The sequence below is a fragment of the Streptomyces sp. NPDC057702 genome (assembly GCF_042799315.1).
In the GTDB taxonomy this organism is placed as follows: Bacteria; Actinomycetota; Actinomycetes; order Streptomycetales; family Streptomycetaceae; genus Streptomyces.
Window position 1 is genome coordinate 65,552 of record NZ_JBHVJC010000018.1, and the last position, 55,281, is coordinate 120,832.

The following is a 55,281-nucleotide window of genomic DNA, read 5'->3' on the forward strand; positions in this document are numbered from 1 at the left end:
GTCAGATGTGATTCGGGGGCGGCACCTGGAGCTCCGCTGCGATGCAGGGTCTCCGGCCGCTGTGCGCACGTACTACAGGCGGCGACAGGCCGCGGACAGACAGCGGCAGAGGTCGATGTGCAGGCGCGCCACGAGCGGAACGCTCGTGGGGAATCGGGGCGCGGCTGCGGTCAACATGGCATTGACGTTAACACTTTAACTTTGGGGAACCCAAAGGAGATCTTTGGGACAGGCCGCCCACGACCCCGCCCCGGACCACCCGCGAGCGTCCCGCGGGCCGGCGCGGGCGGGGCCGGCGCCCGGTCGCGTACGCCCCCGAGAACGCCAACGCCCCCACCGCGGGCGGCAATGCGCGGTGGGGGCGGGGACGAGGTCGGTGCGGGCGGCGGGGCCGCCCGGGGCCGGGCCGGGTGTGAGGAGGCTTACACGCCGTCTTCCTGGGTCTGGTGGGCCACCAGACGCTCCTTGGCGCGGTCCACCTTGACGACGATCTGCTCCGACATCGCGTCCCGCTGCTTGCGCAGCACCACGAAGCTCAGCGGAGCCGAGACCACGATCGCCAGGAGCAGCACCCACAGCAGGTTGGAGTCGCCCAGGCCGGACGGCAGGACGCCGAAGTGGACCAGGCCCCACAGGGCCAGGAAGCAACCGACGAAGATGCCCAGACGCATGGCGGTGTATCGGAGCGTGGCGCTCGGCGTGAGAGACACGGCTGGTCTTCTTTCTCCCGGGGGTGCTGCGGTATCGGCCGGATGGTGTTCGCCTGCCCGTCTAGTGAAGCACGTCGCGAAAACGACCCGGGAGGCGCCTCCGCCCCAGGCCCGCGACCGGGCCGTACGCCCTCAGTCCAGGCGCGTCCACATGTGGATGTCGTCCCGGTAGTCGCCCTCGGCGACCCGGATCGCCTCGGGGACGCGTCCGACCTCCTTGAAGCCGAGGGTGGCGTAGAAGCCGTCGACGCCCGTGCCGCCGCGCACCTCCAGCCGCAGCGCGTCCAGGCCCAGGTCCCGCGCCATGTCGATGGCCTCGGCCACCATCGCCCCGCCCCGGCCGCCGCCCTGGAGCGAGGGGTGGATCATGACCGAGATCAGCCGGGCCCAGTGCCGCATCAGCCGGTGCTGGTTGTACGCGATGAACACGGTGCCGACCAGGCGCCCGTCCGCGAAGGCCGCCACCATGCGCATCGACCCGTCGCGCACGGCCGTGAGCTGCCGCTCGGCCGAGGGCGCGACGACGTCGTGGGTGACCGGCGGCACGAAGCCGACGGCCCCGCCGGCGTTGGTCACGTCGGCCCACAGGCGCGCCAGCTCGTCCTGGAGCGCGGGGGTGAGCTGGGGATCACGGACAAAGGTAAGGGTCATAACCGGATACTAGGCATTACCCCATCCGGGACGCACCCCTGCTCCGCTGTGATCTACGCGGCAGGGCGCGCGGCCGGGCGGGGCCCGCCCACGTGCCCGGTCACGGCCGGGGCGGACGCGCGGGCGGGGGCGGGGGCACCGGCAGCGGAGGCCACCGGAGTCGCCCGCGCGGGCGAGCGGCCCCGGCGGCGCGTGCCGCACGAGCGCCGCAGCCGCCCGTGTCACCGCTGCGGGGCGGCGTCACGGACGGCTGCGAGGGAGTGCGGGGGTGGGCGCCGGGGCGCCCACGGGGGCGACCGGGATCAGAGGCGCATCGGCTGGGGCGCGTCACGGCGGCCCGGGTTGGGACCCTCGTACTCGCGGATGATCTCGTAGCGCGTGTTGCGCTCGACCGGGCGGAAGCCGGCGTCGCGGATCAGGTCGAGGATGTCCTCGCGGGTCAGCTTGTCGGGGGTGCCGAAGTTGTCCGCGTCGTGCGTGATCTTGTACTCGACGACCGAGCCGTCCATGTCGTCCGCGCCGTGCTGGAGGGCGAGCTGGGCGGTCTGCACGCCGTGCATCACCCAGAACACCTTGACGTGCGGCACGTTGTCGAACAGCAGCCGGGAGACCGCGAAGGTCTTCAGCGCCTCGGCGCCGGTGGCCATGGTGGTACGGGCCTGGAGCCGGTTGCGGACCTTGCCGTCCTTCAGGTCCACGAAGTCGTGCTGGTAGCGCAGCGGGATGAAGACCTGGAAGCCGCCGGTCTCGTCCTGGAGCTCACGCAGCCGCAGCACGTGGTCCACCCGGTGCCGAGGCTCCTCGATGTGCCCGTACAGCATCGTGCTCGGGGTCTTGAGGCCCTTCTCGTGCGCCAGGCGGTGGATGCGGGACCAGTCCTCCCAGTGGGTGTCGTGGTCCACGATGTGCTGCCGGATCTCCCAGTCGAAGATCTCGGCGCCACCGCCGGTGAGCGATTCGAGGCCCGCGTCGATCAGCTCGTCGAGGATCTCGGAGGCCGGCAGCCCGGAGATCTTCTCGAAGTGCTGGATCTCGGTGGCCGTGAAGCACTTGAGGGAGACCTGCGGCAGGGCCTCCTTCAGGGCGCGCAGCGAGCGCGGGTAGTAGCGCCACGGCAGGGTCGGGTGCAGGCCGTTGACGATGTGCAGCTCGGTGAGGTTCTCGCCCTCCATCGCCTTGGCCAGCCGTACGGCCTCCTCGATGCGCATGGTGTACGCGTCCTTCTCGCCCGGCTTGCGCTGGAAGGAGCAGTACGCGCACGAGGCCGTGCACACGTTGGTCATGTTCAGGTGGCGGTTGACGTTGAAGTGGACGACGTCGCCGTTCTTGCGCGTGCGCACCTCGTGGGCGAGGCCGCCGAGCCAGGCCAGGTCGTCGGACCCGTACAGGGCGATGCCGTCCTCGCGCGTCAGCCGCTCCCCGGCGCGGATCTTCTGCTCCAGCTCCCGCTTGAGCCCCGCGTCGTTCGCTGACACGGCCACAGACCCAGCCATCCGGCGCCTCCCCTATTACCTCTTGTCCATCGGGCTCCACCGAGCGTACTCCCCGTCCCGCACGCCCCACCCGCCCGGCTCACGCCCGGGGCCGGGCCGGGCGGGCGGCGCGCTCACACCTCCTCGGGCAACTCCCCCACCCGGTTCTCCCACTTGGTGGAGAGCACGATGGTGGTGCGGGTGCGCGAGACACCCTGGGTGCCGGACAGCCGGCGGATGGTGCGCTCCAGGTCGTCCACGTCGCCGGCGCGGACCTTGAGCATGTACGAGTCGTCGCCCGCGATGAACCAGCAGTCCTCGATCTCCGCCAGGTCGCGCAGCCGCCGGGCCACGTCCTCGTGGTCCACGGCGTCGGAGAGCTGGATGCCGATGAGGGCGGTCACGCCCAGGCCCAGCGAGGCGGAGTTGACGGTCGCGCGGTAGCCGGTGATCACCCCGGCCGTCTCCAGGCGGTTGATCCGGTCCGTGACGCTGGGGCCGGACAGACCCACGAGCCGGCCCAGCTCCGCGTACGAGGCCCGGCCGTTCTCCCGCAGGGCCTGGATGAGTTGCCTGTCCACCGCGTCCATGTGACGGCACGCACCTTTCAAAGTTCTGCGATCCAGAAGGTTTGGGTGTAGAATCTAAGGCATGCAGGGCGAGATGCCCTGCGAATCTCTAGCTGAACTACCTCAATCAACGACGATTCTTCAGGAGTGAGCTACCCCTTGTACACGATCGAGATGGCTTATGCCCGCATGCGTGAGCTGCAGGAGATAGCCAACCGCTCGCGTGCCCAGCAGGCTGCGGAGCAGCAGCGCGAGACCACGGCCAAGGCGCACAAGCGCCGGGCCAAGAAGCGCTGACCCCAGCCACACCGCATCGACTCGATGCGGCCTGACGCCGAGCGTTAGGCCCGCGCACTCCGGCGCTTTCGCGTCCCGCCGGAGCCGCGCCCTCAGCAGGACGCGAGATCGCGGCAGCGCACCGGGCACTACCCCCCGGGCCTGCCGCTTCCGCTTTCCCGCCGGCCCTCTCGCCGGCGCGTCCACCGGTTCGCGCGGGGCCCGCCTCGAAGCGCCCGCGCGGACCACCGGCGCCCCGGGGCCACCCGGGCGCCGACCGGCGGCTACCCGGCACGACGCGCGTCACGGGCGCCACCGAGCTTCCCCTCCCAGCGGCGGTACAGCCCGTGCGGCACCCCCGCCGCGTCGAGCGCCCGCCCCGCGACGAAGTCCACCAGCTCCTGGATGTGCGTCGCCCCCGCGTAGAACGCCGGCGAGGCGGGCAGCACCACGGCGCCCGCCTCGTCGAGCGTGACCAGATGCCGGAGCGTCTGCCCGGTCAGCGGGGTCTCCCGCAGTGCGACCACCAGCGGCCGACGCTCCTTGAGCGTCACGCTCGCCGCGCGCTGCAACAGGTCCTTCGAGAGGCCGAGCGCCACGCCGGCCACGCCCGCCGTGCTCGCCGGGACGATGATCATTCCCCGCGCCGGGTACGAGCCGGAGGACGGGCCCGCCGCCAGGTCGCCGGCCGACCAGTAGCGCACGTCGACCACCGACGCGTCGGCGATCCGGCCGGCCTCGCCGGCGAAGGCGTCCGCGCTGCCGTCGGCACCGCGCGCCAGCCAGCGGACCAGGTCCGCGCGCCAGTGCGCGTCCCGGAGGGAGATGCCGGTCTCGTCGAGCAGCGTCAACCGCGCGGCTCGGCTAATGACCAGGTCAACGGGCTCGCCCGCGCGCACCAGCGCACGGATGACGGAGGCCGCGTAGGGCGTTCCGGAGGCGCCGGATACCCCCACGATCCAGGGTCGGCGCTGGGGTGCGGGTTGGAGTCGTTCCACGGACCGAGCCTATCCGGCACCCCGCGACCTCTCTCCGGCCGCCGGTGCCCACGGCCCCCGGCGACGCGGCGCCGACCGGCGGGCGGGCGTGGGGACACGGCGCCCGTGGGCCGTGGATGCGCCCCCGGATTGGCGGGCGCGCGTAGCAGCCGTACGCGCCCCCGACCGGTGGGGCACAGGGGCGCGTACGAGATCGCGGCGGGTTCGACTACAGCGTGAGGCCGCGCACGAACAGGTCCGCCAGGGTGCACACGAACAGCACGATCCCGATGACGCCGTTGACCGTGAAGAAGGCGCGGTTCAGCCGGGAGAGGTCGTGCGGGCGCACGATGGAGTGCTCGTACACGAACGCCCCCGCCACGATGACCAGGCCCAGCCAGAACAGCGCGCCCGCGTCGGTCGCCAGCGCGTACCAGACCAGCAGCCCCATCGTCACCACGTGGCTCACGCGCGAGCCGTACAGCGCCGCCGGGATGCCGAAGCGGGCCGGCACCGACTTCACGCCGTGCGCCCGGTCGGCCGCCACGTCCTGACAGGCGAAGATCAGGTCGAAACCGCCGATCCACACACCGACGGCCAGGCCCAGGATCACCGCCTCCCACGACCAGGAGCCGGTCACCGCCAGCCACGCGCCGATCGGGCCCATCGCCTGCGCCAGGCCGAGGATGGCGTGCGGGAGGTTGGTGAACCGTTTCCCGTACGGATAGACCACCATCGGCACCACCGCGACCGGCGCCAGCGCCAGACACAGCGGGTTGAGCAGCGCGGCGGCGCCCAGGAAGACCACGAGCGCCACCAGGGCCCCGGTCCACGCCGAGCGGACCGACACCGCCCCGGTGACCAGCTCGCGGCCGGCCGTGCGCGGGTTACGCGCGTCGATCTCGCGGTCGATGACGCGGTTGGCGGCCATGGCGAACGTCCGCAGGCCGACCATGGCCAGCGTCACCAGGAACAGCGTTCCCCAGTGGATGTTCTCGTCCCGCTCGTACATCGCGGTCAGCGCCGCGATGTAGGCGAAGGGCAGCGCGAAGACCGAGTGCTCGATCATCACCAGCCGCAGGAACGCCTTGACCTTGCCGGGTGGGACGGGCTCGGGCCCGATGACTTCCGAGGTTGCCGATTCAGCACTCATGGGGGCGGCTCAGAGGCCGTACTCCTTCCAGCGGCGGGTCACCTTGGCGGCCGTGTCCGGGTCCGACTCGACCATCTCCGGCCAGCCGCCGTCGCGCGTGTACCCCTCCTCGGGCAGCTTGCGCGTCGCGTCGATGCCCGCCTTGCCGCCCCAGAACTTCTGGTACGAGGCGTGGTCGAGGTGGTCGACGGGCCCCTCGACGACGGTCAGGTCACGGGCGTAGTCGGTGTTGCCCAACGCCCGCCAGGAGACCTCGTGCAGGTCGTGGACGTCGCAGTCGGCGTCGACCACGACGATCAGCTTGGTGAGCGACATCATGTGCGCCCCCCAGATGGCGTGCATCACCTTCTGCGCGTGCTTGGGGTAGCGCTTGTCGATGGAGACGATCGCGCAGTTGTGGAAACCGCCGGACTCCGGCAGGTGGTAGTCCACGATGTCCGGGACCACGATCTTGAGCAGCGGCAGGAAGAACCGCTCGGTGGCGCGCCCCAGCGGCCCGTCCTCGGTCGGCGGGCGGCCCACCACGATGGACTGGATCAGCGGGCGCCGGCGCATCGTGACGGTGTCGATGGTCAGCGCCGGGAAGTCCTCCTGCGGCGTGTAGAAGCCGGTGTGGTCGCCGAACGGGCCCTCCGGCAGCGTCTTGCCCGGCTCCAGCCAGCCCTCCAGGACCAGTTCGGCCTGGGCCGGCACCTGGAGCGGCACGCTCACGCAGTCGACCATCTCGATGCGCTTGCCGCGCAGGAAGCCGGCGAACAGGTACTCGTCGATGTCGCCCGGCAGCGGCGCGGTCGAGGCGTACGTCACGGCCGGCGGCGCGCCGAAGGCGATCGCGACGGGCAGCCGCTCCCCGCGTCGGGCGGCCACCTGGTAGTGGTTGGTGCTGTCCTTGTGGATCTGCCAGTGCATGCCGATGGTGCGCTGGTCGTGCCGCTGGAGCCGGTACAGGCCCAGGTTGCGCACGCCGGTCTCGGGGTGCTTGGTGTGGGTCAGGCCCAGGTTGAAGAACGAGCCGCCGTCACCCGGCCAGGTGAACAGTGCCGGCAGTCGGTCCAGGTCCACCTCGTCGCCGCGCAGCACGACCTCGTGCACGGGCGCGTCCTTGACCTTCTTCGGCGGCACGTGCGTCATCCCGGCCAGCTTGCCGAACGCCTCGCGCACCCCGGTGAAACCCATCGGCAGCTCCGGCTTGAGCAGCCCGCCGATCTTCTCGCTGATCTCCTGGTACGACGTCAGGCCCAGCGCCTTGAGCAGCCGGCGGTCGGTACCGAAGACGTTCATGGCCAGCGGCATCGCCGAGCCCTTGACGTTCTCGAACAGCAGGGCCGGGCCGCCGGACTTCTGTACCCGGTCGACGATCTCCCCGACTTCCAGATAGGGGTCGACTTCGGCCTTGATGCGCTTGAGGTCACCGTCGCGCTCCAGCGCTCGCAGCAACGAGCGAAGATCGTCATAAGCCATGCGGCCCAGTATCCGACACGGACTACCCTGGACGCGTCACTGGGGCACCGCTCCCAGCACACCGCAACCCGCCGCTACATCTTTCAGGGGGCCTCCCAGCATGCTCAGGTATCTGCCGTTCCTGCTGGTCCTGGCGCTGTGGATCTACGCGTTCATCGACTGCCTGAACACCCCGGAGGAAGAGGTCCGCAAGCTGCCGAAGGTGGCGTGGGTCATCATCGTCCTCCTCTTCGGTGAGGTGCTGATCGGCCCCGTCGCCTGGCTCACGGTCGGCCGCCCGCGCAAGACGGTCGGCGGCCAGGGCGGCGGGCGCGGCCCGGCGGGCGGCGGCATCGCCGGGGCGTTCGGCGGGCGCCGTGGCGGCGGTGGCGGCTGGGTCGCCCCGGACGACAACCCCGAGTTCCTCAAGTCACTCCGCAAGGACGACACGCCGCGCCCCGACCCCACCGACGCCGCCCCCGAGTCCGGCTCCGACGCCGCGAAGGACTCCGGCTCGGGCAAGGGCTCCGGCTCGGGTTCCCCGTCCGGCACGGGAACGGGCTCGGCGTCCGGTACGGGCCCGGAGTCCGGCGCCGGCGAGCGCAAGCCGGAGGCGGAGCGCCGCGACGACGACGGCCCGGAGGGCCCGCGCCGGGGCTGACCGCCGAGCGGGGCAGCGGTCGAACTGGGCTGGAACCTGGGTCGAGCCGGGGCCGCGCCAGGCCAGAGCCGAGCTGGGCCGGGGTCCGGGCGGCGGGTCCGCCCGTCGGCCTCGCGGGGCCGTGGTCGAGCCAGACCGGGGCCGGGGTCCGGGCGGCGGGTCCGCCCCGCCGGCGCCCCGGCATCGCGTGGCCGGAGCCGGGGTCGGCGTCGCCGCTTCCCGGGTCGCCCCCGCCAGCCGGTCCACCCGTCCGGGTGTCCGTCGTCGCGGTCAGCCGGCCCGGCCCGCGCCGCGTCGGCCGCCCGGCTGGTCTCCGGGGCGGGCCACGACGGCGCGGTCCACGACCGCTGTCGTGCTCGTCACCGCGCCGGCCTTCGGCCCGTCGCAGTCCTCGCCGGTCGCGCGAGGTGTCTTCTCCGGGTCCACGACGACCACGCGGACGCCGAGCAGCCGCAGGTCCTGCCGGCCGAAGAGCCACTCCGCGCGCTCGCCCGTCGCCTCGTCGACCCGGGCCACGGCCACCCCGCGCCGGCCCACCGCGTCCACCGCGTCGTGGATGACGACCACTCCGGGGATACGCGCCGCCGCCCGGTAGAGCGCCGCCTCCGTCGCGGGCGGCAGCACCGACTCGGCCAGCATGTCCCCGACCGTGCGGAACACCTGCTGGTCACCGGGTCGGACGCGGGGCTCGGCCGCGCGCAGCGTGCGCAGCAGCGCCGCCGGGTCGCGCGGCAGCCGCTGGAGGTGGCGGAAGGCCGTCGAGGTGGGGCCGGGCGGGTCCGGTTCCAGCCTGACCCGCTCGCCGGGGAACCGGTCGCCGCGCAGCAGCCCGGCCCGGGAGCCGTCCACCGACCGCCAGAGCCGCCGCTCCCGCAGCGGCTCGACGACGGCGCACGCGCTCCGGTCGCCGGGGTCGGCCGTCTCGGCGCTCTTCGAGCGGACGTAGGTGAACTCGCCGTCCCGGGGACGGAGCCCACGGGCCCGCTCCGCCGTGTCGGCCACCCGCGCGAGCAGTTCGCGCGCGCCGCCCTTCTCGTCACCACCGCCGTGCGCCCCGGGCGCGTACGTACTGCTCGCCGGCGGCCCGTCACGACGTCCGCCCGGTTTCTCGCTGTCCGCGCTGCCGGTGAACGACGGGGCGACCACGAGGACGACGTTGACGACGATGGCCACGGCCACGACGGGCCCCGCGACCTCGGGCCCCAGCAGTCGGGCCCAGCGCGTGGGCGTCCGCGACGGCGACGCGGGGGTGGCGGAGGTGGCCGGTTCGACGTCGGCTGACTCGGGGATGGCCGGGGCGGTTAACGCGCCCGGCCCGGCGTCGGACGCGGTACCTGTCGGGCCCGGCGCGGACCCGGTCGCCCCGGCCCGCGCGGCCGACCCACCCACCACGGCTCCGGGCCCGGCGGCCTCGGGCACGCCCGACACATCGGCCCCGGCGCCGCTTCTCCTCCGCCACCTCGCGCGCATCGGTCCCCCTCCTCGGCGGAGCCGGCCCCGCCGCGGCCCCTAGAAGGGGACGCGCCAGGCGGGGCGGTGGTTGTGCGGGCTCGCCCGGCGGCGGGCGGGAGGGCACGGCGCCGGGCCGCGACGGAGGGGGCCCGGGGCGCCTCGGGGCAGCGGGTGGGCGGCCCGTCTGGGATGGCACCCGGGAGTGGGCCGCCGCGTGCCGGCGGGCGGCGCGGCGGGTGTCGCGCACCGTGTTGGTCGCGACGCCCAGCCGCCGGGGGCGCGGGTGCCACCCTCGGCGTCCACCCGGGTGGCGTGGCCGCCACGCTTCGAGGAAGGTCCGCGGGACCACGTCCTCGGCCGTCGCGCCGGTCAGCCGGTCAGCCGGTAGGCGTGGTGGTGGACTCAGCGCGCGTGGTGGTCGAAGGGCTCGGCGAAGACCGCCTGGGCCCCCGGCGTAGGCGTGTGCGCGGTGTTGGCCCCACACCCAGGGACGGTCCGTACGACAGCGGCCGGCCCCTGTGACCCACGTCACAGAAGCCGGCCGCCGTCGGTGCCGGGGGCGGGCCCTTCGTCGGGGCTCAGACGCCCGCGTACGAGTGCTTGCCGGTGACGAACATGTTCACGCCGTAGTAGTTGAACAGGAAGCAGGCGAAGGCGATGAGCGCCAGGTACGCCGCCTTGCGGCCCTTCCAGCCGGCCGTGGCCCGCGCGTGCAGGTAGCAGGCGTACGCGACCCAGGTGATGAACGTCCAGACCTCCTTGGGGTCCCAGCCCCAGTACCGGCCCCACGCCTTCTCGGCCCAGATCGCGCCGGCGATCAGCGTGAAGGTCCACAGCGGGAAGACGGTGGCGTTGATCCGGTACGCGAACTTGTCCAACGACGCCGAGGACGGCAGCCGCTCCAGGATCGAGGTGGCCAGGGCGCCCGGCTGCTTGCCGTCCGGGTTCTCCAGCCGGGCCTCGTAGCGGTCGCGGAAGAGGAAGAGGAGGGTGGCCACGGCGCCCAGGTAGAGCACCGCGCCGGAGACGATGGCGCAGCTCACGTGGATCCACAGCCAGTACGAGTCCAGCGCCGGCACCAACTGGTCGCTGTCGGTGTACAGCACGGAGACCGCGAGTCCGAGGTCGAGCAGGGCCGTGGTGACCAGGGGCAGGCCGATCCAGCGGACGTTCTTGCCGGCGGCCAGCAGCACCACGTACGCGACGACCGCCACCATCGACAGGGTGATGGAGAACTCGTACATGTTGCCCCACGGGGCGCGCTCGACCGACAGCGCGCGCGTGAGGACGCCGCCGACGTGCAGCAGCGCGGCCAGCACGGTCAGCGAGACGGCGATCCGGCCGTAGAGGTCGCCGCGCTCGGTGCCGCCGGCGGCCCCCGGCCCGTCGGGCACGTCGCGGGCGCCGGGCGCGGAGCGGGTGACGACCGTGGGCCGCTCCAGGACAGCGGTGCCGCCGCCCTGCCGCTTGACCTGGACGGTGACGGTGCCGGCGGCGGCCTTGGCCGAGGGGGCGAGCGCGGCGGCGGTACGGCCGACCTTGCTGCGGCTGCCGAACACCCACTCGGTGATGTAGGCGATGAAGGCCAGGGTGTAGACGGCCATGGCCGAATAGATCAGCACGTTGCTGATGTTGGCCAGGTTCTCGTTGGCTGCGGCAGCGAGGTTCACGCGCGCGCTCCTTCGGCAGGATCTGGTGACTCAGATTCCGGTTCTGGTTCGGCGGGTGCGTCCGCCTGGAGGGCAACCGCGAGGTCGGCCAGTTCCTCGGGGAGCCTGGCGGACTCGCTGCGGCCGAGCCCGGCCATCTCGACGACCGTGTGACCGTCCTTGCCGGGCACGGCCCGCACCCACACCCGGCGGCGCTGGATGAACAGCGAGGCGGCGAGGCCGACCAGCGCGGCGACCGAACCGATCAGCGCGAGCTCGTTGCCCGGCTGGTGGGAGATCTGGAAGCTGGCCCAGGTCTTGATGCCCTCGAACCTGAGCGTTCCGGCGCCGTTGGGCAGCGTCATCGTCTCGCCCGGCAGCAGCTTCTGCGCGAACGCCTTGCCGTCCGGGTTCTTGAACTGCTTCATGTTGTCGGTCTTGAGCTGGTACACGTTCTGCGGCAGCCCGCCGTCGACGCCCAGCCGGCCGTGGTAGGCGGTCAGGAACATCACCGGGTAGTCCAGCGCGGGGAACTGCGAGAACATCGTCTTCGCGTCCGCGCCACCCCAGGTCGGCACGAAGAAGCCCTGGAATCCGAGCTGCTCCTTCTTGCCGTTCCGGTCCCGGTAGTCGGGCACCTTGATCACGCCGGACGAGGTGAGGTTCCCGTCCTGCTGGAGGAAGGGCACCGCGCCCTTGAACGCGATGTCGCCCTTGCCGTCCTTGATCGTGACGACCGGCGCGTACCCGGTGGAGAGCAGGAAGACCTTGTTGCCCGCGATCTCCAGCGGCTCGTTGACCTCGATGGAGGTCCTCTTCTCCGCGCCGTCCGCACCCTCCCAGTACTTCACGTGGGCGCGGAACTCGCGGGCGGTGCCGCGCTGGGAGCCGCTGCGCTCGTAGCGGGCGTCGAAGCTCTCCAGTGAGAAGCCGAAGGGTTCCAGGTTGTCCTTGTCGAAGAAGGCGCCCGACTTGAAGTCGTCGTACTGGGTGAGGCTGTTGGTGAAGCCGTCCTGGTCGCCCTCGGTGATCAGCTTGCCGCCCTCGGACTTCCACAGCTGCCCGACCGCGAAGGCCACCAGGACCACGATCAGCGCCAGATGGAAGATCAGGTTGCCGACCTCGCGCAGGTACCCCTTCTCGGCGGCGACCGCGTCCCCGGCCACGTGCGCCCGGAACCGGCGCCCGCGCAGCACCGTGCGCGCCGCCGCGAGCACCTGCTCGGGCTCCGCCTCGGTACGCCAAGTGGTGTACGCGGGCAGTCGGGTCAGCCGGCGCGGGGCGCCCGGCGGGCGGCCCCGGAGCTGGCCCACGAACTGCCAGGTGCGCGGCACGATGCAGCCGATGAGCGAGACGAACAGCAGGATGTAGATCGCGGAGAACCACACCGAGCTGTAGACGTGGAACATCCCCAGCTTCTCGTAGAGCGGGGTCAGCGTCTCGTGCCGGGCCTTGAACGCCTCGACCTTGACCGGATCCACGCCGCTCTGCGGGATCAGCGAGCCGGGAATGGCGCCCAGCGAGAGCAGCAGGAGCAGCACCAGGGCCACCCGCATCGAGGTGAGCTGCCGCCAGCACCAGCGCACCCAGCCCCACGCCTCGCGCCCGGCCCAGGCCATCGCGCCCAGCGCGCCGGGGGCGCGCACGCCACCGAAGGAGCCCGGCACGGCCTGGCCCTCGGTCGGCGCGGTGGACAGTCGCGTACCGGCCTCGGCCAGTTCGTCGACGCCGGTGGCCTCGCCCGCGGTGGCCTCGCCCGCGGTGGCCGGCGGCACGCTCGGCTCCGCCGCGCGGTCCGACCCGTCCTCCCGGGCCGGCGGGTCGGCGGCGGCCTCGGTCGCCGCGTCGCCGGTACCGGTGTCGGTGTCGGTGGTGGCCATGGATCAGATCCCAACGTTGAAGCTGGAGGTCCAGACCCGCATGTCGTCCATCATGCGGTCCCAGACACCCGTGACGAGCAGCAGACCGAGCGCGATGAGCATCCCACCGCCGATCCGCATCACCCATACGTAGTGCCGCTTGACCCAGCCGAAGGCGCCCAGGGCTCGACGGTAGGCCACGGCCACCGCGATGAACGGCAGGCCGAGCCCGACGCAGTACGCGGCGGTGAGCAGCGCCCCGCGCCCCGCGCTCGCCTCATTGAACGCCAACGCGTTGACGGCCGTGAGGGTGGGGCCGAGGCACGGGGTCCAGCCGATGCCGAACAGCACCCCGAGGACGGGGGCGCCGGCCAGGCCCACGGCGGGCTTCTGGTGGAAGCGGAACTCGCGCTGCCCGAAGCCCCGCAGCACGCCCATGAAGGACAGGCCGAGCAGGATCGTGACCACGCCCAGCACCTTGGAGATGGTCTCCTTGTGCTGCTGGAGCTCCCAGCCGAAGTTGCCGAACAGGGCGCCGCCGGAGACGAAGACGGCGGTGAAGCCGAGCACGAACAGCGAGGCGCCGGCGAGCATCCGCCCCCGCCGCGCCTGGCCGAGGTCGGTGCCGGTGACGCCGGTGACGTACGACATGTAGCCGGGCACCAGGGGCAGCACGCACGGCGAGAAGAAGGAGACCAGACCACCGAGGACGGCCACCGGCAGCGCGAGCAGCAGGGCGCCGGTGAGGACGGTCTGGTTGGGGTCGGTGGCGGCGGCGAGTGCGCTCATGTCGCGGCGATCACTTCTCTGCGATCAGCGGCTTGAGCGCCTTGTCGAGCGCGTCCTCGCTGAGTGGGGTCAGCGCCCGCACGGCGATCTTGCCGTCCCGGTCGAGGATGATGGTGGTGGGGATCGCCTGGGGGTTCAGGCTGCCCTTGGGGAACCGCAGCATGAGCTTGCCGATCGGGTCGTACAGGCTCGGGTACGGGACGTCGTACTCCTTCTCGAACTTGCGCGCGTTGTGCTCGTTGGTGTCGCGGGTGTTGATCCCGACGAACTCCACGCCCTGCTTCTTCGTCCGCTCGGCGACCTTGACCAGGTTGGGCGCCTCGGCTCGGCAGGGGGAGCACCACGAGCCCCAGATGTTGAGGACGACGATCTTTCCGCGGTAGTCGTCGACGTCGAGCCGCTTGCCTTCCAGCGTCGTGCCGGACAGACTTGGCGCGCTCTTGCGGCCCCCCTTGGCCACGGTGCTCACACCGCCGGTACCCTGCACGAACTTCGTATCGGCCGAGCCGCCGGAGGTGCCGCCGGTGCCGCAGGCGGTCAGGCCCAGGGCGGCGGCGACCACTCCCACGGCCAGCAGCGGGCCGCTTCGGGAACACGCTCGGGCGGCGCGGCGTCGAGGGTCACGACAGGCACTCATGTGAAAAGTTTCGCATGGCGACCCGGCGGATCTTCGGCACCCCCCTGTTCGGGTTGCCCGGCTCCGGAACAGCGCGCCACGGGCCGGCGCGCCGCCCTTCCGCCCGCCGGTCAGCCGCCGAACCGCTGCCCCACGCCGAGCCCGCGCAGGCTCGCCAGGACCTGCGGGTCCTGCGCGTCGAGCCAGTCCACGAGCTGCCGGAAGGAGACCAGCCGCACGTCCTTGCGCTTGTCGTCGGCGATGTGCTTGAGCGCCTCCTCGACGGCGTCCATGTAGATGCCGCCGTTCCACTGCTCGAAGTGGTTGCCGATGAACAGCGGCGCACGGTTGGTCTCGTACGCCCGCTCGAAGCCCTTGACGTACGCGCCGGCGGCCTCGCGCCGCCACTGCGGGTAGCGCGCCTTGGGGCCCTGGGTGGCGTTCTTCGACTGGTTGGCCAGCATGTTGTAGTCCATCGAGAGCACCTCGAAGGAGTGGCCGGGGAAGGGCACCTGCTGGAGCGGGAGGTCCCAGATGCCCTGCTTCTTGGTGGGCCAGACCTGGAGGCCGCCGGGCGAGCTGGCGTCGTAGCGCCAACCGAGCTGCTTGGCGGTGGGCAGCAGGTTGTCCTGGCCCAGCAGGCACGGCGTACGGCCGCCGACCAGCTCCTTGTGGTAGTCGAAGGGCAGCGGGTCCAGGTCGGTGAAGCCGGTGTTGGTACGCCACGTGGTGACGAACGACATGGCCTGGTCGATCTCGGAGCGCCACTGGGCCGGGGTCCACTGGCCGACCGAGCCGGAGCCGGCGCAGAAGTGGCCGTTGAAGTGGGTGCCTATCTCGTGGCCCTCAAGCCACGCCTCGCGCACGTTGCGCAGCGTGTCCTTGATGTGCGCGTCGGTGAGGTAGCCGATGTCCGAGGCGCCCACGGGGTTGTTCGGCGGCCGGTAGAGCTTCTGCTTCGACTCGGGCAGGCAGTAGATGCCGGAGAGGAAGAAGGTCATCGACGCGCCGTGGTCCTTGGCGAGCTTGCGGAAGCGCGGGAAGAGCCCGTTACCCACCTCGCCCGCGCCGTCCCAGGAGAAGACGACGAACTGCGGGGGCTTCTGCCCCATCTCCAGCTTCTCCGGCTTGTCCGGCTGCCCGGGCTGCGGACCGGTGTCGGCGGTCGAGCCGTCGCCTATCGGCCGCGCCTTGGCCTGCTGGGTGGCCGGCGCGCCGCCCGGCACGCGGTGGCCCCCGCCGCCCTTGGAGTCCGTCGAGCAGCCCGCGACGGTCAGCGCCGCCGCCGCGCCGGCCCCCGCACCGAGGCCGAGCAATCCCCGTCGACTGATGTCGCGCATTACATCCCCATCTCGTACTCGATATGCGTACCGCCGCTTTCCCCGATAAGGCGACGCCAGGTGAGAGGGGATGCGGACCGATGGGGTTCCCATTCCGCGCGATCGATGCCTGGTTTGGCGTCGACTTTACGAACTTCTCAGCCGTACGCATACGGAGCCTTACGCTCAGCCAACAGCCGGTGAATAGCGTCGAGCGGCAGGCGGGACACGGCGCGGGCCGTGACAGGGCAACGGCCGGGCGGCACGCGTCGAAACGCGCGACCACCCGGCCGAATACACCGCCCGACCGCTCCGGTCAGCTCACGGCGAAATCCGCGCGAAAGACCGGGAATTACGGAACCGGGGGAAACCGAGGCGCGACCGACGCCCTAGGCGCCGAACCCCTTGGCGCCGCCCTTCGTCCGCTTGGCACCCACCCGCAGATGCGCGGGAACGAGGTCGACGGCCGGCTCGGAATAACCCACCGAGACAATCTTGTCGCCGCGATAGGTGAAAGAGGTCAGGCTGGCCAGCGTGCACTGCCGCTTGCGCGGGTCGTGCCACAGCCGCCGCCGCTCCACGAAGCTGCGCACCACCCAGATCGGCAACTGGTGGCTCACACAGACCGCCTCGTGCCCGCGCGCCGCGTCCCGGGCCGCGCCCAGCGCGGCCATCATCCGCACCACCTGCTCGATGTACGGCTCGCCCCACGAGGGCCGGAACGGGTTGGTCAGGTGCCGCCAGTTCGCCGGCTTGCGCAGCGCGCCGTCCCCCACGCCGAACGTCTTGCCCTCGAAGACGTTGCCCGCCTCGATCAGCCGCTCGTCCGCCGCCAGGTCCAGGCCGTGCGCCTTGGCGATGGGCGTCGCCGTCTCCTGCGCACGGTCCAGCGGCGAGGCCACGACGTACGTGACGTCCCGCCCGGCCAGGTGCTCGGCGACCCGGTCGGCCATCTGCCGGCCCAGGTCGGACAGGTGGTAGCCGGGCAGCCGCCCGTAGAGCACGCCCTCCGGGTTGTGTACCTCGCCGTGGCGCATCAGGTGCACCACGGTGGTCTCGGGCGTGCGGTCGCTGTCGCGCTTCATCAGGTTCTCGTCCATCACTCGGTGGCGTCCGCGGCGGCCCGCGCCGCCGCCGGCAGGGCTGCCGCGATCTTCTCGATGGCCCGCTCGTCGTGCGCCGTGGAGACGAACCACGACTCGAAGGCGGAGGGCGGCAGGTAGACGCCCTGGGCGAGCATGGAGTGGAAGAAGGCGGTGAAGCGGTACGCCTGCTGCGCCTTGGCTCCCGCGTAGTCCACGACCGCGTCGGCCTCGGTGAAGAACACCGAGAACATGTTGCCCGCGACCTGCACCCGGTGGGCGACGCCCACCTGGTCGAGCGCCCGCGTGACCAGCCCCCGCACCTCCTGGGAGACCGCGTCCACCCGCCCGTACGCGGCGTCGTCCAGCAGCCTGAGCTGCGCGATCCCGGCGGCGGTGGCCACCGGGTTCCCCGACAGCGTGCCCGCCTGGTAGACCGGCCCGGCCGGCGCGAGGTGGGCCATCACGTCGGCCCGCCCGCCGAAGGCCGCGGCCGGGAAGCCGCCGCCCATCACCTTGCCGAAGGTCATCAGGTCCGGCCGCACGCCGTCGATGCCGTACCAGCCGGCCTTCGAGACGCGGAAACCCGTCATCACCTCGTCCGAGACGTACAGCGCGCCGTTGCTCTCGCACAGCTCCCTGAGCCCGGCGTTGAACCCGGGCAGCGGCGGGACCACGCCCATGTTGCCGGGCGACGCCTCGGTGATCACGCAGGCGATCTCGCCCGGGTGCGCGGCGAAGGCGGCGCGCACCGCGTCCAGGTCGTTGTACGGCAGCACGACGGTCTCGCCGGCCTGCGCGCCGGTCACCCCGGGGGTGTCGGGCAGGCCGAAGGTGGCCACGCCGGAGCCGGCGGCGGCCAGCAGGGCGTCCACGTGGCCGTGGTAGCAGCCGGCGAACTTGATGACCTTGGCGCGGCCGGTGAACCCGCGGGCCAACCGGATCGCCGACATCGTCGCCTCCGTACCGGAGGAGACGAGCCGCACCTGCTCGACAGGGGCGACGCGGGCCACGATCTCCTCCGCGAGCTCCACCTCGCCCTCGCCCGGCGTACCGAAGGAGGTGCCGCGCGCGACGGCCGCCTGCGCGGAGGCGATCACTTCCGGGTGAGAGTGGCCGAGGATCATCGGCCCCCACGAACACACGAGATCGACATACTCGCGCCCGTCCGCGTCCGTGAGGTACGGGCCGGCACCAGACACCATGAACCGGGGCGTACCCCCCACAGCGCGGAACGCCCGCACCGGAGAGTTCACGCCACCGGGTGTGACGACACCGGCGCGATCGAAGAGCTTCTGCGAGACTGGGGCTTCATACGGAAAAGGCACTTGGGTCCTGACCTGCCAAGACGTAGGGAGGGGCCGCGGCGTGAGGACGCGGCCCGCGACGGGCGACGGCGCGGGAAAACTCCTCGCTTTCGGCCGGGCGTGAGCCCCCGCACGTCTGCGAAACTGGGCTTTCGAACGGATAGCTCACACAAGCCATGGTGTCAGAGCCTCATCGGCTCCCGCGGGCGGGCGTTTCACGGCGTCTTCCCGGGGGAGGTCTCTGACACGATGATCGGGTTGCGCGGCCGTGGCCGCGAGTGGTCGGGTGGAGATATGCATCGCGGTGGCGAACTGGGCGAGGGGACCGAAGACCGGGGCCCCGAGCGCCCCGGCCTTCCCCATGCCGCGGGCCGACAGGGCCGCGCGGGCCGGGAGAACCGGGAGGGACAGCGGCTTGGCCGCCACCGGCGGAGCGAGGCGAGCGGGGCGAGCAGAGGCGGCGGCCGTATGGGGGTGACGTACAAGTACTTCGGCGCGCCCGACGGCGCGACGGCGGCTCGCGTCCCCATCTCGATGCGCCCCGAGGAACTCGGCGGCGACGAACTCGGCCACGGCATGTTCACCAAGATCAAGCCGGAGACGATGGCCGCGATGGTCCTCACCGGCATCGAGGGCATACCGCTGCACAAGGTGCCCCCGCTGGAACTGGTCGTCCTCCACCCCGACTACGCCGTCGTCAAGCTCCCCATGACGGTCGTCGACCCGCTGCGTGGCGTCGGCGAGGAGGCCGTCGGCGCGGCGGCGTTCATCTGGTCCACGGTCCCCGACCGCGGCGGCCCGCGCGACGCGTACGGGGTCTACCAACTGCTCCACGAGTGGCAGGACTTCTCCCACCGCCTGCACGAGGCGGGGCACCAGGCGTACTGCCTGGTGTGGCCCTGAGCGGACCGGGCGACAGCGAACGACGACACCACGGGCGGGGCCTTCGGGCTCCGCCTCTGGCATGCGGGCCGAAGCCAACGGCGGGGCCACGCGCGGCGCGGGCGACGGGGCGACACTCGACGCGCGTACCGAGGTCCAGCGCGCGCATGCCGCGCTAGCGCCTCCCGGACCGCGCCGCCCGTCGCGAACTCGGCGATCTCCAGCGCCTGTAACCCCTCCCCCACGACGAACACCGGCCGCCGCGCCATCCGTTGCCCCCCACACTCCCGCACCCGTCGCCCACGGCCACGCGCCCACCACACCCAGTGATACCGGACGCCACTGACGACGGGCCGGCCGATCCGTACCAGGGGAACGCGGGACGGATCGGCCGGCGGTAGCGGTGGGTTCGCGCCGTTTGGCGGGGCTATCCGGACCCGACGGGACCGGTTCTGCGCACTCTCCGCATTCCGTGTCCTTTTGGGGGTACGACGTGGCCATGAGGTTAAGTCTGATCGACATCGGGTCAAACACGGTTCGACTGGCCGTGAGCGACACGAGAGACGGGGTGCCGCTGCCGGTGCACACCGCGAAGTGGCGGCTGCGCCTGTCCGAACAGGTGGCGGAGGACGGCCGGCTCGGCGAGGCCGCCACCGAACGCCTGGTGACGGCGGTGCGCGCGGCCATCGAGGTGGCCGGCCGGTGGGGCGCGCCGAAGCCGTTGGCGTTCGCGACGGCCGTGGTGCGCGACGCGCCCGACCGGGCGGAGGTCCTGCGGGCGGTGCGGGAGCGGACCGGGCTGAGTCCGCGCGTCCTCCCGGGCGAGGTGGAGGCCCAGCTCACGTTCCTGGGCGCGCGACGGTGGATGGGCTGGCGCTCGGGCCCGCTGTCGGTCTTCGACATCGGGGGCGGCTCGCTGGACATCGCGTTCGGCCGGGGCCGGATGCCCGAGTTCGCGGTCTCGCTGCCGCTGGGCGCCAACCGCCTCACCAACGAGTTCCTGTACGCCGCCGACCCGCCCGCGACCGAGGACCTGCTCGCGCTGCGGCGCGCGGTGCGGCACCAGTTGCGTGACGTCTCCGCCCGCGTCCGCTGGGAGAACCCGCACACGGCGGTCGCCACCTCGCGTACGTTCCAGCAGTTGGCGCGGCTGTGCGGGGCGGCTCCGGGCCGTCGCGGCCCGTTCGCCCAGCGCGTGCTGCGCCGCCGCGACCTGCGGACCGCGATCGACCGGCTGGCCGCGCTGCCCGCCGAGCAGCGGGCCGAGTTGCCCGGCATCTCCGGGCCCCGGGCCAGGCAGAGCCTGGCCGGCGCGGTCATCGGCCACACGGCGATGAAGCTCAGCGGGGTGAAATCCCTGGTCATCTGCCCCTGGGCGCTACGCGAAGGCGTTCTCCTGCGCTATCTGGAGGACGGCGCCGCCTGGTGGACCGAGCCGCAGCCGTACGTCGAGCCGCAGCCGCGCTCACGTCCCCAGCCGCGTTCCCAGGTCCCGTCACAGCCGCAGCCACGCGCCGAGCGCGAGCGGGTCCCGGCGCAGGCCGACGCCGAGCGGGGCCCGGCACAGGCCGGGGGCGAGCGCGTTCCGGCGCGGGCTTCGGTGGGCGCGCGGTCGCCGCGCAGGGCCCTGGCGCCGGCGGAGTCGTAGCCCGGCCGGTCGGCGGGGCCACCACCCGCCGACGAGGACGCGCCCGGCGCCGGCCCGCGACGTGCCGGTGGCCCGCGACCGTCGGCGGCGCCCGCCGCACCGGCCGCGCGCGCCTCCCCCCCGACGGCGTACGCCCGGTGGTCCGGGGCCGGTGGGCGGGCGAGGGTGGCGTAGGGCCGGGGGTGTCGCCGCACCGTCGCGGCACGGCCGCGCCCGCGCCCCGTGAGAGGGAGACGCCGATGCCGCCGAACACGGAACCCGGGCCCGCGCGGCCCGCGATCGCCGAGGCCAACCGGGCGCTGTGGCACCGGTTCCCCTTCGAGGACACGCGCGATCTCCAGGACGCCCGGCGGGGGTTCCTGGGCACCGCCGGCGAGAACGTCATCCGCTCCCCCGACGGACGCGCCGTGTGGGACCTGGACGCGTACGGGTTCCTGGCGGCGGACTGCCCGGACACGGCCAACCCCAGCCTGTGGCGACAGAGTCGACTGACCGCCGACCACGGCCTGTTCGAGGTCGTGCCGGGCCTCTACCAGGTACGCGGCTTCGACCTGTCCAACATGACGCTGGTGGAGGGCGAGCGGGGCGTCCTCGTCATCGACCCGCTGCTGTGCGCCGAGACGGCCGCCGCGGGCCTGGCCCTGTACCGCGCGCACCGAGGGCGGCGGCCGGTCAGCGGCGTGCTGTACACCCACAGCCACGTCGACCACTTCGGCGGCGTACGCGGCGTCGTCGACGGCGCGGACCTCACCGCCGGCCTGCCAGTCATCGCGCCCGTGGGCTTCCTGGAGCACGCCGTCAGCGAGAACGTCTACGCCGGTACGGCCATGAACCGCCGCGCCGCCTACATGTACGGGGCCGCGCTCCCCAAGGGCGAGCGCGGACAGATCGGCGCCGGCCTCGGGCCGACCACCTCCACCGGCACCGTCGGCCTGGTCCCCCCCACGCTGGACGTCGTGCGCACGGGCCAGACCGAGACCGTCGACGGCGTCCGCATGACCTTCCAACTCACCCCGGGCACCGAGGCACCGGCCGAACTCAACATCCACTTCCCCGACCACGCGGCGCTGTGCCTGGCGGAGAACGCCACCCACAACCTGCACAACCTGCTCACCCTGCGCGGCGCCGAGGTCCGCGACCCCCGCGTGTGGGCCCGCTACCTCACCGAGGCCGTCACCCTCTTCGGCGACGCCACCGACGTCGCGTTCGCCTCCCACCACTGGCCGACCTGGGGGCGCGAGCGCGTCCTGACGTACCTGTCCGAACAGCGCGACCTGTACGCCTATCTGCACGACCAGACGCTGCGCCTGCTCAACCAGGGCCTGACGGCCCTGGAGATCGCCGAGGAGATCGCGATGCCGCCGGCCCTGGAACGGGCCTGGCACACCCACGGCTACTACGGCTCGGTCAGTCACAACACCAAGGCCGTCTACCAGCGCTATCTGGGCTGGTTCGACGGCAACCCCGCCCACCTGTGGGAACACCCGCCGGTCGAGGCCGCCCGCCGGTACGTGGAGTTCATGGGCGGCGCGGAGGAGGTCGTACGGCGCGCACGGCGTTCCTTCGCCGACGGCGACTTCCGGTGGGTGGTCCAGGTCGTGCACCACGTGCTGTTCGCCGACCCCGAGCACGCCCCCGCGCGACGGTTGCAGGCCGACGCGCTGGAGCAGCTCGGGTACGGCAGCGAGAACGGGACCTGGCGCAACTTCTACCTGACGGGGGCCCGGGAGCTACGCCACGGCGTGGTCGGCACGCCCACCTCCACGGTCGCCCCCGACCTGCTGGCGGCCCTGACCCTGGAGCAGCTCTGCGACGCCCTGGCCATCCGGGTCGACGGGCCACGGAGCTGGGACGCGGACGTGACCGTACGGTTCGCGCCGACGGGGGACGCCCCGCTCACCCTGCGGCTGCGCAACGGCGTCCTCACCCACGTCACCGGCGACGGCCCCGCCGCGACCGCGACGGCCCCCGACGCTCGGATCACCCTGCCCCCGGCCGACCTGCGCGCGCTGCTCCTGGGCACCCTGTCCCCGCATGAGCTGGCCGACCGGGCGAACGTGCACGTCACGGGGGACATCGGGAGGCTGGTCGACCTGCTGGGCCATATCGACCCCCCGCCGCCCGACCCCGACTTCGCGATCGTCACCCCGTAAGGGGCGCGCCGCGCTCGGACCGCGCCGGGGGCTGGGCTGCGCCGGGGGTTGGCCCGCGCCGGGGAGGGGGCCGGGCTCGGGCCCGGAGGGTGGGGGCTGGGCCCGGGTCGCGCGAGGAAGGGCTGGGCTCCGGTTCGGAGGTGGGGGCTGGGCTGGCACCCCTACCGGCGGTGAGGGGCTGGGCCCGGTCCGGGGGGGTGGCGGGCGCGGGGGCGTCCCGCTCAGTCCGCGAAGACCTCGCGGAGCTTCGCCTCCTGCTCGGCGTCCAGGTTCGACTCGATGAGCTGGGCGTGGCCGGTCGGGAACGCCGCGCGGACCCGTTCGACCACCGCGTCCTGGGACAGCAGGAAGAGCGCCGACGTACCCGGCGTGACCTGCGACTTCACCGAGTCGATGAAGTCGTCGTCAATCCCGACGTCGGCCATCCGCCCACCCAGCGCGCCGGCGGCGGCGCCGACCGCGGCCCCCAGCAGCGGCATGAAGAAGATGAGCCCGAAGAGCATCCCCCAGAACGTCCCCGACAGCGCGCCCACTCCGGTCAGGTTGTGCAACTGCCGCGTCCTCGGCTTCTTCTCCCCCTCCGGCCAGGCCGCGACCGCCGCGTCCAGCACCTTGATGAGCTCCTGTTTCTGCAACTGGAGCAACGTGCTCTCGGCGTCCGCGGCACCCTCGGACGAGTCGAACTTCCAAACGGTCAACGTGGCCATACGGGGCCTCCGGCGACTGGTGGGGATGGCGCATTCCGGCACCGCCAGTAAACGCCCGCGCCTCCCACGACGCATTCCGGAACACCTCGGACCCCTGTCACCCCGCCCCGCCCCCCCGTTACGCCTCCCCCGCCCATCCCCCGAATGGAGTACGTCCGGTGGCGGTCGGCGAACGGAGATGCCCACGGTCGAAACAGGCCGCGCCACTTCCGCTACCGCGGCCGGACGAAAGGGAGCTCCGCCATGAGCGACCAACCCTCGGCCCACCGCCCCGATACCGGCGGAGGCCGGCACGCCGGACCGCCCAGCCCCGCCTCCGCGTACCGCGACAACAGTGGCTGGGCCACCGGAGGCGTCCTGCTCGCCGGTGTCCTCATGCTGGTCCACGGCGTGCTTTCCGTACTCCAGGGCATCGCCGCCATCACCAAGGACAACGTCTACGTCAACCTCAACGACTACATCTACCGCGTCAGCCTCACCGGTTGGGGCTGGACCCTCCTGATCCTCGGCGCCATCACCGCCCTGGTCGGCATCGGCATCCTCGCCGACCAGTCCTGGGCCCGCATGACCGGCATCCTGCTGGCCGCCCTGGGCCTGATAGCCCAGTTCCTCTTCCTCCCGTACGCCCCGGTCTGGTCCATAGCCATGATGGCCCTGGCCGTATTCGTCATCTGGGCCCTGTCCACGTACCACCCCGACCGGGATCGGGTGGGGTAGGAGGTGGGAAGTGGGGAGGAACGCGTGCGCCCGGGTGCGGCGTCAGGTGAACTCCGATCCGGCACCGCCCCTTTCTCGCATTCACACGCGAGAAGCCCCACCGGTCAGCGAACCGGTGAGGCTTCTCTGCGGGCGCCTAAGCCCTATGACGTGACCATCTGGTCAACTTCCGGGAGCGAGGTAGGAGGCTGATCGCCGTACCAGGCGTACTCAATGCCGGACAATGTTCCCAGTTCAGCCCACAGGGCGACCTCGCCAGTAAGATGGCCTCCCTGCCCGGTAGCAACCTCACTGCGCGATTCTCAACGCCTGGGCTGAGCCGTAGAACTTGACGAGGAGTCTCGACCACCCGTAGGCCCGTAGTTGGCGGTCAGGGTAGCGGCATATTCGTCCGGGACTGCGCGGCCCGCGAAGGTCAGCGGAAGATACGACTCCAGCGCGCCTGACACTCCCAGGAAAGGCCCGAACTGTGCGCACCATCCACTCCGCACGGCCGCGTTCGGGAAGCCCTGGAACACTGCGACCTCGGGATCTCTTTCACCCCAGCACCCCCACTTTCCGGAAGATCCGGTCACGGCGATGACGTTCGCCGAGATCGCGATCGACCCCATGATGTCGCCGTCCGGCTCGTAACCGATCGCAGCCCAGTAGTCGTCCACACCTGCCTCGACGGGCAACGACGCCGCCGGGTACATCCGATACTCCGGGAGGTAGAACGCGTCGGAATCCGGCTCAAGAACGAGCAGTTCGACGTGGCGATCACCATGCCACCGGGCCATCGCACAGAGTGCCGGCCAGAACTCCGGAGTGAGGACCGCATCGAACTCGCAGAACAGAGAGTCTCCGGCGCTCCCCCTGAAGACCTGGTCAGGCAATCTGGCGTCGAGATCGAAGGTAGCCGCGCCGCGGGAGCGAACGTCGAGATACTCGTTGCGATCGATCACGATCGAGTCCGCCTCTACCATCAGCCCTCACCCAGCCTGATCTTGATGTCGGCCTTCTTGGACCCCGGATTATAGTAATCCGCCGTCCATCCCGTATGGCTGTTGGCCTTTCCGCGAAGGAAGTACCTTGCCCCGCCCTTTTCGTACATGAGGTTCGGGCCCTTCTCGGTGCGAGCCCATCCATTGGCCTCAAGATTCTTTCCGAATTCCACAGGGCCGACATCAGTCGACTTGTTCAGCATGCGGGCGCCGGGGCTGGTGATGTCCTCGTATTTCGATACCGGCGGACAGTCGCTGTTGTGCACCAGCACCGGCGCTTTACCCGCCGCCACATAGTACGTATGCACTTGGGCGACCGTCAGGTCGTGTGTGCGCTGGTGTTGGGTGAAGTGGCGGGTCGCGGCCACCTCTACCGTGGTGCCGTCCGGGGTGCGGAGGCGCATGCCGGCCCGGAGGGCGCCGGCGTTGGTCCAGGAGTGGGTGTCCTCCACCCAGAAGGGGTGGGTGGTCGTGGCGACCAGGGAGGTCTGCTGGGAGCCGGTCACCTTGAGGTCGACGAACTCCTTGTCGTCCTCGGTGATGATCGTGCCGACGACCTCGCGGGGGGCTGTCTCGCCCGTTTCGGGGTGGGTGACCAGGACCCTGTCGCCCGTCCTGACGTCCTTGATGGGGCGGGTGGTGCCGTCCGCCAGCAGGACCTCCGTATCGGGCAGGAAGCTGTGGCAGACCTTCGGCTGCTCGGCCTTTCTGCCTGATCGGAAGCGCTTGGCGGCCTTGCCCAGGACCGTTTTGCCGAACTTCCCGACCTTGCCGATCGGCGACACTCCCAGCGCTTCCGTCCCGCAGTCCAGTTGGACGGGGTCCCGCGTGCACGCGAGCCACTGGGCGGCGTCGGGCCCGAGGACGCTGTAGGCGAGCTTGCTGAACGCGACCATGCTGCTGCGGAGCAGCTCCGGGACCCCGTACGCGCCGAACGCCTTCTCCGCCTCGCTGGAGCCCGACTTCGGGAAGGTCCGGAAGCTGGCGGACCGGTAGCCCGTCGCCCGGTACCGTGCCGGGCGGTACTTCGTCACCGGCCGGCCCGCGCCGTGGCCGTAGCCGCCCCGGCCGCTGACCCGGCCGCCCGCCGCGCCGTGTCCGTAGCCGCCGCTGCCGGTCACCCGGCCGCCCGCGGCGCCGTGGCCTTGGCCTCCGCCGCCGGTCAGGGGGCCGCCGGCCGCGCCGTGGCCGTAACCGCCGCCCTTGGGGCGCACGATGTTGAAGGGGCCACCGAAGAACGTGCCGCTCGGGTCGCTGTACAGCAGCGGGTTGTTGTCGCCGTACGTGTAGCCGTGCATCTGTTGGCCGTCGGTGAGGTCCATGACCGGGTCGACGCTGAGGAAGCGGCCCAGCCTCGGGTCGTACTCGCGGGCGCCGAGGTGGGTGAGGCCCGTGGTGGTGTCGCGGGTGCCGCCGACGAAGCCCTTGCTGCCGGGCCAGGTGGTCGGGTCGGTGCCACGGGGGGCGCCGAAGGGGAGGTTGCGGCGTTGGGTGAGCGTCGTCTCGGCGGCCTTGACGGCGAGTTCGCCGGTGCCGTGGTGGTCCGCGACGGTGTACGTGACGCTGCCGTCGTCGTGGGTGACGGCCTGGTGGCCGTCACCCAGGTCCAGGTAGCGGGTGGCCTTGGCCTTGGCGGCGCCCCGGGCCAGGGTGACCTCGGTGTGGCCCAGGTAGAGCGTGGTCTCGGTGTCGGTGCGGCCGATGAGGCGGTTGCCGTCGGCGTCGTAGAGGTAGGACGTGGTGGTGGTCTTGCCGGTGTCGCCGACGGGTTCGGTGACCTCGGCCAGGTGGCCCTCGGCGTCCCAGGTGAGGTTCTGCGTGTCGCCACCGAGGGTGCGGGCGCGGGTGTTGCCGGTCGCGTCGTAGTCGTAGGTCTCCCGCGCCGTGCCGGTCGGGCCCTTGGTGGCGACCGATGTCAGGGCGTGCGGGCGGGGCTGGCCGGGGGCCGGGTAGGTGTAGGTGCGGGTGGTGTTGTTGGCGGCGGCACCGGTCAGGTCGTGTGCGGTCTCGGTGAGGCGGTTGCCGACCTTGTCGTAGCTGTAGGACTGCCAGTACGGGGCGGGCCCGCCGAGTACGTCGCCGGCGGGGGCGTCCGCGCAGGTGGTGGTGGGCTGGGTCCACGCCTGGGTCAGGCGGCGCAGGTGGTCGTAGGTGAAGCACTGGTTGTCGGTGCCGTCGCGGGAGACGTCGGCCAGCGAGGTGACGTTGCCGGCCTCGTCGTAGTGGTAGGTGGTGCTGCGGTCCACGCCGGGCACGTTCTCGCGGTCCACCCGGCTGTTGGCCAGCCGCTGGGTGCCCCACTCGTAGCTCTGGGTGGTCCACGTCTTGCGCTGGCCGTCGGTCAGGCCGAAGGCGTACTGCTGCGGCTTGCCCGTCAGGGTGTGGGTGATGCCGGCGCGTAACCCGTCGCCGGTCAGCACGTTCAGCCGCTGGGTGCCCGCCTCGTACAGGTAGCTGGCGCCGGTGCCGGGCAGGGAGCCGGCGGGGCCGTAGCTCACGTTGCGTTGCAGGCCGGAGAGGTGGAACGCCTGCTGCGCGTGGTAGGTGCCGGCCAGCGCGCCCTCTGCCGCCGGGATGACGACCTCGCTCTTGAGCGCGCGGTAGAGCCGGTCGTAGTAGGTGACCTTCGAGGTGTACGGGTTGCCGTTCACGTACCGCGTGGACTCGGCGAGTTGGCCCCTGCCGCCGGCGACGGTGTCGTAGACCCACCTGGCGCGCAGGGTGCCGGTGGCCGTCGACTCGCGCAGTTCGGTCCGGCGGCCCAGGCCGTCGTAGACGTGGACCAGGGTCGTGTCACGCGCGTCGGTGGTGGAGACGAGCTGGTCGCGGTCGTCGTAGCGGCTGTGGGTGGTGCCCTTGTCGGGGTCGTCGGCGCGGATCTGTCGGCCGCGCTGGTCGTAGGCGTAACCCCAGACGTTGCCGGCCGGGTCGGTGACCTTGTCGAGCTGGCCCGCCGGTGTGTACGCGTAGCGGGTGGTGTCGAAGGCGGCGTCGGCCGAGCGCGCGTGGTGCTGGCGCAGCTCGATCGTCTGGTCGCGGGCGTCGGTGACGGTGGTCACCGCGCTGGCGCCCGCGGGCGGGATGACGGTGGAGCGGTCGCCGCCGTAGCGGGTGCGGGTGGTGCTGAGCACCGTGCCGCCGTCGCCGTTCCCGGCGATCTGGCGCACCTCGGTCTCGCGGCCGAGCCCGTCGTGGACGCGCCGGGTCTGGGTCTCCACGGACAGGGCGTCGGCCGCGGCGAACAGGGCGGTGCGTGGCGCGCCCTCGGCGTAGTAGGGCGCGAACTCCTTGGCGGGCAGGCCGCGCTCGTCGTAGAAGACGTCGGCCAGGACCCGTCCGCCGCCGGGGCCCGGCTCCTGAGTCTGCCGCTCACGCAGCAGGCCGTCCAGGATCTGGTACGTGGTGCGCTGGCCGCCGCTGTTCTCCAGCGTGCGGGTGCCGACGGCGGTGGCCTTGCCCTCGGTGACGGTGTAGGTGAACTCGTAGTTGGCCGGCGTCGCGTTGGACGAGGCACGGTCGGCGAGCCAGATGCGGGTGGTGCGGCCGAGCGCGTCGTAGGCGTACTTGGTGACGTTGCCGTTGGTGTCGGTGATCGCGGTGGGCTGGCCGGTGGAGATGTCGTAGTCGGTGGTGGTGGTCTGGGCGGTGGCCGCGTCGCCGGGGGTGGCGGGCGGGGTCGTCTCGGTGATCCTGGTGGGGTGGCCGGTGGCGGGGGTGTACGCGGTGGTGGTGGTCCGCCCGTCGGCGCGCGCCTGGCGGACCGGGGTGGCGTCGCCGGTGGCGGTGAGGGTCGCGGTCAGGTCGGTGGCGGTGCGCGGTCGCCCGTAGCCGTCGACGCTCTGGCCGCTCTCCAGGTAGCTGGCCCTGGTGCCGTCGTGCGCGGTGAGGGTGGCGGTGGCGGTGACGTCGCCCTTGGTGGGTGTGTCGCCGTAGGTGCCGCCGTCGTAGGCGGTGCGCACGTCGGAGATGACGTCCCTGGTCCGGTCGGGGGTGCCGCCGCAGGCGAGCGAGACGGTCTCCTCGCGGGCGGTGAGGGACAGCAGGTTGGCCGCCGTGTTGTCGGCGTAGCTGGTGCGGGTGCAGCGGTCGTCGCTGGTGGTGGCGGTGTCGCCGGCGTCCTCTACCCGGGTGACCCGGCCGGCGACCTCCTCGTGCGTGGTGGTGGTCTCGGTGGTGCGCCACTTCTGGCCGGCGCCGTCGTCGAGCGAGTTCCACTCCTTGCTGTGGCCGGTGCCGGTCAGGTCGGAGGTGACCGTGCCCCAGGTGCGGACGCGTTCGGCGGTCTGGTGGTGCCAGGGCCGTTCGACGGTCTTGTTCAGCACCGTGCCGCCGGGTCCGGAGAAGGTGACGGTCTTGTAGCCGAAGCCGGCGGTGGCCGCGTGGTCGGGGATCGGGTCACCCTCGCCGGCGCCCAGGGTGAGGCTGACGCTTTTGGTGCCGCCCGCGGGGGCCGCGCGGTCGCCGTCCATGCCGCGCAGGAAGTAGTGCTCCTCCTGTGTCCTCATGGCGTCGGTGCCCTGCCCGCCGGTCTGGACGCGCACGTGGCCGTAGCCGCGCCACTGGGACCAGGTGCGGTGCTTCTCCTGGGTCAGGCCGTCGTCGTCGTCGAAGTGCCAGGCGGCGTCGCCCAGGTAGGTGTAGCGAGTGACCTGGTCGGGGGCGCCGCCGGTGCGGTCGGTGCCGGTCACGGAGGTCACGACGTACTTGTTGAACCAGTGCCGCTCGGGGTCGTCGCTGCTGGAGCCGCCCATGAACTGCGGGAAGCAGCGGGTGGTGTTGGACTGCGGGGTGGGCAGGTCGGCGGCGGAGCAGGCGGGCGCCGAGTAGCCGACGTCGACCTGCCCGCCGTACTCGTCGGCGACGCTGGAGAGCCGGGCCTTGACGAACGGGGCGTAGCCGTCGCCGACCTTGTCGAGCCGGTTCTCCCGCTGGGTGTACGTGAACGTCGTCCTGGGCAGGGTGATCGCCGTCGCGGCGGCGTGCCCGGTGTGCTGGACGCTGTCGAGCAGGAGCTGCCGGTCCACGTCGGCCTCACCCCAGCGGTGGCCGAGCGCCCAGGAGTCGACCTTGGCGTACGCGGTGCCCTTGAGGATCTCGGCGCTGACGTCCACCAGCCGCTTGCGGGTGAAGAAGCTGGGCGAGAGGCGGCCCTTGTCGCAGGTGGTGCCGGCCTTGCAGTTCAGGTCCCAGGGTGTGTCGTACCAGTAGGACTTCTTGTCGTCGATGGTCTCCGGCGCGCAGGTCACCCCGGTCTGCGGCAGGCACCGCTCGGCCTGCGTGAAGTCCACCCGGGCCAGCGCCTTCTCGGCGTACAGGTCACTGGCCTTCAGCCCGTACTCGATGCGGTCCAGATAGCCGCCACGGGTGTACGGGGTGTCGTCGGTGTCCTTGAGGTTACGACCGTAGGAGTTGGTCTCCTTGTCGTAGTAGTACGCCATGGCGTTGCCGTGCACGTCGACGACGTAGTCCAGGTTCCAGCGCCACGCCTGCTGGCACCAGGAGTCGGCGAAGGTGGCCTTGTGGCAGGGCTCGTTGGCGTCGTCGCCGTAGACCGGGACGGTCCAGGTGGAGTCGGTGGTCTCCTTGCCGCTGGCCCAGCCGGGCAGCCGGTGGTAGCCGAAGAAGTACTGGGTGCCGTCGGTGTCGGTCAGCCGCCAGTACTCGTTGTCGTCGTCCCCGTTGGCACGGTCACCGCTGGTCAGCCGGGTGACTCTGGTGCCGTCGTCCTGGCGGAGCTTCCACTCGTTCTTGCCGGTGGGGACGAGTTCGCCGCCCTTGCCGTCCATGGTCAGGAACGCGTTGTCGTAGCCCCAGCACAGGTCGCCGGGCTCGCGGCCGTCCGCGTTCTTCACCCCGTCGTCGTAACAGGGCTTGTAGCGGCGCTCGATGGACCCGGGCGAGAGGTCGAAGCCGTCGCCGACCCAGGACGCCTGGTTGTTGGTGGAGCTGGTGCGGCCGTCCAGGGAGCCGGAAGAGTACGACAGGCCAAGGTCGGGGGCCAGGTCGCCGGGGACGTCCGGCACCTCCATCGGATACGACCAGCCGAAGTCACCGGTGTTCAACGCGGTCTGCCAGGACGCGGACGGCGCGAGCGTGCTCGCCTTGTAGTCACCGGTCTTGCCCTCGTCACCGGCGACGGCGGCCAGCACGGTCGGCGCCCCGGCCCGCAACGGGACGGACGCCGCTGTCAGCCGCCGGCGCTCGGTGTCGTTGACCGTCGGCACGGGCATGGCGGTACGGCACTTCGCGTCGTCGGGGTCACTCAGCGCACAGGCGGGGAGCGTGACGAGGGTCAGGCGGGACAGGTAGCCGCCGCCGTACGCCTCGGCGAAGGCGGCGTAGTCCAACTCGATGCCGGTGGTGGTGGTCGGGTTGATGGCGGGGGCGCCAGGGGTGGGCCTGTCCGTCTGGTCGAGGTCCAGGGTCAGCAACACGCCTGTCACGCCGGCCCGTTCGGCCCTGGCGCGTGGCTCGACGCGCACGGTGACGTCGGTGGGCCGGGTGCTCCCGACGTCCTCGGCACTCCCGGTGGCCCCGGCGAGGCTCGGCGTACGGCCCGTACCGGCGCCCGGGATGGGCCGGGCCGGGAGGAGGGTGACGGGCAGGGTGCCGGCCCGGACCGGGGGTGGGGCGGCGGCCCCCGCCGTGCGCTGGCCGGCGGCCGGGAGCCGGACCGTCGCGCTCCCGGCCTCGGGCCAACTCGCTCTGGGTGGTCGGTTCGGCGTGCGCGGGCCGGCGTTCACCGGTCGCGGCCTGGCCTTGCCGAAGTCGGCGCCGGCCACGGGTCGTTCCGAGCGCGGCAGGTCGGGCCGGCCACTGCCGTCGTCCGCCGCGCGCGCCCCGGTCTCGCCGCTGGCCTGGATCAGGCCGGCTACCAACGCCGCCGAGACGAGCACGCCGACTCTTCGCCGGCCCCCGCGTCTGAGCCGGGTCGTCGTGGATCTGTCGTTCATCTCTCTCCCACTCGATTCGAAACGCCGCGGCCACGCCGCGACGCGACACGCTGGGACGGGCCCAGGGCGACTGACGCGCCACCGTGGGCCTGGTGTGGGGGGGTGTGGGGGGTGTGGGGGGTGTGGGGGGTGTGGGGGGTGTGGGGGGGCTTTCGGGTGACGGGTCCCGCCGCGTGGCCTGGGGGCTACGGATGGTGGGCCCCGCCGCGCAGACCACGGGCGCCACCGGAGGCAGGGGGCACGGAGGGGTGCGGGGCGTCACGCGCTCGTGGGCCGCCGTCGCGTCACCGGGCGGCGGCCCACGGGGCGGCCCCACGCGGCTCAGTCCCGAGGCACCTCGGTGGGGGCACCGCGCTTCCCCTCGGCGAGGCGCGCGACCTCCTCCTCGTTCAGCGCGCCCTGGAAGGCCCACACGTCGTCCACCGCGCCCGGCCAGTACCCGCCGAAGGCGCCGGCGGTCTTGGCCCGGCCGACCTGGAGGGCCCTGGTGCCGTTGAAGGAGGGCGCGTTGTCGGCCCAGGAGACGTGGTTGGCGCAGCCCGCCTGGTCGGTGGTGCCGTCGCCGTCACCGTCCGGGCAGACCAGGGTCTCCACCTGGCCGTTGACGTAGAGCCGCACCTGGTCGGCGAACCCGTCGTAGACGACCGCCAGGTGGTTCCAGTCACGGACGTCCGCGAACGAGCGGCTCTCCACGGTCGTCACGCCCGACCCGTCGGCGTCGGTGGCCGGCAGCGTCACCTGCCAGCGGCCCGGCGCGTTCGCGTCGGCGCCCGGTACCCAGCCGACCGTGACCGCGCTACGCCGCTCGCCCTCGACGCCCAGGACCGTGACCGGCCCCTGGGGGACGGCCGCGGCCCGCGCCCACCCGGCGAGGGTGAAGCTGGCGCTGGTGTCGAGGGGCGAGCCCGAGGTCACGGCGTGGTCGTCGGTGCCGTCCAGGACCAGCGCGCCGTCGTCCACCCAGCCGGGGCCGACGCGGGCGCCGGAGGCGAGGGTGAGGGGGCGGCGGGCGGCGGTCTCGTCCGGTGAGGTGGCCGGCGTGCCGGTGGCCGACTCCAGCTTCCAGCGGCCCTTGACCAGCGGGCGCTGGCGGAAGAGCTGCCGCACCTCGTCGTCGGAGATCACCCGGTCGTACAGCCGCACCTCGTCCAGGTCGCCACGGAAGAACCCGCCGATCCCGTCGGCGTACTCCGCGCCGCCCAGGGTGAGGTGGCCACGCGCCAGCCACGGCGTGGTGAACGCCTCGGTGGCCTTCAGGGTGCCGTTGACATACAGCTTGAGCTCGCCTGCGTCGTAGTCGTACGCGGCCACCACGTGCGCCCACTCGCCGAGGCCGGCGCCCGCGCAGGTCGGGTCGGTCTCGGGGCAGGGGCGCTCGGCCGCGCGGACCACGGGGGCGTTCGGGTCGTCGGCGCCGGCGCGCAGGAAGACCCAGCCGAGGGTCGACGAGTGGTAGAGCTCGAAGCCGCGCAGGGTGGCGCCGGCCTGGCTGGCGGCGACCATGGGGCGTTCGCCCCGATCCTTCGGCAACCGGGCCCACAGCGAGAGCGCGAAGCTCTGGTGGGTGTCGAGCACGGGCTGGCCGGTGCGGACGTGGTCGTCCGTGCCGTCCAGGGTCAGGGCGGTGCTGGCGACACCGGGGGCGCCCAGGGTGGGGGCGCCGTGCGGCGTGCCCGTCACGCGCTGGCCGCGCCCGGTGACGGCGGTGGCGGAGGCGTCCTCGTCCAGGTCCCAGACGACCTTGGCCGGCCGGCCGCCCGAGGTCACCGGCTTCCGGTCGGCCAGGGTGGCCAGTTGCGCGTCGCTGAGCTGGTAGTCGAAGAGGTGCGCCGCGTCCAGGGCGCCCCGGAAGTGGCCCTCGCGCTTGCCGTAGTGGGAGGCGGCTCCGAGGTAGGTGGCGCCACGGGCGTCCCACGGGTCGCGGTAGGGGGCCGAGGCGACCGGGTGGCCGTTCACGTACAGGCGCAGTTCGCCGGCCGGGTGGTCGAACACGCCGGCGACGTGGGTCCAGGTGCCGAGCCGGCCCGTGGCGCACGCGGTGTCGCCGGTCGGGCACGCGGGCTGGGCGGCGCGGGCGGTGCCGTTGCCGCTCGCGTTGTCGCTGGTGTGCCGCAGGAAGACCCAGCCGCCGGACGCGCTGGAGTAGTACAGCTCGTAGCCGCTGGCGTGGTTGCCGGCCTGGGCGAGGACGACCGGCGTGCCGCTCACGCCCTCGGCGGGCAGCCTGGCCCAGGCCGCGACGGTGAAGCTCTTGCCGGTGTCGAGGACCGGTGAGGCCGTCGCGGCGTGGTCGTCGACACCGTCCAGGTGCAGCCCGCCGCCCATGATGCCCTCGCCGCCGGCCCGCGCCCCGCCGGCCAGGTCGGCGGGCCAGGCGCCACCGGTGCCGCCGATCTCGCTGGCGCCCGCGGGCTCGTTGAGCTCCCATGTCACGCGGTCGGGCTGGCCCGCGCGCACCCGGAAGGAGTAGGTACGTGGCTCGCTGCCGTTGCCCGCGGCGTCGAAGGCCTGCGCGGTGACGAAGTTGACGCCGGGGCGGGTCGGCATGAAGCGGATCGTCTGGGGCCCGCCGCCCGAGGTGTTCAGGGTGTGCCTGGCGCTGGGTTGCTCGTTGACGCCGAACCAGTAGCGGGTGACGTCGGTGGCCGGCGCGTCGATGGTGAAGGTCCCGTACCGGCCGACCCCGTCCCGCCACGGGTCCTCGGGGTCCTCCGGGTCGGACGCGGCGTACTGGCCCGAGGTGATGGAGGGGCCGGCCGGGACGCTGGTGTCGAGCGTGAGGTTGCAGCCGTGGGCGGCGCCGTCGTAGCTCCACGGCGACCACTGCGCGCCGTCCCACACCCGGGCGTGCCAGTCGACCCGCTTGTTCCGCGGCAGGCTGGTGGGCAACCGCGTCGAGAAGTCGGAGCCCGAACGCTTGAGGGTGGTGGTGGCCGAGGTCCAGCGCGGCTTCCACCCCTGCCCGTCCCCGGCGTCCCAGGTGGCCTGGAACTGCGCGCCCACCGTGTCGCCGTCCGGGTCGGTCACGTTGGTGACCCGCACGGTGGGCAGCGACCTTACGCGCACCGCCTGGTCGCCCGGGCGGCACGTGCCGCCCGGATCGAGCGTCAACTGCGCGGTACGCAACTGGGTGGGCCGCCGGTTGTACCTCACCCGCAGGTAGGCGTCGTCGGCGAACCGCTTCCAGCCGTACCGGTCGCTCTCGCCGGAGGCCCGCAGGCCGAAGGTGATCGAGGGCCAGCCCTGCTCGGCGGCCTGTCGCAGGACACCGCCCACCTCGAACTCCGCGTCCGCGGCGGCACACCCCTCGGCGCCGTACGCGAAGCTGCTGGTGCGCAGGTGGTCGGCCCAGAACCCGGCCGCGTTCTGGGAGTTCCAGGTGGTGGACGAGGAGATCGCCTTGGTCCGCCATAACTGCACCTCGCGCGCCTCACACGAGGCCGCGTGCGTCTCACGCACCACGAACTCGGCCGACAGGACGGAGCGGCCGACGAAGCGCGAGGTCGGGATCTGGTAGAAGAGCCGCTTGGTGTCCTCCGGCTTGCAGTACGCCCAGCCGCAGAAGCCGAGCCCGGCGTCCGGGTCGCCGTTGAACTTCCACTGCGGGGTGCCGGCCCAGTATCGCGAGGCCACCGTCCAGGACGAGGCGCGCGGGGTGTACCACTGCGGGTCGATGTAGACCGGGTAGACCGTGTCCCCGCCGGTCAGCAGCTCCGGGTCCGGGGTGAGGACGAGTTCGCCGCCGCCGTCCCCGACCGCCACGCCCACGGGCGCGGGCCGGCCACCGCCAGCGCTGGCCGCCTGGCCGGCGGGGGCGACGCGGGGGGTGGGCGCGGCCCGCCCGGTGGTCTGGTGGTGTTCGGCGTCGGCCCGACTGGCCGCGCCCGCGCGCGAACGGGACCCGGGGTGCCGGGTGGGGGCCCCGTCGGGGGCGTCAGGGGTCCTGCCGGGGGTCGCGGCGGGGGTCGCGGCGGAGGTCCTGTGGTGGGCGGGCTCGCGGTCGGAGGCCGCCTTCGCGTTGGGGCCAGGGGACCCGTGGGGGGCGGACTTGGCGTCGGGGCCAACGTTCGTGCTGAGGCCCGGGGCCCTGGCAGGGGTGGGATCGGTGTCCGGGGCACCCTGCACCTCGCGGCGCGGAGCCCTGTCAGGGCCAGACTCGGTGTCCGGGGCATCGTTCGCCTCGCGGCCCGGGGCCCTGTCAGGGGCGGACTCGGTGTCCGGGCCACCGTTCGCCCGCGACCCGCGAGCCGCGTCAGGGGCCGACCCGGTGTCCGGGGCACCCTTCACCTCACGGCGCGGAGCCCCGTCAGGGGCCGACCCGATGTCCGGGCCACCCTTCACCACACGGCCCGAGGCCCCGTCAGGGGCCGACCCGATGTCCGAGGCACCCTTCGCCTCGCGGCCCAGGGCCCCGTCACGGGCCGAGCCAGTGTCCGAGGCGCCCTTCCCCTCGGCACCAAGAGCCCCGGCAGGGGCCGGCTCGGGGGTGGGTTCGCCCGCCGGACGGGCGCCCGTCCCACGCGCCGCCGTACCGCTGGAGTCCCACATCACCGGCCGCGGGGCCTCGAACACCGCGCTGCCGGCGCCCTCGTCCACCGCCGCCAGGGTGCCGTCGGGCCCCTCGCGTACTGTCACGCCCCGCGCCCCGACCCGCAGCCGCAGCTCGGCGAGCTTCTCGCTGGCCGCTGCCGCCGCCGACTTGACGACGAGCAGTTGGGCGAAGCCGTCCACCTCCGCCGTCAGTCGCAGGTCAACGCCGGGCAGCACTTCCGAATAGACGGCGGAGTCCCCCTCCAGCCGGGGTTCGGGCAGCGGCGCGGGCCAGCTCAGCGCCAGCTCGCGGCCGGCCTGGCGCAGCCGCACCATCGGGGCCGTGCCGCCGCCGGAGAACTCCAGGCCCACCGACGTACCGCCGGGCACCACCGCGCCGTCGGCCGACCGGCGTAGCCCGGTGTCCACCGGCCGCCAGCCCCCGTCGACGCGTACCCGCACCGGGCGTACGTGCTCGCGCGCCTCCAGCGCGCCGGTGGGGGTGGCGAACACCTCGCTGGTCTCGGTCCGCAGCGAGGTCACCTCGACCCTGGCTCCGGTGCGCCGGGCCTGGTCGAGGGCGGTGGACTCGGAGACGGCGGTGGCGGAGTCCGTGACACCCGGCCGGGTGGAACGTTTCCGCTCGCCAGCACCCGACCCGCCACCCGAGCCACCGCCGGGCGCACCGCTCGCCCCGTCCGCCGACGCGGTGGCCGCCGCGACCCCCGGCCCGGCGACCGCCTCCGGCGCGCCGGCCGGCAGCAGTCCGACCGCCAACGCGAGCCCGAGCGTGACGAGTACGGCGCCCCGAGGTCTTCGCGGGCGTGCGCCATCCGACATTCCCCAGCCCCTCCCCGACGTACGCGACGCGAGCCGTCGCGCGGATTCGGGTGACCGTAGAGATACGGAGTGCTAGCGATCCACCGCACTAAAGGGCATGAAAGCCGCGAACAAGCCCCCGGCGCCGCCATGGCGACATGACGCGCGTCACAACATCAACTGACGCGTGAACGGAGCGTGTTGCCCCGGCGTGCTCCACACGGCCATCACATCGGATGGACGTCCCGTGTGGGTGGCGTGAAGGCGTCGATTGGCCGAGACGTGCTCCGGGCGCCGCGAGGCGCACCCCGGACGCGGCGGTCAAGCGCCCCGCGCGGTGCCCTCGGGGGCGGGTTCGAGCAGCGGGTTGGCCCGGGTGGCCACGGCGTCGCGGGCCGCCTGGACGAAGGCGTGGAACTGGCTGGTCGCCGCGGACGTGCGCCACAGCAGACGCCAGGCGAAGGGCGGCGCGTCCTCGATCGGCACGTACGCCACGTCGGGGCGGGAGTCGAAGCGTCGCGCGTGTGCGGGCACGGGGTAGACGCCCCTGCCGGCGCCGACCAGGGCCAGCATCTCCTGGATGGTGCCGAAGTCCGGGCCGCGTTCGACGGGATGACCCGCCGGGGTCGTCGCGGGTACGGCCATGGCGTCCACCTCCGGCGCGATCAGGCGGGGCCGCAGGACGGCGGCGCGGGCCAGGTCGTCGAGGCGCACGGTGGCGCGACGGGCGAGGGGGTGCCGGGCCGAGACGGCCAGTACGGGCTCCTCGCTGAAGAGGATCGGGCTCTCGCTCACCTCGGGCCGTACCGGCGGGGCCACACACAGCAGCAGGTCGATCTCGCCGCCGGCCAGCAGCGTGCCGGCGTCCACGTACCGCTGCTCCAGCGCCCGCACCTCGCCGGCGGGATGGCGGGCCCGGAAGATCTCCGCCACCTCGTACACGAACATGCCGACCCCGGCGCCGATGAACCCCACCCGCAGCACCTCGCCCACACCCCGGCCGGACTCGACAGCGCGGGCGACGGCCGCCTGGATCTGCTCGTACGCGGGCTGGAGGTCGTCCCGCAACTGGCTACCGATGGGCGTCAGGCTGACCAGCCGGCTGGTGCGGTCGAACAGGCGGGCCCCGATGCGGCGTTCGGTCTTGCTGATGGCCTGGCTGATCCGCGCCGGGGAGACGTGCAGCCGCTCGGCGGTGCGCCCGAAATGCAGTTCCTGAGCGAGCGTCAGAAAGATCTCGATGTCGCGGTGTTCCACGTGGCCCCCTTATCCATAACCCATAGGTTAACGGACGGTGCGGATTCGGCCATTGTTGCCGGTGCCACGGCCATCGACAGTAGAGATCAGCGGCCGAACGGTCGCCCAACCACCCACGGGGAGCCGACCATGACGCACTCGACGCACTCACCGATCCTGGTCCTGGGCGGGACCGGCAAGACCGGCAGCCGCCTCGTACGCCGGCTGACGGCGCGCGACCTGCCGGTACGCATCGGCTCGCGCACCGGGGGCCTGCCCTTCGACTGGGAGCGGCCGGCGACCTGGGGCCCGGTGCTGGAGGGGGCGCACGCGGCGTACGTCTCGTACTACCCCGACCTGGCCGCGCCCGGCGCGGTCGACGTGGTCGGCGCCTTCGCGGAGCAGGCGGTCGAGCGCGGCCTGCGACGGCTGGTGCTGCTCTCGGGGCGCGGTGAGGACGAGGCGCTGGCCTGCGAGAAGGCACTGGCGGAGGCGGCCGGTGGGCGTGCCGGCAGCGGGCCGGGCGCCGACTGGACGGTGTTGCGGTGCAGTTGGTTCAGCCAGAACTTCAGCGAGGGCTACCTCCTCGACCCGGTGCTGGCCGGCGAGGTGACGCTGCCGGCGGGGCCGGTGGGCGAGCCGTTCGTCGACGCGGACGACATCGCGGACGTGGCCGCGACGGTGCTGACCGAGGACGGACACGCGGGCCAGGTCTACGAGCTCACCGGGCCCCGGGCGCTCACCTTCGCCGACGCCACCGCGGCCATCGCCGCCGCCACCGGGCGCGACGTGCGCTTCACCCGGGTCAGCCCGCGGGAGTACGCCGCCGCGCTCGCCGCCGCCCAGGTGCCCGCCGACGTGATCGACTTCCTGACGTACCTGTTCGGCACGGTGCTCGACGGCCGCAACGCCCATGTCAGCGACGACATCCAGCGCGTACTGGGCCGCCCCGCCCGCGACTTCGACGTCTACGCCCGGGCCGCGGCCACCGCCGGCGCCTGGAACGGTGCGTGATCCCCGTGCAACTCAAGACCCTGCACACCGCCGCGCTGCTCGCCGGCACCCTGACCACCGGACTGATGGCCGGTCTCTTCGCGGCCTTCTCGTACGCGGTCATGCCCGGCCTGGGCGGGGCGAGCGACCGCGCCTTCGTCGAGGCCATGCAGAAGATCAACACGGCCATCCTGAACGGCTGGTTCATGTCCTGCTTCCTGGGCGGCCTGGCCTTCACGGCCCTGGCCCTGGCCCTGAACCTCCGCTCCGGCGCCGACCGCTCGGCCCTGCCCTGGATCATCGCCGGGCTGGCGCTCTACCTGGCGATGTTCGTGATCACCAGCGCCGTCAACGTGCCACTCAACGACGAACTGGCCAAGGCCGGCGACCCCGCCCACATCGCCGACCTCGCCGACGTACGCCGCGACTTCGAGTCCCGCTGGGTCACCTGGAACACGGTACGCACCGTCACCAACGTCGCGGCCTTCGCCGTCCTGGCCTGGGCCCTCGTCCTGCACGGCCGCGGCACACCCCCGGAGCCGAGCACCGACGCGACGTCGGCGGTCGCCCGGACGACGGAACCGGTCGCGTACGGGGCCGGGTTGGCCCCCCGGGCCCTCGGACCGGTCGCGTACGGGGCTGGACCGGGCCTCCCCCACACGCCGGGGACGCCCACCCACGGGCCGAGACCGACCCCGCACGACCCCGAGACGGTCACCTACGGGGCGAGAACGGTCGCACCAGGACTCGGTTCCACCCCGTACGGGATGACCCCGACCCCCTCCCACAGCGGCGACGGCCTCCGCTGAGCCGCCCCCGAACACCCACCGCCCCGCCGGACCGGCCACCCGCCGACCGGCGGGGCCGGCCGTCACCTGGGCGGGGGCGCGAAGGGAGCGGGGTGGTCGGGGAGGGCGCGAGCTGGCCGGAAGGTTGGGGAAAGGTGGTCCGGGCCGGGGAGGGGTAGCCGGGGAGGGAGCGGGGTGGTCGCAGGGGCGGCCGTCGGGCCGGGGGACGCGATCCGGGCGGCGTCACCCGCTGGCCCGTGAGCACGCCGGTCGCGCGTCCTGCCATCGGATTCGTACCGATCACGCGGCGCTTCAGCCGCCACTCACGTGAGGTCCGATCGCGGGAGAGTCGTCGCTTTACGACGTGCCCGAAGTCGGACAGCGCTGCTTTGGTGGCCGGCCGGTCTGCCACAGACCGTCGACGGTACACTGTGAAAGTGCGCTACTTCATGCAATATGCGGCGGGAACCAGCGAGCTGCTTATCGACGCGATCTCCAATCAAATCCGGGACATCGACGTCCTCTATCGCGATGACAGCGCCGTGATCTTCGATTCGGAGGCCGCCGCGGAGGAGATCGCCGCACTTCCTTTCGCGAAGAACTCTTTTATCGTACTGACCAGCACCGCCCGGGGAGATCTCGACCGGGGCGTCGAGCAGCTCAGTCGCTCCGCGAGCAAGGTGCGCTTCCCGACGCCGTCCCCGAAGGACAACGGCTTCCGGACGATGATCCACATCGACGGGGAGCTCGCCCCCGTCGGCCACGGCGCCAAGAGCGCCCTTGAAAGGGCGATCGCCGGACGGACTCGGGCGCGGGTCGAGCCTCGCGGCCTGTGCCAGGAGTACTGGGTGATCGGTCGCGTCGACATGGATGACCTCCTCCTGTGCATGCGGCTGCCGAAGGCCAAGCGCCCGGCCAAGGCGCGTGGCGCCATCTCCTACGAGCTCTCCGCCATGCTGGTGCACGCCTCCCGCCCGCACCCGAAGGACATCTTCCTCGACCCCTTCGCGGGGAGCGGCTCCTTCGTGCAGGCCCGCCTCGACTTCCCGGCTCACGAGGTCTGGTACTCCGACCGCGACCTGCGCTCCTTCCAGCCGGATTTCCCCCACGACATGGCCACGGACCCACGGGTCGGCTTCCTGTCCGAGGACGCGCTCACCCTGCCGTCGGTGCCCGACGGTGGCGTCGACGTGATCGTCACGGACCCGCCGTGGGGCGAGCACGAAGAGCTGGAGATGCCCTACGCGGATTTCACGAAAGCCATGGCGAAGAGTTTCGACCGCGTACTGCATTCCCGCCACGGCGACTTCGTCGTCCTGTGTTCGCGCAGGACGGCGGAGCTCATGGCAAGCAGCCTTCAGGGCGCGTCGTTCGAGATCAACGCCTCCCATTCCATTCTGGTCAACGGCCACCCCGCCACGGTACTCATCGGCGGCAGGCCGAAATCCTGAGAATTCCGTAGTAATTCCCCGCCCGGCACCCTTGCCACCACGAATTCGACCGAATTCGTCAATCGTCGGGGAAGCGGAATCCGCCACCGCCGAGAAGGCGGAACCCGCCACCACCGGGGAGACGGCCGCACCCGTGGTTCACCCTGGCCCGTCGCCCACACCCTCCGGTTCACGCGCGACCGCGCGGGCGACTCCCCGTGGCGCGGCGATCCCCCGCCACCACGACCGGGCGACCGCCAACCGCCAGAGCTGCTGCCCCCAGTCCCCGCGACCGTCCCGGTGGGCGACCCACAGCGCGTTCTCCCGCCGCACGTCCCAACCGTCGGCGACCGCCCAGGTCGCCTCCGCACGAAGCCGTCGCCCCAGGTCACCGCGTAGCCACGCACTCAACGGACTCGGAAAGCCCTGCTTGGCCCGGCCCAGCACGTAGGCCGGCAGCAGATCCGCGCCCCACACGGCCGCCGCCCCGACACTGGCGTGTCCCCGCAACACACCGGCCAACTCAGGACACTTGGCGCTCATCGACATCAACCCGCTTGTCTCGTAAGGGACTTATCGCCTCGTGGGTCGGGGCGCGTAGGTTCGGGCGGGCGGGTGGATCGCCACACCCGCGCTGCGCTCCGCGCCCCCAAGGAGAGGCCATGGCTGTGGAACCGATCGTCCGGGTCGCCAGGGGGACCGTCCGGGGGCGGGTCCGGGAGGGGGTGGCGGTCTTCGCCGGCATTCCGTACGCGGCGGGGCCGACCGGCGCGGGACGGTTCGCGCCGCCCGAGGTGGCCACCTGGCACGGCGAGTGGGACGCGCGCCAGCCCGGCCCGAGCGCCCCGCAGGCCGGCGAGCCCGGCCAGACGCCGCTCCAGGACCTGATGGGCGAGGGCTGGTTGCCTGGCGCGGAGTACCTGACCGCCACCGTCTGGACGCCGTCCCCCGAACCCGGCGCGCGGCTGCCGGTGCTGGTGTACCTGCACGGCGGGGCGTACGTCGGCGGACGGGCCGCCACCGACCTGTACGACGGCACGCGCTTCGCCGCCGACGGCGTCGTACAGGTGGGCCTCAACTTCCGCGTGGGGGTGGCTGGTTACGCGTACCTGCCCGACGCGCCGGCCAACCGTGGGTTGCTCGACCAACTCGCCGGGCTGCGCTGGGTGCGCGAGAACGTGGCCGCCTTCGGCGGGGACCCGGACCGGGTGACGGTGTTCGGCGAGTCGGCGGGCGCCAGCAGCGTCAGCGCGCTGCTGGCCGCGGCACCGCGTGGGCTGTTCCGGCGGGCGATCAGCGCGAGCGGCAGCGGCGCGCGCTTCCTCACCCCAGCCCAGGCCAGCCTGGTGACAGCGGCGCTCGCCGAGGAGCTCGGCGTGGCGCCCACGGCTGCCGCGTTCGCGCCCCTGCCCGACCGCGCCCTGGTCGACGCCCTGACACGGGTCGCGGCGGCGGCGCCGAACCTGGTCGTGGACGGCGTACGCGACCCGCTGATGGGTCTGACGCCGCTCGGCCTGGTCGCCGACGGCGAGTTGGTGCGCGACCAGTCCGCCGAAGAGTTGTGCGCGGGCGCGGCGGGCGAGCTCGACCTGCTGCTGGGCCATACGACCGACGAGGTCAACCTGTTCCTGTTCACCCGCGACACTCCGCCGCTGACCTGGGATTCACTGTCGTCACACGTCGCCCGGCTGCACCCCGACCCGGCGCGCGTCATCGCCGCGTACGAGACCGCCGGCCGCGGCGCCACCCCCACCGAACTCTTCTCCGCCATCGGCACGGACTACCTGTTCGCCGTCCCCACCATCCATCTCGCCGACGCCCACGCCCGACGCCCGGCGAGTACCTGGCGGTACGAGTTCGCCTGGCGCTCCCCCGGCCACAAGGGCCGCCTCGGCGCCTGCCACGGCCTCGACCTCCCCTTCGCGTTCGCCACCCTGACCCGCGCCCACCTCCCCGCGCTGGGCTTCGCCCCCGACACCGAGGAGACCCGCACCCTGACCCGCCGCACCCACGCGGCCTGGCTCTCCTTCATCACCACCGGCACGCCGGGCTGGCCGCCCTACACCCCCGCCCACCCCACCGTCCAACGCCTCGACTCCGCCTGGCAGACGACACTGTCGGCCGACGGCCCCGAGCGGGGGGTGTGGGCGGGGGTGTGGTGACCCCTGGCGGGTCGGCGAGCGCCCCAGAGACGCCAACCGCGCCGAGGCCGAGCGGGGGCCTCCGGGGGTGAGCCCGGTGGCGGGCGTTCAGCGGGCAGGGTGGCGCCCCGCACCCGCCACGCGTTGTGCGGGGCCAACCCCGCGGGCGCGGGGAGCAGTCTTTCCCGACGAGCGCCGCGCCCGGGAACCCGGGTCCATCCCCGCGTGCGCGGGGAGCAGACCCCTCGACCCTGTCACCCTCATCTCCGGAGGGTCCATTCCCGCGTGCGCGGGGAGCAGCGTGCGGCCGGGGCTGGGTGGCGTCGTGTCGGGGGTCCATCCCCGCGTGCGCGGGGAGCAGTTCGATGGCCGGTTACGTTGGCGGTTGGCGTCGGGTCCATCCCCGCGTGCGCGGGGAGCAGCAGCGCCTTCTACTCCCCAGCCACTCCCCGGGAGGTCCATCCCCGCGTGCGCGGGGAGCAGTGTAGCCGACCAGGCCGGTGCACGGCTTGATCGGGGTCCATCCCCGCGTGCGCGGGGAGCAGACCGTCCTCGACCCGCACCTCACCGCCGAGCAGGGTCCATCCCCGCGTGCGCGGGGAGCAGACCGCTGGCGCTCTGGGTGCCACCTACACCGCGGGTCCATCCCCGCGTGCGCGGGGAGCAGGGACGGGCGTGCGACCGGGTGCGACCGGTGGGGGGTCCATCCCCGCGTGCGCGGGGAGCAGAGCAGTTGACCTGCGGGTTTACCCGCCGCAGCCCCCGTTTTCTGCAACTTCCACCGATCGCGACCTATCACTCAAGCAGGGCGAATCACCCACAGCGCCCCCCAGTCAGACAGGCAGCTCAGCCTAGCGCCGAGCCCCCCAATCCACCCCACCCCCAACCGGCCCGACCTGACCTCATCCCACTCCCACCCCTCACCCGCTCAGGGTGCGATCGGTCCGATGTCCTCAGCTGGGGTGATCAACCACCGCAGAGTGACCGTCGCGGCGTAGCGCACGTGGCGGCCGTCGGGGTGGTCGCGGGCGGCGTGGGCGGTGCACCAGCGTTGGGCCTGGTGGTGTTGGCCGGTGATCGACTCCGAGGGCTCGGGTTCCGGGGAGCGTTCCGCGCAGGTCGCACACGTGGCGCGAACGGCGTACGCGCGGGCCCCCGGGTCAGGCCCCAGGTTCATTTCGACGTAGCGATGGTGACTGCGGCTCACTCGGCCGCCCTCCTCAAGCACGAGCGGTAAGAGCGGCCCGGGTGCTCGGACCCCAGGCCGGCCTCCGCGCGACAGATCCCGGGTTCGCCGTGGGGCGGCAGCGGGGTCGTACGGGGCGGCTCGTCGGCGCAGACGGGGCAGGCGGGGGTGAGGGCCTGCGGGCCGTGGGCGAAGCGTACGGCCGAGGCCAGGACCGCACCCAGGTAGTACGGCTGGGCCAGGTAGCGGCCCGACCAACCGACTGGCAACCGCCAGTGCACCCCCGGGCCACTACGGCGATGCGGGGAGGGAATCCCGACGTAGTGGGTCCCGGGCCCGGGGCCCAGCACGGCGACATGCCGCCCCAGGCGGTCCCAGTGCGGCGACTCGGCCGCCTGGCCCGCCGGCAGGAGCCAGTACGTGGTGGCGGCGTACGGGTCGATGATCGCGGCGCAGCTCTCGCTCACGTCCAGCATCTCGAACGCCCACCGGGCCACCGTGGCCGTCGTCCGCACCGCGTCCCAACGCCGCCCGGCCTCCCACAACACCACCTCGCCACACGAAGGTGGCGCCCAGCCGCACTCGTTCACGCCCCCGCCCCCGCCCGTACCCAGGCGACCGCCCGTGCCAACTGGTCCGCGTCGGTCAACAACCGCCCCGGCTCCGGCGGAACCCGCCACCAGACCAGACGGGCCCGAGCCGTTCCCGGCACGAACAGGTACGACCCGTCATCGCCCACCACCGTGATCCCCCACCGCCCGTGCAGGCTCCGAGCGACCGGGTCCTTGGGCTCGACCAACCACACCAGCCGCGCCGGAACGTCCTCCTCGATCACCGCCCCGCCGGCCTCCCCGAGCGCGGCCAACACCCGGTTGCCGAGGTAGTCAGGCATCGCCACCGCGTGCCAGCCCAGTTCACCCACCCGAGTCCACCGCACCCCACCTCCGGACGGCACCCAGCCGTAGGGCCAGGACAAGGGGTTCTCGACTTCGATCGACACGAGACGACTCCGTAACGGACGACATACCGACAGTCACGAATCTGCCCGCCCGGCAAAGCCCCACCGTCCCCAAACTGGGGACGAGAAATCCTTGACTACACGTCAGCGAAGAACTACACGCCGCTCCACTCCGCGAACCGTCGCAGCGGGTCGGTGGCGCGCTGCCGTGCGCGCAGAAGGGTGCCGACCGTCTGGTGCACATCCGGGTGGTAGCGCGTCAACTGAGGTGCGACGTCACGGGCTTGGACGAGGGATTCCAGTGACGCGTCATGTCGGGCCGTCCACGCCTCCGCGCTGGCCTTGCGAATCAGGAATCCCGCGACCCTGGTGGGCTGGTACGCCTGCGGCAGTCGCACCTGCGTGGCGACCCGTACGGCCGTCTCATGGTCGTCCTGAAGCATCGCGACATCCAACCGCCCCAGGGACACGTTCAGTTCACCAAAGGCCAGGGCGTAGCGGCTGCCAGGCGGTTTCCCCTCGGCGTCCGCTCGCTCACCGGCGGCCACCACCTCTGCCGCCTGCTCCAACCAGTCGTCCGCCGCCTCGTGCTGTCGCTGCACCGCCGACAGAGCGGAAGCCCGCAGCAACAGGGTGCCGCGTACGGCCGAGGTGTGTGGGTCGCCGTCATCCGCCAGGTCATGTAGGGCCCGCTTCACCAGCGCGACACCCCGGTCGGGGCGCGAGGTTTCCGCATGCGTGATCATGGCCCGTTCGTACCGTTCGACGGCTACCTGGCGCGGGTCGCCGGAGTGGGGCGCGGCGGCGGCCATCCGGGCCAGAGCGAGGCGGGCGAGGTCCATGTATCCGAGCCGGTACGCGAGGATCGCGGTGGAACGGGCCACTTCTGCCTGGAGGTAGTACGCCCGTTCCCGTGCCGCACCGGGCGCGGTGTGCGCTTGCACGGCGAGCGCGGTCGCCGCGATGGCGTCGGGCAACCTCTCGGCGACCTGCGCGAACTCTCCCTTTGATCGCAGTCGTGAGACCGCCGACACCCGCCCGGCCACCTCGTCAAGGGCTTCCTGCGGCATGTCATCGTCCGGCGGGATGTCCCACGCGTCGAGGGCGCTGCTGATCGGCGCGAGCAGCCGATCGAGTTGGTCCTTCTGCAACATGTGGACGTACGGCTGCCCGTGCAGCACCGAGAGGGTGACCCCGAGGGCGCGCGCCACGGCGGCCAGGACAGACGGGCTGGGTGGCTGCTCTCCCGTTTCCACACGAGAGAGCTGACTTGTGGAGACGTGCGACCGCTGGCTGAGCTCGGCCAGCGTGTAGTCGCGTATGAGCCGAATCTCGCGGATACGGGTCCCCGCGTGCTTGTCCTTGTCGTCGGGCATGCTGACTCCCCATTGCGTACGGACACTCGCAATGTACGCCCGGTGAGCGCCACGCCGTACGGCTTCGCTCCGGCCCGACCCTGCCTCGACTCCGGGTCCATCCCCGCGTGCGCGGGGAGCAGGGGCCGGGCTGCGGGGTGCCGGGGGTGGGGGCGGGTCCATCCCCGCGTGCGCGGGGAGCAGCACCGGCAGCTCGGCGGGGGCCGGCGCCGGGCGGGTCCATCCCCGCGTGCGCGGGGAGCAGGACCCGATCCAGGTGGAACTCCACCGTGTGCCAGGTCCATCCCCGCGTGCGCGGGGAGCAGTCGGCCGGCGACATGACCGTGACCTGTAAGGTCTCTCCATCCCCGCGTGCGCGGGGAGCAGTCCAGCCGAGGGGGACCCCGGCGCGGATGCTGAGGTCCATCCCCGCGTGCGCGGGGAGCAGTCGGGCCGCGGTCAGGTCAGGTCGGCGGTGGCGGGTCCATCCCCGCGTGCGCGGGGAGCAGGTCGCCACGCGCTCCCCGCTGAAGACCCCGGCGGGTCCATCCCCGCGTGCGCGGGGAGCAGGAAGGCGCGTTGTCGCCAGCGGCCATCACCGAGGGTCCATCCCCGCGTGCGCGGGGAGCAGAGGACCACAGGATGCCCTTCTTGCCCCGAGCGGGGTCCATCCCCGCGTGCGCGGGGAGCAGGGCGTACAGGTCCCGAGTGCGCTCGGCGAGGGGGGTCCATCCCCGCGTGCGCGGGGAGCAGGCATGATGCGCCAACTCGTGGCCGACGGCCTGTGGTCCATCCCCGCGTGCGCGGGGAGCAGGACTTCGCCCTGGGTGGGCATGCGTGCCCGCAGGGTCCATCCCCGCGTGCGCGGGGAGCAGCTGATGAACGCGCTGAAAGTCGGCCATAGATGGGGTCCATCCCCGCGTGCGCGGGGAGCAGGCCGTCGCGGCGGCCTTCAGCACCTTCGCGGCGGGTCCATCCCCGCGTGCGCGGGGAGCAGGTGGCGGCAGTCGGGATGGCCACGGCGGTCTCGGGTCCATCCCCGCGTGCGCGGGGAGCAGCGCGCCCATCGGCGCCGTGCTGATCGTGGTGGCGGTCCATCCCCGCGTGCGCGGGGAGCAGTTCGGCATCTGAACCGATTTGGCCTTGAATGGAGGTCCATCCCCGCGTGCGCGGGGAGCAGGCGGGGCCGAGCTGCACGTGCACCAGGGGGTCGGGTCCATCCCCGCGTGCGCGGGGAGCAGCTCCGCGACGGGGCCAGCCTGGCGGTCCTGCTGGGTCCATCCCCGCGTGCGCGGGGAGCAGAGTAAATGACCTGGGGGTTTACCCGGCGCAACCCCGGTATTTTGCAACTTCCATCGATCGCGACCTAACACCCAAGTTCGACAAAGCGCCCACAGCGCCCCCATCACCAGGCCACCCCACTAACGCTCGTCCCAAAGGTACCCAGGGGCGCGCGCGAGCTGGAGCCGAGGCTCGAAACGACGGGACATACCCACGTCCGCTGGCCGGGTTCGGTCGCGTCGTGGCAACAGGTGAGCGCCTGTCGAGGCGCTTACGCTGACCCAGCCCCGGACCCAGGCTCAGGCGCGAAGCGGTCAACCCTTCTCGGAGAACCGACGCGGCAGAGACGCACCGCGGCATGGCTTCGGGCGCTGCGGGCCCCTGCTGGCTGGCGGGGCCCGCAGCACCGTGGGCCTACGAATGCGGGGTTGTTCCTCGTTGGGCTGCTGTCACACCCTGCCGTCCGCTACCGGTCTGGCGGTGAGGCGCTACTTCAGGTGTCGGTCGTAGAACCGGCCGCCGTCCTCCACCTCGAACCACGGGGTGCCGGTGTGGCCGCCCAGGTTGGCGTGGAGCGTCTTCTCTTTGCTGCCGAAGGCATCGAAGAGATCCAGGGCCCGTTGCCGGGGATTTCCCTCGTCGTCCCACTGCAACAGGAACAGCAGGGGGATGGTGAGTTGACGGGCCTCCGCGCGCTGGGTGTGCGGCACGTATCCGCCAGCGAAGAATCCGGCAGCGGCGATACGCGGATCGGTCACCGCCAGGCGAATTCCGAGGGCGGTCCAACCTGAGTACCCCACTGGGCCCGCGATTTCGGGAAGCGAGAGGACGGCGTCCAGAGTGGTACGCCATTCCGGAACCGCTTTTTCGACCATCGGGCCGACGAGGGACTCGAAGATCTCGTCCGTTGGCTCGCCGGCCCGCATCGCCCGCCGCAGGTCGGTGCGAACCTGCTCCTCGGCGGCCGAACGAGGCCGGTCGCCACACCCGGCGGCGTCGATGGTGGCCACGGCGTAGCCCTGCGCCGCCGTATGCCGGGCTCGGGCCACGAGCCGGGGTTGCGCCTTGGGCAAGCCGTTGTTGTGCGCCATCAACACCAACGGAACCGGCGCGGAATCGGAGGCGGATTCGGGCGTCCACAGGGAGCCGGGAATGTCGCCAAGCGTGAATTCGCGTTCGAGTACGCCATCATCGCGGCGCTGCTCGGAAGTGAAATGCATGGTCGTGCCTTTCGGGAGAGCTCGTGAACGGCGCTCCCGGACGACCTATCGCCCGACCGTGACCCCGGAGGGAAGCACCCATGTCGATACTGCGTTCACGGATACCACCTCCTCAACTCCTCGCACGGCCGCGGGAAACGTAACAGCGCACGCCACCGCCCGCCAACGGGTTTTCGCGCGGACTTCGCGCCCGGGCGGCGGACGGCCAGAACACCGAGCGGCGCCACTCGGCGCCTCATCAAAGCTTCCCGAGGTGGGCCGCGCATGGGTGACAGGCGGACTCGCAGCCGGCACGTCGATCCCAGCCCCGCGGGCGCGGGGAGCAGACGTCCGAACTCCAGGCCGCCGAAGGGATCGCGGGTCCATCCCCGCGTGCGCGGGGAGCAGGTCGCCTCACTTGCGGTCAGCGCGGTCCGGAAGGGTCCATCCCCGCGTGCGCGGGGAGCAGCTGGCCTCGCACTACCTGCTGTGCGGCAGCCAGGGTCCATCCCCGCGTGCGCGGGGAGCAGACTAAATGACCTGCGGGTTTATCGGGCCGGACCCCGGAAATCTGCAACTTCCACCGATCGCGACCTATCGCTCAAGTTCGACAAAGAGCCCATGTCGCCCCCCTCCCCCGCTCACGGCCTGCCTCGTACGAGGCTATCGCCGCTCGCCTCGCGGGAGTTGGGGTGGGTGCTTGCTCGGCGGGCGGGTCGCGGACAGCCCGGGGTCGCGTATGGCACATCCGTGGCGACGGGTGCCACTGGCCCGCGCGGACGCACGTGCCGCCGCAGTTGGGGTCAGCCCCGCCGGGGCGGGGAGCGTCTGATGGCTCGCGACCTCGCGATGTCGATGCCGGGGCCATCCCCCTCGCTCGGGGGAACGAGACGGCCCGGAGGCGCGGTGGGGCGCGTGGCGGAGCCAGCCCCGCGTGTGCGGGGAACAACGCACCGGGGCGTGCGTGTGGGGGTGCCAGCCGGGGTCAGCCCCGCCGTCGCGGGGACCACGTGATCCGCACGTCGCGGCTCTACCCGCTGCTCGGGCCATCCCCGGGCGGGGACGGGACGTCGCCGGCGCGTCGGAACTCGCCTTCGAAGGGGTCAGCCCCGCCCGTGCGGGGCGCGTTCTCCTGTCGGTCCTCGGGGATCAGGTCCGTGGGGCCACCCCCGCTCACGCGGGGACCGGGGACGTCGGCATCGGGCCGCTCCTCCCGATCTGCCGCTACCCCCGCTCGCGCGGGGACCGAGGCACCGTCGTCGCCCACGCCCACGGTCACCAGGGGTCAGCCCCGCCCGTGCGGGGATCGGACGCCGTCGCCCGTCACCAGATGGCCCGAGGCGGGGGCCCCGACTGCCCGGCCACGAACCGGTACGAGCAGCCACGGACCAGGGCCACCGGCCCCCGGCACGACGCCAAGGCACCGCACCACACGAGCCGGTGGCCACCACGCACTCACCTACGACCACAACGCGACCAGCCAGACGGGGGGCCACAACCCACGTACGCGCGGAACAGCGAACCAGCCGCACCAGCGACCACCGCCGCACTCACCCACAAGCGAGCGACCAGCCAGACAACCGCCACCCACGCACGCGCAGGTCACCCAACCAGCCGGACCAGCGACCAACACCGCACTCACCCACAGGCAAGCGGCCAGCCAGCCGTACGCCCCCACCCACGTGCGCAGGCCACCCAACCAGCCACACCAGCAACCAGCAACCAGCGACCAGCAACCAGCGCACACTCACCCGCGACGCGAACAGCACGTCAGGCGGCGGAGTACGCCGCACGCACCCGCCGCGCGGGGCACCCGGTCAGGGCGACGACCCACCGCGTACGCGGGCCCCGGGGCGCGGCGCGGGACGCGTCCCGAGCGCAACCCTGGCCCGCGTACGCCACACACCCGGGGCAGCCGGCCGACAGGCCGTCACGTACTCACGCGCGCCACTCGTGTCAGGACGCCGCCGGCACAGGCAACCCCACCGGCAACCCTGCCGGCAGCGGTAGCGACACAGGCAGCGAATCCGACGCGGGCGCCGACTCCGGCGCTACCCCCGACCCCCGTCCCAGCAGGGACGCCAGCCCCGGGACGCGGCGCGAGCCGCGTCCCGAACGCCCCCCGGCCCCGCGTACGCCACGGCCCGGGACGACGCGCCGGCGATCCGTCGCGTGCGCGGTCGCGCCCCTCGGCTCAGGAGGCCGCCGGCACGGGCCACCCCACGGGCAGGCCCCGGGGCGACGGCAGCGACACGGGCGGCGACTCCGGCGCCGGGCCGGGTTCCGCCCCCGGCGCCAACCCGACCCCGGCCGCCGGCACCGCCCCGGCCGAACCCGCCAACCCGGCCCCGGCCGCCAGCCCGGACAACCCAGGCACCCCAGCCAACCCGGACAGGTCACCCAACCCAGCCAAGCCCGCAGGCCCGGGCAAGCCCACCAACCCGGCCAAGCCCGCAGGCCCGGGCAAGCCCGCCCACACCGGCGCACCCTCCGGTCCGGCCGAACCCCCCGGGACGGAGGCGGGCCCAGCCGCCGGCACAGGCGCGGGCACCACCGGCGGACCGGCCACGGGCGCACCCGCACCCGCACCCGCAGCCGCCGGCGCGGGCAACCGCAGCCGGAGGCCCGTCGTGCCGAGTCCTGTCGGGCCGGTCGCGGGCCAACCCGACTGGGGGGCGAAGTTGCGGCGCAGGTCGGACTCCTTGTAGCGGGCGCACTCGCGGTGCCAGTGGAGGATGCCCGCCACCCAGTCCTCCAGCTCGCGCACGTACGTGTTCAGCTCCTCGCGCGCCACGTCGGAGAGCTCGAAGTCGTCGTAGAGGACGGGCAGTTCGTGCTGGGCCACGTGTTGGAACTGACTCAGCCGCGCTTCCATCAGGTCGTGCACGAGGCGTAGGCCGGTCTCGTAGTCGACGCCGAAGAAGTTCTGCACGACCAGTACGCCGTTGTGGATCTCGCCCTCGTACTCGATCTCCTTCTGGTACGAGAAGACGTCGTTGATCAGCGTGGCGTAGTCGGAGACGGAGCTCTCCAGCGAGCGCATCGGGCCGCTCTGGTAGATCTCCGGTGGGACCTGCTGGCTGTGTCGCAGCCGGCACAGGCTCATGGTCAGGTCGGAGCCGAAGGTCTTGCGCCGCATCTCGATGTAGTCGATGGGGTCGGGGACGCGGTGGTGGGCCTGGTTGTCCAGCTCCCACAGCCAGCTCTGGATCATGTCCTCGATCGCGGTGCGGAACGCGCGGCGGGCGGGGGCCTCCATCGAGCTGACGGTGCGCAGCCACAGGTCGATGAGGCCGCGTTCGAGGGCGTTGGCGGGTTCCGGCGGGGTCGAGCCGTCCAGCGGCATGCAGGCCACCAGGCGGTCCGTGCACACCTTGGCGCCGACCAGGTCGCGCGGGGCGCCGAAGACGACGGGGTAGTAGTCGTCGCCGTACGTGCCCCAGGTCAGCCAGCAGGAGCTGAGGTCCAACTCCTCCTGCGTGGCGTCCGGGTCGAGGCCGGCCGAGCACAGCGGGAAGTCGAAGCCGGCGAGCTTGCGCTCGTCCCAGACGTCCGAGTGGGGCACGCCCGGCTGGGCCTCCAGCAGGCCCATGCGGTGCGACCACTCGATGACGTGCCGGCGCGAGCCCTCCAGGTGCGGGCTGAGCTGGAGCGGGAAGGGCGGGTCGAGGTCGGGGATGCGGGAGGGGCCGACCCTGGTGTGCGGCACGTGGCTGTACGAGCGCAGCCGCTTGGCCCCGGTGAGGTTGACCAGCGAGGCGATATTGGCCGAGCGGGTGCCGAGGCCGGTGAGCGCGAACGGCCCCCACGGCGTCAGGCCGGCGGGCGCGTCGGCGCCGCCGCCGTTCATGTAGCGGCTGGAGCGCATGTGCCACTCGTGGCCGCCGGACTGCCAGTCCTGGAGGCCCTTGACGTAGAGCAGGACCTCCGCGCACTCCTGGGGCGTGAGCCCCTGGTCGGCGAAGAGCGGCGGGAGTTCGAGCAGGGCGGTGTTCTCGAACTGCTGGAGCCGGGAGGTGAGCAGGTCGTTGACGGCGTCGGCGGCCTCCTGCGTGGTGCAGCCCAGGAAGCGCTCCAGGACCAGGACGCCGTTGCTGAGTTCGCCCTCCTCCTCGATCTCCCGCTGGTACGAGAAGAGGTCGTTGCGCAGGTGAACGGCGTCCGAGAACGCGTCGCGCAGCACCCGCAGCGGGCGGGAGGCGGCGACCCGCGCCGGGACCTCGGCGCCCACCGCGTACTCCACCAGGCCCGAGGACCACGGCGCGCCGCCGACCTTGCGGCGCATCTCGATGTACTCCACCGGGTTGGAGACCCGGTCCGCGTTGATGTTGGACAGCTCCCACAGCGACTCGTTGAGCAGGTTCTCCGTGCTCTCGGCGAAGCGGGCCCGCCACTCCAGCGACATGCTGGGGACGGTGCGGCGCCACAGGTCGGCGAGGCCGGCCTCGACCGGGTTCTCCGGCTCGGGCGTCGGTGCGGCCAGGTCCATCGGCATGAAGGCGGGCAGCCGGGCCAGGTGCGTCTTGCCCGACTCGCGGTCCTGGGTGCGCTTGAACTTCTCCAGGAAGTAGTCGTCGAAGAAGAAGACCCACACATACCAGTCGGTGACCAGCGAAAGGGCTTCGGCCGAGGTGTCGGGATGGGTGTAGGCGCACAGCAGGGCGTAGTCGTGGGCGTCCAGATCGCTCTGGTCCCAGATCCCGGAGCCTTCCAACATGTCCATCTGCCGGGCCCACGCGCTGGAATGCTCACGGGCCGTCTCGACATGTGGGTTCAACCGTGCCGGATACGGCATGTAGAAATCCGGCAGTTCAAATGGCTGCGCCATTTCTCGCTCGCCTTTCACTGAAGCTCATGGGGGTACGTGGAGCACACGGTGAGTCGAGCGACGCAACAGATACGTACACCTGTACGAGGGCAGGCGTAAGCGCTTATTCGTTCGAATAAAATGCCCGCCACCTCCGCTCGCGCCGCGATACCAACCGCCACAGCACTACCCTGGGGCACAGCGCACTACCCGCGCATCCGACTCCCGATATCCCGCCCCATTTCGCGCCCCCGCGCCCCGGTCGCCCTCGCGGGTGTTCGCCGTGTGAAAGGGAGTGTTCCCGTGGGGCCCCGCCGGGCCGCGCGGAGTGCGGTCAGCCTACGCGGGCCGCCCGCTACCCACGGGGGTACGCACCCGGGCGACCCCCGTTCGCTCCCGCCGCTCCCCCGTCACCGGCCCCCGCCCCGTGGGGGGGGGGCCCCCCCCGCGCGCCCACAACGCCCGCGGGGGGGGGCGGCCCCGGGGAGGCCGGCCGCGACACACAGGCTTAGAGCGGGTGGGGGGGTAGTGGG

General features: G+C 72.5%; 36 protein-coding genes and 2 CRISPR repeat arrays. Of the genes, 9 read left to right on the plus strand and 27 right to left on the minus strand.

What is annotated here, in order from left to right:
* Positions 1-422 precede the first annotated feature (422 nt).
* From ACFVFR_RS15940 to ACFVFR_RS15970, 7 genes are all read right to left on the minus strand, one after another.
* On the minus strand, positions 423-710 hold the full coding sequence (locus ACFVFR_RS15940) for a DUF4229 domain-containing protein (RefSeq protein ID WP_383701791.1): 288 nt from the start codon (positions 708-710) through the stop codon (positions 423-425).
* Positions 711-842: 132 nt separating this feature from the next.
* The gene (locus ACFVFR_RS15945; RefSeq protein WP_383701793.1) at positions 843-1,361 is read right to left on the minus strand and encodes a GNAT family N-acetyltransferase; all 519 of its coding nucleotides are present in this window, start codon (positions 1,359-1,361) and stop codon (positions 843-845) included.
* A gap of 302 nt (positions 1,362-1,663) precedes the next feature.
* Entirely contained in the window at positions 1,664-2,854 is a 1,191-nt protein-coding gene (gene mqnE / locus ACFVFR_RS15950) for an aminofutalosine synthase MqnE (RefSeq protein ID WP_383701795.1), read from the minus strand.
* Positions 2,855-2,967: 113 nt separating this feature from the next.
* Positions 2,968-3,423 (minus strand): Lrp/AsnC family transcriptional regulator, encoded by a 456-nt coding sequence (locus tag ACFVFR_RS15955; protein ID WP_383701797.1) that lies wholly within the window; start codon positions 3,421-3,423, stop codon positions 2,968-2,970.
* A 539-nt stretch (positions 3,424-3,962) separates the two neighbouring features.
* Positions 3,963-4,676, minus strand: coding sequence for a UbiX family flavin prenyltransferase (locus tag ACFVFR_RS15960; RefSeq protein WP_383701799.1), 714 nt, complete (start codon positions 4,674-4,676; stop codon positions 3,963-3,965).
* A 208-nt stretch (positions 4,677-4,884) separates the two neighbouring features.
* Positions 4,885-5,808 carry a menaquinone biosynthesis prenyltransferase MqnP gene (gene mqnP, locus ACFVFR_RS15965; protein ID WP_383701801.1) on the minus strand — a complete coding sequence of 308 codons (924 nt, stop codon included), beginning with the start codon at positions 5,806-5,808 and terminating at the stop codon, positions 4,885-4,887.
* A gap of 9 nt (positions 5,809-5,817) precedes the next feature.
* A complete protein-coding gene (locus ACFVFR_RS15970; RefSeq protein WP_383701803.1) occupies positions 5,818-7,269 on the minus strand; it encodes a menaquinone biosynthesis decarboxylase in 1,452 nt (483 codons plus the stop codon).
* Between the two features lie 100 nt (positions 7,270-7,369).
* Between ACFVFR_RS15970 and ACFVFR_RS15975 the strand changes: the two genes are divergently transcribed.
* Positions 7,370-7,909 carry a PLD nuclease N-terminal domain-containing protein gene (locus ACFVFR_RS15975; protein ID WP_383701805.1) on the plus strand — a complete coding sequence of 180 codons (540 nt, stop codon included), beginning with the start codon at positions 7,370-7,372 and terminating at the stop codon, positions 7,907-7,909.
* A 270-nt stretch (positions 7,910-8,179) separates the two neighbouring features.
* On the opposite strand, the gene ACFVFR_RS15980 is transcribed toward ACFVFR_RS15975, so the two are convergent.
* From ACFVFR_RS15980 to hemL, 8 genes are all read right to left on the minus strand, one after another.
* On the minus strand, positions 8,180-9,379 hold the full coding sequence (locus ACFVFR_RS15980; protein WP_383701807.1) for a CU044_5270 family protein: 1,200 nt from the start codon (positions 9,377-9,379) through the stop codon (positions 8,180-8,182).
* Between the two features lie 560 nt (positions 9,380-9,939).
* Positions 9,940-11,031 (minus strand): c-type cytochrome biogenesis protein CcsB, encoded by a 1,092-nt coding sequence (gene ccsB / locus ACFVFR_RS15985; protein WP_383701809.1) that lies wholly within the window; start codon positions 11,029-11,031, stop codon positions 9,940-9,942.
* Entirely contained in the window at positions 11,028-12,890 is a 1,863-nt protein-coding gene (locus ACFVFR_RS15990; protein WP_383701811.1) for a cytochrome c biogenesis protein ResB, read from the minus strand. Before ACFVFR_RS15990 ends, ccsB begins: the two co-directional genes overlap by 4 nt.
* 3 nt (positions 12,891-12,893) lie before the next feature.
* Entirely contained in the window at positions 12,894-13,658 is a 765-nt protein-coding gene (locus tag ACFVFR_RS15995) for a cytochrome c biogenesis CcdA family protein (protein WP_383701813.1), read from the minus strand.
* Between the two features lie 10 nt (positions 13,659-13,668).
* The gene (locus ACFVFR_RS16000; RefSeq protein WP_383701815.1) at positions 13,669-14,295 is read right to left on the minus strand and encodes a TlpA family protein disulfide reductase; all 627 of its coding nucleotides are present in this window, start codon (positions 14,293-14,295) and stop codon (positions 13,669-13,671) included.
* A 110-nt stretch (positions 14,296-14,405) separates the two neighbouring features.
* Positions 14,406-15,614: a hypothetical protein gene (locus ACFVFR_RS16005; protein ID WP_383701817.1), complete on the minus strand. Its 1,209-nt coding sequence runs from the start codon at positions 15,612-15,614 to the stop codon at positions 14,406-14,408.
* A 368-nt stretch (positions 15,615-15,982) separates the two neighbouring features.
* Positions 15,983-16,693, minus strand: coding sequence for a histidine phosphatase family protein (locus ACFVFR_RS16010; protein WP_383701819.1), 711 nt, complete (start codon positions 16,691-16,693; stop codon positions 15,983-15,985).
* Positions 16,693-18,003 (minus strand): glutamate-1-semialdehyde 2,1-aminomutase, encoded by a 1,311-nt coding sequence (gene hemL, locus ACFVFR_RS16015; protein WP_383701821.1) that lies wholly within the window; start codon positions 18,001-18,003, stop codon positions 16,693-16,695. The genes ACFVFR_RS16010 and hemL overlap by 1 nt, the downstream gene beginning before the upstream one ends.
* Before the next feature lie 273 nt (positions 18,004-18,276).
* Here hemL and ACFVFR_RS16020 point away from each other — a divergent pair, with 273 nt between their 5' ends.
* The 3 genes from ACFVFR_RS16020 (at position 18,277) to ACFVFR_RS16030 (ending at position 22,665) form a co-directional block, all read left to right on the plus strand.
* Entirely contained in the window at positions 18,277-18,885 is a 609-nt protein-coding gene (locus ACFVFR_RS16020) for a hypothetical protein (RefSeq protein ID WP_383701823.1), read from the plus strand.
* 478 nt (positions 18,886-19,363) lie between these two features.
* Entirely contained in the window at positions 19,364-20,512 is a 1,149-nt protein-coding gene (locus ACFVFR_RS16025; protein WP_383701825.1) for a Ppx/GppA family phosphatase, read from the plus strand.
* A 239-nt stretch (positions 20,513-20,751) separates the two neighbouring features.
* The gene (locus ACFVFR_RS16030) at positions 20,752-22,665 is read left to right on the plus strand and encodes an alkyl/aryl-sulfatase (protein ID WP_383701827.1); all 1,914 of its coding nucleotides are present in this window, start codon (positions 20,752-20,754) and stop codon (positions 22,663-22,665) included.
* A 221-nt stretch (positions 22,666-22,886) separates the two neighbouring features.
* On the opposite strand, the gene ACFVFR_RS16035 is transcribed toward ACFVFR_RS16030, so the two are convergent.
* Positions 22,887-23,372: a DUF1269 domain-containing protein gene (locus ACFVFR_RS16035; protein WP_383701829.1), complete on the minus strand. Its 486-nt coding sequence runs from the start codon at positions 23,370-23,372 to the stop codon at positions 22,887-22,889.
* A 243-nt stretch (positions 23,373-23,615) separates the two neighbouring features.
* Between ACFVFR_RS16035 and ACFVFR_RS16040 the strand changes: the two genes are divergently transcribed.
* Complete coding sequence (locus tag ACFVFR_RS16040; protein ID WP_383701831.1) at positions 23,616-24,089, plus strand: hypothetical protein; 474 nt, start codon at positions 23,616-23,618, stop codon at positions 24,087-24,089.
* Positions 24,090-24,391: 302 nt separating this feature from the next.
* Here ACFVFR_RS16040 and ACFVFR_RS16045 read toward each other — a convergent pair whose 3' ends face one another.
* The 4 genes from ACFVFR_RS16045 to ACFVFR_RS16060 all read right to left on the minus strand — a co-directional run bounded on the left by ACFVFR_RS16045 (position 24,392) and on the right by ACFVFR_RS16060 (position 38,631).
* On the minus strand, positions 24,392-25,054 hold the full coding sequence (locus ACFVFR_RS16045) for a hypothetical protein (RefSeq protein WP_383701833.1): 663 nt from the start codon (positions 25,052-25,054) through the stop codon (positions 24,392-24,394).
* Positions 25,054-31,968 (minus strand): polymorphic toxin-type HINT domain-containing protein, encoded by a 6,915-nt coding sequence (locus ACFVFR_RS16050; protein ID WP_383701835.1) that lies wholly within the window; start codon positions 31,966-31,968, stop codon positions 25,054-25,056. The genes ACFVFR_RS16045 and ACFVFR_RS16050 overlap by 1 nt, the downstream gene beginning before the upstream one ends.
* A 378-nt stretch (positions 31,969-32,346) precedes the next feature.
* Positions 32,347-37,395, minus strand: coding sequence for a LamG-like jellyroll fold domain-containing protein (locus ACFVFR_RS16055; RefSeq protein WP_383701837.1), 5,049 nt, complete (start codon positions 37,393-37,395; stop codon positions 32,347-32,349).
* 300 nt (positions 37,396-37,695) lie between these two features.
* Positions 37,696-38,631, minus strand: a complete 936-nt coding sequence (locus ACFVFR_RS16060; protein WP_383701839.1) for a LysR family transcriptional regulator — start codon at positions 38,629-38,631, stop codon at positions 37,696-37,698.
* A gap of 129 nt (positions 38,632-38,760) precedes the next feature.
* Between ACFVFR_RS16060 and ACFVFR_RS16065 the strand changes: the two genes are divergently transcribed.
* From ACFVFR_RS16065 to ACFVFR_RS16075, 3 genes are all read left to right on the plus strand, one after another.
* A complete protein-coding gene (locus ACFVFR_RS16065; protein WP_383701841.1) occupies positions 38,761-39,624 on the plus strand; it encodes an NmrA family transcriptional regulator in 864 nt (287 codons plus the stop codon).
* Positions 39,621-40,412 (plus strand): DUF1772 domain-containing protein, encoded by a 792-nt coding sequence (locus ACFVFR_RS16070; protein WP_383701843.1) that lies wholly within the window; start codon positions 39,621-39,623, stop codon positions 40,410-40,412. Before ACFVFR_RS16065 ends, ACFVFR_RS16070 begins: the two co-directional genes overlap by 4 nt.
* Positions 40,413-40,828: 416 nt before the next feature.
* On the plus strand, positions 40,829-41,842 hold the full coding sequence (locus tag ACFVFR_RS16075) for a hypothetical protein (RefSeq protein WP_383701845.1): 1,014 nt from the start codon (positions 40,829-40,831) through the stop codon (positions 41,840-41,842).
* Between the two features lie 138 nt (positions 41,843-41,980).
* Here ACFVFR_RS16075 and ACFVFR_RS16080 read toward each other — a convergent pair whose 3' ends face one another.
* Entirely contained in the window at positions 41,981-42,370 is a 390-nt protein-coding gene (locus ACFVFR_RS16080; RefSeq protein WP_383701847.1) for an asparagine synthase-related protein, read from the minus strand.
* A gap of 113 nt (positions 42,371-42,483) precedes the next feature.
* Between ACFVFR_RS16080 and ACFVFR_RS16085 the strand changes: the two genes are divergently transcribed.
* Positions 42,484-43,983, plus strand: a complete 1,500-nt coding sequence (locus ACFVFR_RS16085) for a carboxylesterase/lipase family protein (RefSeq protein ID WP_383701849.1) — start codon at positions 42,484-42,486, stop codon at positions 43,981-43,983.
* A gap of 129 nt (positions 43,984-44,112) precedes the next feature.
* A CRISPR array of direct repeats spans positions 44,113-44,690; the repeat unit is 29 nt; unit sequence GGGTCCATCCCCGCGTGCGCGGGGAGCAG.
* 200 nt (positions 44,691-44,890) lie between these two features.
* On the opposite strand, the gene ACFVFR_RS16090 is transcribed toward ACFVFR_RS16085, so the two are convergent.
* The 6 genes from ACFVFR_RS16090 to ACFVFR_RS16115 all read right to left on the minus strand — a co-directional run bounded on the left by ACFVFR_RS16090 (position 44,891) and on the right by ACFVFR_RS16115 (position 54,769).
* Entirely contained in the window at positions 44,891-45,169 is a 279-nt protein-coding gene (locus ACFVFR_RS16090; protein WP_383701851.1) for a hypothetical protein, read from the minus strand.
* Entirely contained in the window at positions 45,166-45,699 is a 534-nt protein-coding gene (locus tag ACFVFR_RS16095; protein WP_383701853.1) for a hypothetical protein, read from the minus strand. The genes ACFVFR_RS16090 and ACFVFR_RS16095 overlap by 4 nt, the downstream gene beginning before the upstream one ends.
* A 35-nt stretch (positions 45,700-45,734) precedes the next feature.
* On the minus strand, positions 45,735-46,148 hold the full coding sequence (locus ACFVFR_RS16100) for a hypothetical protein (RefSeq protein ID WP_383701855.1): 414 nt from the start codon (positions 46,146-46,148) through the stop codon (positions 45,735-45,737).
* 113 nt (positions 46,149-46,261) lie between these two features.
* On the minus strand, positions 46,262-47,482 hold the full coding sequence (locus tag ACFVFR_RS16105) for a helix-turn-helix domain-containing protein (protein ID WP_383701857.1): 1,221 nt from the start codon (positions 47,480-47,482) through the stop codon (positions 46,262-46,264).
* A 94-nt stretch (positions 47,483-47,576) separates the two neighbouring features.
* A CRISPR array of direct repeats spans positions 47,577-48,763; the repeat unit is 28 nt; unit sequence GGTCCATCCCCGCGTGCGCGGGGAGCAG.
* Between the two features lie 467 nt (positions 48,764-49,230).
* Positions 49,231-49,962, minus strand: a complete 732-nt coding sequence (locus ACFVFR_RS16110; protein WP_383701859.1) for a dienelactone hydrolase family protein — start codon at positions 49,960-49,962, stop codon at positions 49,231-49,233.
* 2,173 nt (positions 49,963-52,135) lie between these two features.
* Positions 52,136-54,769: a germacradienol/geosmin synthase gene (locus ACFVFR_RS16115; protein WP_383701861.1), complete on the minus strand. Its 2,634-nt coding sequence runs from the start codon at positions 54,767-54,769 to the stop codon at positions 52,136-52,138.
* Positions 54,770-55,281 lie beyond the last annotated feature (512 nt).

Bases quoted from the DNA above. Each gene is read 5' to 3' on its own strand.
- mqnE (WP_383701795.1), bottom strand. From the start codon at position 2,854: ATGGCTGGGTCTGTGGCCGTGTCAGCGAACGACGCGGGGCTCAAGCGG.
- ACFVFR_RS16110 (WP_383701859.1), bottom strand. From the start codon at position 49,962: ATGCATTTCACTTCCGAGCAGCGCCGCGATGATGGCGTACTCGAACGC.
- ACFVFR_RS15990 (WP_383701811.1), bottom strand. From the start codon at position 12,890: ATGGCCACCACCGACACCGACACCGGTACCGGCGACGCGGCGACCGAG.
- ACFVFR_RS15955 (WP_383701797.1), bottom strand. From the start codon at position 3,423: ATGGACGCGGTGGACAGGCAACTCATCCAGGCCCTGCGGGAGAACGGC.
- ACFVFR_RS16010 (WP_383701819.1), bottom strand. From the start codon at position 16,693: ATGGACGAGAACCTGATGAAGCGCGACAGCGACCGCACGCCCGAGACC.
- ACFVFR_RS16005 (WP_383701817.1), bottom strand. From the start codon at position 15,614: ATGCGCGACATCAGTCGACGGGGATTGCTCGGCCTCGGTGCGGGGGCC.
- mqnP (WP_383701801.1), bottom strand. From the start codon at position 5,808: ATGAGTGCTGAATCGGCAACCTCGGAAGTCATCGGGCCCGAGCCCGTC.
- ACFVFR_RS15995 (WP_383701813.1), bottom strand. From the start codon at position 13,658: ATGAGCGCACTCGCCGCCGCCACCGACCCCAACCAGACCGTCCTCACC.
- ACFVFR_RS15975 (WP_383701805.1), top strand. From the start codon at position 7,370: ATGCTCAGGTATCTGCCGTTCCTGCTGGTCCTGGCGCTGTGGATCTAC.
- ACFVFR_RS16055 (WP_383701837.1), bottom strand. From the start codon at position 37,395: ATGTCGGATGGCGCACGCCCGCGAAGACCTCGGGGCGCCGTACTCGTC.
- ACFVFR_RS16035 (WP_383701829.1), bottom strand. From the start codon at position 23,372: ATGGCCACGTTGACCGTTTGGAAGTTCGACTCGTCCGAGGGTGCCGCG.
- ACFVFR_RS16105 (WP_383701857.1), bottom strand. From the start codon at position 47,482: ATGCCCGACGACAAGGACAAGCACGCGGGGACCCGTATCCGCGAGATT.
- ACFVFR_RS15945 (WP_383701793.1), bottom strand. From the start codon at position 1,361: ATGACCCTTACCTTTGTCCGTGATCCCCAGCTCACCCCCGCGCTCCAG.
- ACFVFR_RS16000 (WP_383701815.1), bottom strand. From the start codon at position 14,295: ATGAGTGCCTGTCGTGACCCTCGACGCCGCGCCGCCCGAGCGTGTTCC.
- ACFVFR_RS16065 (WP_383701841.1), top strand. From the start codon at position 38,761: ATGACGCACTCGACGCACTCACCGATCCTGGTCCTGGGCGGGACCGGC.
- ACFVFR_RS16040 (WP_383701831.1), top strand. From the start codon at position 23,616: ATGAGCGACCAACCCTCGGCCCACCGCCCCGATACCGGCGGAGGCCGG.
- ACFVFR_RS16085 (WP_383701849.1), top strand. From the start codon at position 42,484: ATGGCTGTGGAACCGATCGTCCGGGTCGCCAGGGGGACCGTCCGGGGG.
- ACFVFR_RS15980 (WP_383701807.1), bottom strand. From the start codon at position 9,379: ATGCGCGCGAGGTGGCGGAGGAGAAGCGGCGCCGGGGCCGATGTGTCG.
- ACFVFR_RS16045 (WP_383701833.1), bottom strand. From the start codon at position 25,054: ATGGTAGAGGCGGACTCGATCGTGATCGATCGCAACGAGTATCTCGAC.
- ACFVFR_RS16030 (WP_383701827.1), top strand. From the start codon at position 20,752: ATGCCGCCGAACACGGAACCCGGGCCCGCGCGGCCCGCGATCGCCGAG.
- ACFVFR_RS16025 (WP_383701825.1), top strand. From the start codon at position 19,364: ATGAGGTTAAGTCTGATCGACATCGGGTCAAACACGGTTCGACTGGCC.
- ACFVFR_RS15970 (WP_383701803.1), bottom strand. From the start codon at position 7,269: ATGGCTTATGACGATCTTCGCTCGTTGCTGCGAGCGCTGGAGCGCGAC.
- ACFVFR_RS16115 (WP_383701861.1), bottom strand. From the start codon at position 54,769: ATGGCGCAGCCATTTGAACTGCCGGATTTCTACATGCCGTATCCGGCA.
- ACFVFR_RS16080 (WP_383701847.1), bottom strand. From the start codon at position 42,370: ATGTCGATGAGCGCCAAGTGTCCTGAGTTGGCCGGTGTGTTGCGGGGA.
- ACFVFR_RS16020 (WP_383701823.1), top strand. From the start codon at position 18,277: ATGCATCGCGGTGGCGAACTGGGCGAGGGGACCGAAGACCGGGGCCCC.